Source organism: Kluyvera sp. Awk 3, from assembly GCF_028069715.1.
Classification (GTDB): Bacteria; Pseudomonadota; Gammaproteobacteria; order Enterobacterales; family Enterobacteriaceae; genus Kluyvera; species Kluyvera georgiana_A.
On the sequence record NZ_JANEWH010000007.1, the window covers coordinates 1 to 57,671 of the forward strand.

A 57,671-nucleotide genomic window follows, 5' to 3' on the forward strand; every position below is an offset into this window, starting at 1 on the left:
TGTTAATGGTGATGGTTTATGTTTGTTAATAAATTATTGATAGTGGTTTCTTTATTGGGTACCACAGTGGCTTACGCTGCTGATGATATGGTTGCCGCGCAACAACAAGTTGCTCATGCTCAACGTATGCTGGATGCGGCACAAGGCGATGTTGATTCTGTAAATGCGAATTATGGTCATGGTACTGTTGTGGGCTGGGCGCAAGCGGCCAGTGAGGCGGGGGCGTTACGTTCACAGGCCCAGGCCGATTTGAAAGCGGCGCAAGTTAATCTTGCTAACGTGTCAGCTAATACCATGAATGTCGCGGCTTCAAGCCTTAATCCGGCAACTAAGGTCCAAACCAAAAATGGTGTTGTCGCCGCGGGCTCTCTCCCCCCAACAACACAAGTTGCTATTGCCTACCACAGCGTATTTAGCAAACCAGTGCGCGGTGGAAACAGCCATTCTTCAGGCTTTGATCATGGCGAGCATGGAACCGGCAACGGTGCCAACAATGCCGCCAACTCTCACAGCGCTCATGGTTTAGGTGGTGGAGATCATATCGGTGGCGGTCGTACAGGTGGGGGTTTCCACTACTGATAGTTAAGGTCAGGTAGGATAATTTCAATATATTCTCAGCAAGTCGTCAGGTATTTTCCTGTCATGCCGATTAAATAGACCCGCTCATGAGGCGGGTTTTTTTATTGGTTATTGTGTGCCTGTTTCATTACGACTAAACACAAAAATGACGAGGGTTATCTTAAATCTACCAGCGTAATACAAAAAAGGCTGAGGTTACGGGATTGCTTATTAAGTCACGGATTCAGGAACAGATGAAAAACACGTAATATCAAACGAGAGACAAACAGCCGGATATTTTGAATTCCTGACATAGCTGTGGGTGTAGGGCAGGTTTGAGATGTATTTGGTCGATTTGGAAAATAAAAAAACAGGGAATAGTCCCTGTTTTCTCAAAGAGTTGGTCGGCACGAGAGGATTTGAACCTCCGACCCCCGACACCCCATGACGGTGCGCTACCAGGCTGCGCTACGTGCCGACGCATGGGGGAAATACTACCGCTTTTATCGCCGATTGCAAGCAGGTAACTCACTGATTGATTCATAATTAATCAATCAGTTAGCGATAAACCGTTTTTCCTCGGTCAGCACCTGTAGCAGCAAGCTGAGCTGGGCTTTCTGGTCACGTACGCGGTCGCCCTCGGCAGTCCAGGTTTTATAGTGGCCGTTATGATCGAGCACTACAGTGATGGCGGGCGTGGTGATCGCCAGCGTGTTGCTATCGGCCGCGGTAACCCAGTTATGGCGGCGGGTCGCGCTGAACAGATCCTGACCCTGCGAGTACTCGTTGGCAGGGGTGCTAACGTGCAGCAGGCGCTGCATCAGCGTGGTCATCACATCTTTATGGTCGGTCAGCAGGTCGATGCGCTGTGCCGGGGTACCAGGCCAGTGGATGACCAGCGGTACCTGTAGCTGGGCTCGCGACCAGTTGAAGCTATTTTTCTGCCCGCTGAGCGGCACGCCGTGACCGGCGGTAATAATCACTACCGTATTCTCAAGCTTGCCAGAATCGCGCAGAGCGTCCAGTAAGCGGCCGATTTGCTCATCGACCTGCGCGGCTGCGCGGCTGTACTGACGATCGCTTGCCTGCGCGCTGCTGACGTTCGTGCCGTTAAACGACACCCATGAGAACCAGCGTGTTTCGTCCTGCGCATTGTTGGTCAGCCAGTTTATCCATTGGCTTGCCGTCTGGGTATCATTCTGCGACTTGCCAGGGGGCAGGGAGAAGTCGGACAGCAGCGCCTGACGATAAATCGGGCTTTCAAAGCCGTCAGAAGAGAACAGCCCCAACTGGTATCCCTGCTGATTAAGAGCGCTGATGAGTGCCGCTGGCACACGCGCGGCAAGCACGCCGTCCATATAGCCAGGCGAGATGCCGTAGAACAGGCCGAAGATACCGCTATCGGCAGTGTTACCGGCGCTCATATGCTGGGTGAAGTTAACGTTATCGTTGGCAAAGCGTGCCAGCGACGGCATCTGCTGCTCAAAGCGTGAATAGTTCAGCCCATCGACGGTAATCAGCAGGACGTTTTGGCCCGCACCCATATCGCGATAGCGTAGATCGCTCAGCGGATATTGTACGGTGACCGCTTCCGGGTCGCCTTGCTCCACCAGGCGTCGCTGGTAGTCCTGCGCGTCAAGCAGCCCGTGTTTCTCGAGGAAGCGGCGGGCCGTCATCGGGTAGGAGAGCGGCAGGTTGGCGCGCTGCATGGTGATTGGGCGATAGAAATTGGCATCCGCCCAGATATACATCACGTGCGAAGCGATAAATGAGGCAAAGAAAAACCAGGCGACCGGGCGCGCGTAGTGTCGGCGGCGCGTCAGGCTGCGCAGTTTCTGCCAGCTCCAGGTGGCAAACAGCATTTCGACGAGCAGAATCACCGGTACGCTGATAAACATCAGCTGCCAGTCGCGAGCCGTCTCATTTTGATCGGGGTTGATAACCAGCTCCCACACCACCGGGTTAAGGTGCAGGTGGAAGCGGGTAAAGACCTCGCTGTCGATAATCAACAGCGTCATGCCCGCCGTCGCCAGAATAGCGGACAGGAAGCGCATCAGGCGCTGGGACATGACGATAAAGGTCAGGGGGAACAGAATCAGCAGATAGGTGGAGAACACCAGAAAGCTGAAATGCCCGACAAGGCTGATGTAGGAGAAAACCCGTCCTGCCAGCGTCGTCGGCCAGTCGGCGACAAACAGATAGCGGCTACCGAGCACCATGGCCAACAGCATGTTGAACAAGGCGAACCAGTGCCCCCAGCTAACCATCTGGGAGACCTTTTCTCGGTAAGGCTGACGATGTGTCACCATAAACTGTTGCTTGTACCCTTAGTGCGCAGAATCGCTATTAATGGAAGATTGCAGCGCCTGGGCAAAAGAACGCGCGATAGCCTGGCGTTGAGCCGGAGCCACGCTGCTGTTAATCAGGTTGGTTACCATATTGCCCAACACCATCAGAGAAAGGTCGGTCGGGGCCTTATGTTGTTCCAGCACGTTAGCCAGCTCGCTCAGCAGCTGTTCTACGTGTTCATCACTATAGCGGGATTGTTGTGGCATAAATCGAAATCTGTCTGTTCATTAAAGGGCAGTATATTACCGTAGCAGCAGCATTTTTTCCGCTTTTTTTCGGCGTAACGCGTTATCCTTTGCGCATTATACTGCCGCGACCTCGGTAATATGCGAGTTGCACTGTTATATCGGGGGTGGTTGAATACACCCGATCTTAAAGGAGAGTTTAACATGAGTCTGGATATCGACCAGATTGCTTTGCATCAGCTCGTCAAACGCGATGAGCAAAATCTGGACGTGGTGCTGCGCGACACGCTGCTGGAGCCCACCGCGCCGGTTGAAGAGATGATGGCCGAGCTACATCGGGTGTATAGCGCCAAAAACAAAGCCTACGGCCTGTTTACCGAAGAGAGTGAACTGGCGCAAACGCTAAAATTACAGCGCCAGGGCGAGGAAGATTTCCTCGCGTTTAGCCGCGCGGCCACAGGGCGTCTGCGCGATGAGTTAGCGAAGTATCCGTTCGCCGACGGCGGCATTGTGCTGTTCTGCCACTACCGTTATCTGGCGGTGGAGTATCTGCTGGTGGCGGTGCTGAACAACCTCAGCAGCATGCGTGTCAACGAGCAGCTGGATATCAGCGCGACTCACTATCTGGATATCAACCATGCGGATATTGTGGCGCGAATCGATCTCACCGAGTGGGAAACTAACCCGGAATCGACCCGCTACCTGACCTTCCTCAAAGGCCGCGTTGGGCGCAAAGTCGCCGACTTCTTTATGGACTTCCTCGGTGCCAGCGAAGGGCTAAACGCCAAGGTGCAGAACCGTGGTTTGCTGCAGGCGCTGGATGATTTCGCTGCTGAAGCGGAGCTGGATAAAAACGAGCGTCAGAACGTGCGTCAGCAGGTGTATACCTATTGCAACGAACAGCTGCAAGCGGGTGAAGAGATTGAACTGGAGTCGCTGTCAAAAGAGCTTTCCGGCGTGAGCGAGGTCAGCTTCAGCGAGTTTACTGCTGAAAAAGGTTACGAGCTGGCAGAGAGCTTCCCGGCGGATCGTAGCACCCTGCGTCAGTTGACCAAGTTTGCCGGCAGCGGCGGTGGGTTGACGATTAACTTCGACGCGATGTTGCTGGGTGAACGCATCTTCTGGGACCCGGCGACTGACACGCTGACGATTAAAGGCACCCCGCCGAATCTGCGTGACCAGCTACAGCGCCGGACGTCAGGCAAAAGCTAATCCCTAAAGCCCGCCTTCGTGCGGGCTTTGTCTATTTTGCTATCTGCGCATGGTGAGTGACCCCACTCGCAATTCTGTGATCGCTTCTTTTGTATGCAGGTCAAATCTTGACCTGACTCTCAGTTATTTCGCATAAAAATAAATAAAAATGCGTTTCATTTTAAATGCAAAATTATTTTGATTTTATAAGGAGAGCTGTTTTTACAACAGCAGCTCATGAACGCGGTTATTTGTGCCCAATACCGCGGAAAACTGAGAGGAAAAATAAAACATGCACAATACCTTCAGGCATTCCCGAATTGCGCTGGCTTCGGCGCTACTCTTTACAGGCCTGCTGAGCGGCTGCGACGACAGCGCTGCCGCCGAGCGCGCTGAGTCGGCAGCGCCGCAGAACGTCCAGTCGCCGGTACTGTCAGCCGACGATGGGCGTGTGGTGTTGGTTTGGGAAAGACCGCTCGCGGAAGCAGAGAAGGTGGTTGATTACCATATTTATCGTGATGGCGTGTTTACGGGGAGCGCGCGGGATAACCAGGACATTTACTCGCCAGCCAAGCCCTATATCGATAACTTCTACCAGACGCTGGACGACGGCTGGCAGCAGAAAGTGGATTTGCGCACGTTTACCGCCGATGGCCTGAAAGCTGATACGGAATACCGCTTCACCGTGCGTGCCGTTTATGCGGACGGTAAAGAGTCTGCCGACAGCGCGCCGATTGTGCTGCGTACAACTAAAACGCCGCACGTGGTAAATGTGAAAGACTTTGGCGCGGTAGGCGATGGCAAAATGCTGGATACCGCCGCGCTACAAAAAGCGATCGACAGCTGTACCATCGCAGTCTATCCCCAGGGATGCAAAGTCAGCGTGCGTGGTGGTGTATTTAAAACCGGTGCGCTGTTCCTGCACAGCGATATGACGTTGGACATAGCCGACGGCGCCACGCTGCTGGGTTCCGATAACCCGGCGGACTACCCGATGAGCAAAGGCTATTATCTCTATCCTTATACCGATAACCCGCTACCAAAACGTCCACCGTCGTTGCTTAACGTGCTGGAGGGTGATGACCGCGGCAGCTCGCATGCCGGTACCTTCCAGAATATTCGGATCGTCGGTAAAGGGATCATCGATGGTAATGGCTGGACACGGGGCGTAAAGGCCGGTGGCGCGGAGTCGATTATTGATGAGCTGGGTAACACGCTGCCACAGTATCGTGCCAGCAATGCGAAGAGGGTGGGGGAGGACGGCGTGCTGGCGAAATACCAGACCGAACAGGCAGTGGCGGAAGGGATGGACCGCGACAGCGCCTATAAAAACCGCCGCTCCAGCCTGATGACGTTACGCGGCGTGCGTAATCTTTATCTGGAAGGACTAACCCTTCTCAACCCGGCATTTCACGGCATCATGGTACTCGAGTCGGAGAATATCGCTTTCAACGCGCTGACGCACAAAACCTTCGACGGTAACAACGCCGACGGCATTGAGCTCGGCAACAGCCAGAACGGTCTGGTGTTCAATAACTTCTTTGATACCGGTGATGATGGTATGAACTTCGCGGCGGGCTACGGCAAAGGCGTGGAGACGTTTGGCCAGAAAGCGCAAAGCGGTACGTGGATTTTCAACAACTACTTCCGTAAAGCGCACGGCGCGGTCGTGACCGGCAGCCATACCGGCGCGTGGATTGAAAAAATTGTTGCGGAAGATAACGTTATGTATCTCACCGATATTGGCCTGCGCATGAAGAGTCGTCCTTACTATGGCGGCGGTGCGCGTGACGTCGTATTCCGCAACAACGCGATGAAAGATTTAGCCAAAGAGCCGTTTATCTTCACCATCAAATACAGTGCGGACGTCAACGACACCACGCCAGCCGCTGAACCTGCGCAGTTCCGTGATATCACGGTCGAAAATGTGACTGTTGACGGCTCGGCGGCGAAGAACAGCATTCTGGTTGATGGTATGACGGCGGATGAGATGGCGGCGGCCTATGGCATCACTTTTTCCCGCGATGCGTATCATCAGAATCTGTCTTTCAGACACGTCAAGTTCCGTAATACAAAGGCGACAGATATTTCCTTCCTGCGTGACAGTCAGTTCAATAATGTGACGTTTGAGAATACGGCGCAGGCGTGGAATTTTGCCGAAGTCAGCGGCATTACGCTGACGGATAGCGTCAATAATGAAACGATTGCGGCGACAGGAACAGAAACGGTGATACGAGAAGCGGCAACTCAATAAACGGCAGGCATAAAAAAACGGCTCCCGATGGGAGCCGTTTTTTCGTCACGTAGACTCGCAGGCGATTAAGCGCGAACGAAGTCGATGTGAGACAGTTTCGGCTTGAACGGGTGACGCTGCACCGCCTGAGCCTTAACTTTTTCTTCTTTACCATCAACAACGATGGTCAGAACTTCGCTGTAAAATTCAGCGTTGTTCTGCAGGTTCCACAGCTTGTCGTGATCCAGTTCAATAGCAACCGGAGCTGCTTCGCCACCATAAATGATAGCCGGGAACTTGTTAGCTGCGCGCAGGCGGCGGCTCGCACCCTTACCCTGCTCTTTACGTACTTGTGCTTCGATAGTAAACATTGAATAGCTCTCTTGATTAATCCTGCTACAGGCGACCCAGCAGCAGGCAAATGATCTGCTTCACGGATGTGAAAGCGGGCGGCATTATAGCCTCCAATCCCCGCGCGGGCAATGAAAACCTCGCCATCAAATAAGCCGTTAGCGTCAAGAACCTGCGTATCCGGTGAGATGTTCCTAATCTGTCCGTGCGGTTTCGTTTATCCTCTACACTGAAGTGATAATCACTTTCAACAGGAGAGAACATGAAGCTATGGCCCGTCGTGACAGGTGTTGCTATTTCATTGGCGCTGGTGGCCTGTAGTTCGCCGACGCCGCCAAAAGGGGTCACGCCGATAAGTGATTTTGACGCGAGCCGCTATTTGGGCAAGTGGTATGAAATCGCTCGCCTGGAAAACCGCTTTGAGCGAGGGCTTGAGCAGGTTAGCGCGACCTATGGCAAGCGTTCCGATGGCGGTATTTCAGTCGCCAACCGCGGCTTCGACCCGCAAAAGGGCGAGTGGAAGCTAAGTGAAGGCAAGGCCTACTTCACCGGTAAGCCCACGACAGCGGCGCTCAAGGTTTCCTTCTTTGGCCCCTTCTACGGCGGCTATAACGTGATTGCGCTGGATGATGATTACCGGTACGCGCTGGTGAGCGGCCCAAACCGTGACTACCTGTGGATCCTGTCGCGCACACCAACGCTACCGCCGCAGGTTCGACAGAATTACCTCACCATCGCCCGTGGTCTGGGTTTCGCGGTTGATGACCTGGTGTGGGTAAAGCAGACGCGCGATTAACGTAGCTCGTTGGCTCGGCGGTATCGCCCTTCGTAGTCGAACACTTTTTCACGCACCTGCCAGTAAGCCCCTTTTTTGCGGGCGACAACAAAATCCGGTGCGCGCAGCAGCGGCTGTTGGGCGATAATATCGGCAGGCGTAATCCAGCGCAGCGGCACGCCGGGCGTGCGGGTATGCGGGCGGATAAATAGCTGCTCAAACGCTGTTTTTTGCGCCGGGGTGTGCAGGCGGAAACGCTCGCTAACGTCGGCGCCGTCCTCGTCGTAGTAGGTGATTTTCAGCCAGCCGCCTTTCTCGTCCATCCCGTCCTGCAACACCATGCCGCTACAGCGTAGCACCAGCGCGTCCTTGAGTTTTAGCGCCGCCTTCAGCATGTCGTCCGGGTCGACCAGCACCGTATCACACTCGCGACAACGGCGGGCGGCAATATCGTTTTCGGCGTTACACTGCGGGCAGTTTTTAAAGCGGAAGCGATAGTCGCACTGCTCGCGATGGCCGTCATCGTCCTCCAGCCAGCCCTGACAGCGGCGGCCAAAGTGTTCAATCAGCGTGCCGTCGGCGGTAGTTTTGCCCCAGAAGGTGTTGGCAAAGCCGCAGCCGGGGCAGAACACCTGAACCGGCACGTTGTCGCTTTTGCCTTTCGGTGCACCCACTTCCGGCGCGTACAGGTCGTGCGGGTTGCCGGCGTAATCAAGAATCAGACAGTCGGTTTTCCCCGGTGCCAGGCGCAGGCCGCGGCCAATAATCTGCTGATACAGACTGATCGATTCGGTCGGCCGCAGAATGGCAATCAGGTCGACGTGCGGGGCGTCAAAGCCGGTAGTCAGCACCGCCACGTTGACCAGGTAGCGGAACTGCTGATTTTTAAAGGCATCAATCAACGTATCGCGCTGTGGCCCTGGGGTTTCACCGGTGATCAGCGCAGCGTCATCGGCGGGCAGCAGGCCGGTAATTTCCCTGGCGTGCTCAACGGTGGCGGCGAAAATCATCACCCCTTTGCGCGTTTGGGCGAACTCTTCAATCTGGCTAACGATGTGTGGCGTAATACGCTGCTGTTGTTTTAGCTCACGGTTGAGATCCGCTTCGCTGAACAGGCCGTTGCTGTTAGCCTGCAGGCGGCTGAAATCATACTGTACCACCGGCATATCCAGCCGTTCCGGCGGGGTAAGGTAGCCGTGCTTAATCATATAGCGCAGCGGTAGCTCGTAGATGCAGTCGCGGAATAGCGCTTTTTCATCGCCGCGCACCATGCCGTGATAATGGAACTGATAAATCCAGCCTTTGCCGAGGCGGAAGGGGGTGGCCGTCAGCCCGAGCAGGCGAATCTGCGGGTTGACCTTTTGCAGGTGGCTGAGAATTTGCTGGTACTGGCTGTCGTCATCATCGCTGATACGATGACACTCATCGACGATCAGCAGCGAAAACTCCCCCTGAAAATGGTCAAGATTGCGGGCGACGGACTGCACGCTACCAAAAACCACCTTACCGTGGCTCTCTTTGCGCTGTAGCCCGGCGGCATAAATATCGGCCTCCAGCCCCAGCGCGCAATATTTCGCGTGGTTTTGCGCCACCAGCTCTTTGACGTGGGCCAACACCAGCACGCGCCCACGCGCCAGCCGCGCCAGCTCGGCGATAACGAGGCTTTTGCCCGCGCCGGTTGGCAGAACAATAACCGCAGGCTGCGTGTGGCGGCGGAAGTAGGCCAGCGTGGCGTCAACCGCTTCCTGTTGGTAGGGGCGAAGTGTAAAAGTCATGAGCGTTGTGATTGTCCTTAACAGACAAATAGTATGCCATGAATCTTTTCACTTGAGTGGCAGGGTAAGCCCGTTATACTTACCGATTGTTATTACCCCTTTTTTCGGACGCTTCGTCCGGCGCCCGGCACTTTTTACAGGCTAAAAATACTTCATGCGACTTGATAAGTTTATCGCTCAGCAACTCGGCGTCAGCCGTGCTATTGCCGGGCGTTTGATCCGCGGCCACCATGTGACCGTTGATGATGAAGTGGTACGTGATACCGCTTTCAAACTGCAACCTGAACATAACGTGGCCTATGAAGGCAATTCGTTGACCCAGCAGAACGGTCCGCGCTATTTCATGTTGAACAAGCCTCAGGGCTACGTCTGCTCGACGGAAGACCCGGATCACCCGACGGTGCTCTATTTCCTCGATGAGCCGGTCGCACATAAGCTGCATGCCGCGGGGCGTTTAGATATCGACACCACCGGGCTGGTATTGATGACTGACGATGGTCAGTGGTCGCATCGCATCACCTCGCCGCGCCATCACTGCGAAAAAACCTATCTGGTCACGCTGGAAAACCCGGTGAGTGACGATACCGCCGCGCAGTTCGCCAAAGGCGTACAGCTGCATAACGAAAAAGATCTGACCAAACCTGCCGTGCTGGAAGTGGTGACGCCGACCGAAGTGCGTCTGACTATCAGCGAAGGCCGCTATCACCAGGTCAAACGCATGTTTGCTGCCGTGGGTAACCATGTGGTGGGGCTGCACCGTGAACGTATCGGTGACATTGCTCTCGATCCAGAGCTGGAGCCGGGAGAATACCGCCCGTTAACCGCAGAAGAAATCGCTAGCGTTGGCGCACCCGCGCGCTAACCCACTAATTAGAGGTAGATTGTGACGTCCAGGTCGCGCTCGTCGTTAAAGATTGTCTTCATTCTTGGCCTTCTGGCCATGTTAATGCCGTTGTCGATCGACATGTATCTTCCGGCGCTGCCGGTGATTTCCGCACAGTTTGGCGTACCGGCCGGCAGCGCGCAGATGACCCTCAGCACCTATATTCTGGGATTTGCCCTCGGCCAGTTGCTGTATGGTCCGATGGCCGACAGTCTGGGACGTAAGCCGGTCATCCTGGGCGGCACGCTTATCTTTGCGGCGGCGGCGGTGGCCTGTGCGTTAGCGCCTTCCATCGATTATCTGATTACCACGCGTTTCTTCCACGGCCTGGCGGCCGCGGCGGCGAGCGTGGTGATCAACGCCCTGATGCGCGATATTTATCCGAAGGAAGAGTTTTCACGGATGATGTCGTTCGTCATGCTGGTTACCACCATTGCTCCGCTGGTGGCACCGATGGTCGGCGGCGCGGTGCTGGTGTGGTTTAGCTGGCACGCCATTTTCTGGATTCTGGCTATTGCGGCGTTGCTGGCTTCGGCGATGATCTACTTCTTTATTGACGAAACGTTGCCGGTCGACAAGCGCCAGCCGTTCCGTCTGGGGACCACGCTCGGCAACTTCGCCTCATTATTTCGCCATAAGCGCGTGTTGTCGTACATGCTGGCGAGCGGCTTCAGCTTTGCCGCCATGTTCTCATTCCTCAGCGCCGGGCCGTTTGTCTATATTGAGCTGAACCATGTCTCGCCACAGCACTTTGGCTACTACTTCGCACTGAACATTGTCTTCCTGTTTATTACGACCACCATTAATAGCCGTTTCGTGCGTCGGGTCGGGGCGCTGCGTATGTTCCGCACCGGGCTACTGATTCAGTTCGTGATGGCTATCTGGATGGTGGTGACCGCGCTGCTGGATGTGGGGTTCTGGTCGCTGGTGCTGGGCATCGCGGCATTTATTGGCTGCGTATCAATGGTTTCGTCCAATGCGATGGCGGTGATCCTCGATGAATTCCCGCATATGGCCGGGACCGCCTCATCGCTGGCGGGAACCTTCCGCTTTGGCATTGGCGCAATCGTCGGGGCGCTGCTGTCGATGGCGACCTTTACGACCGCCTGGCCGATGCTGATTTCCATTGCGCTTTGCGCCTCCTGCTCGATTCTTTTCTATCTCTACGCCAGCCGTCCCCGCAAAACCGCGCACTAATACACCTTTAGTAGGGGCGAAATACGCCCCTTTGTTGATACATATCAACAGAACTGCCATTGCCGCTGGGGTGTAATGTTTCTTTTATGTAAAATCCATTAATGTAAAAAGTCACATTGTTGTAGATAAAAAGGTTGCGTTAGATCACAGTTACGGGTACATATAGCGCGGAAATGCATCAGTACACCGAACAATGTCGTATGAAGAATGTTGAATGCAGGCGTTTTTTTGCTGGATGCAAGACGATTTGTCAACAATGTGTTAATATGGATGTGAAATAATTGTGAAGCCATGTAGCTTCCGGGGAAAAACGTAATGACATTCCAGCTTTCAATCGTACATCGACTGCCACAGGACTATCGCTGGTCTGCGGGTTTTGCAGGTTCCAAAGTTGAACCGATTCCGCAAAATGGCGTGGCGGGCGATAACGCGCTGGTCGCGCTAAAACTTCTGAGTCCGGACGGCGATAACGCCTGGCCGGTGATGCACTCGCTTAGCCAGGCGTTGACGGATATTTCCGTTGATTGTTCGGTGCTGGAGTGTGAAGGGGAGCCGTGCCTGTTCGTCAAACGTCAGGACGAGTTTGCCGCTACCTGCCGCCTGAAAAACTTCGGCGTGGCGATTGCCGAACCCTTTTCCGGCAACAATCCGTTTTGACCGTCAGCTCAGTGCAATGAGCTGACGCGTATACGCCTGCTTCGGTTCGGCAAACACGTGCCGACACTCACCCTGCTCGACAACCTCTCCCTGTCGTAACACGATAACCTGGTGGCACAGCGACCGCACAACCTGCAGATCGTGGCTGATAAAAATATAGGCCAGACGGTGCTTTTTCTGTAATGCCTTCAGCAGTGTCAGGATCTGCGCCTGAACCGTGCGATCGAGCGATGAGGTAGGTTCGTCGAGAACGATCAGCTGCGGTTTGAGGATCAGCGCCCGGGCGATAGCGATTCGCTGCCGTTGCCCGCCGGAAAACGCCGACGGATAGCGCTGGCGGGTTTCGGGATCCAGCCCGACTTCCTGCATCACGTGGATAACCTGCTGTTCACGTTCAGCGGAGCTCAGTAACGGATGGTGCACCCGCAACCCTTCTTCAATAATCTGTAGCGCCGTCAGTCGCGGGTTGAGTGATGAGTTCGGATCCTGAAAGACCACCTGAATACGATGACGCAGCGGCAGCATCTGTCGCCTGTCGCGACCCTGAATGGCTTCGCCCGCAAAACGAATATCCCCCTGTGAGGCAATCAGCCTTAGCAGCGCCAGCCCGGTGGTGCTTTTCCCCGACCCTGACTCGCCAACCAGCCCCAGCGTTTCTCCGGCCCGCAGCGTAAAGCTAAGTGCCTTCACCACGCGGTTATGATCGACAACGCGGCGCAAAATACCTTTGCGAATGGGGAACGCGACGCTGAGCTGGTTCACTTCGAGCAGCGGTGCGGCATCCGGCGGCAGGGGAACAGGCTCGCCCGCCGGTTCGCTGTCGAGCAGTTTACGGGTGTAGAGATGCTGAGGTGCGGCAAACAGCGCCGTTGCCGCGTTTTGCTCCACGCAGCGGCCATGCTGCATCACCGCTACCCGGTCAGCCAGCTTGCGCACGATACTCAGGTTATGGGTGATAAACAGCAGCCCCATATTGAGCTCGACGCGCAGTTCGCGCAGTAGCTGAAGAATTTGTGCCTGCACGGAAACGTCCAGCGCGGTGGTGGGTTCATCGGCGATCAGCAACTCCGGGCGGGTCAGCAGCGCCATGGCGATCATCACCCGCTGGCGCTCGCCGCCGGAGAGTTGATGTGGATAGTCAGCCAGCCGCTTTGCCGCCTGACGGATACCCACGCGATCCAGACAGTCTAGTATCTCACCGCGCGCCGCCTCTCTACGCATCCCGCGGTGCAACGACAGCACTTCGTAGAGCTGTTTCTCCAGGTTATGCAGCGGATTCAGCGACACCATCGGCTCCTGGAAAATCATCGCGATGCGGTTGCCGCGAACGCCGCGCAGCGTCTGTGGGCTGGCGTGAAGCAGCGACTCGCCGGCAAAACGGATATCGCCCGTAGGGTAGGTGACAGGAGGTTCCGGCAGCAGACGCAAAATGGAGAGCGCCGAAACGCTTTTCCCCGAACCGGACTCGCCAACCAGCGCCAGGGTTTCTCCGGCGTTCAGCGACAGCGATAGCTGTTCGACCACCGTGGTGGTGGCGCCCTGCTGGCGGAAGGCGATGGAGAGGTTGTCGATTTCGAGAAGTGGCTGCTGCATTTTACACCGCCTTAGAAGGATCGAAGGCATCGCGTACCGCTTCGCCAATAAAAATCAGTAGCGACAACAGGATGGCGACGCAGAGAAAGCCGGCGATCCCAAGCCACGGGGCTTGCAGGTTGTTTTTACCCTGTAGCAACAACTCGCCCAGCGACGGCGAACCAAGCGGTAAACCAAAGCCGAGAAAATCGAGCGAGGTCAGGGTGGTGATGGAGCTACAGAGAATAAACGGGATAAAGGTCAGCGTGGCCACCATCGCATTGGGCAGCATGTGGCGCAGAATAATGCTGCGATCGCCCACCCCCAGCGCCTGTGCGGCGCGAATATAGTCATAGTTGCGGGTACGCAAGAACTCAGCGCGCACCACGCCGACCAGCGACATCCAGCCAAACAGCACGGTAATAGCCAGCAGCCACCAGAAGTTGGGTTGTACCACGCTTGAGAGCAGAATAATCAGGAACAACGTTGGCATCCCCGACCACACTTCAATAAAGCGCTGGCCCCAGAGGTCGATACGGCCGCCGTAGTAGCCCTGTACGGCACCGACCACCACGCCCATCACGCTGGCGCAGAAGGTCAGAATCAGGCCGAACAGCAGCGAAATCCGCGTACCGTAGAGAATGCGTGCCATCACGTCACGGCCATTTGCGTCGGTGCCCAGCCAGTTCTGGCGGGAGGGTGGGGAAGGGAAGGGGACATTGCTCGCATAGTTGATGCTGCTGGCGCCAAAACGGATGGGCGCCCACACAACCCAGCCGTTATTCTCCAGCCGCTGCTGGAGCCACGGATCCTGATAATCGGCCGCGGTGGCAAATTCACCACCAAAGGTTTTCTCGTCGTAGTTTTTCAGTACCGGCATGTACAGGCTGCCCTGATAGCTCACCAGCAGCGGCCGGTCGTTGGCGAGAAGTTCAGCGCACAGGCTGCACACAAATATGGCCAGAAAAATCCACAGCGACCAGTAGCCACGGCGGTTATGGCGAAAGCGCGCCCAGCGCGCCTGATTCACGGAACTCAGGGTCATCGTTAGCGGCCCTCAAAATCAATGCGGGGATCGACCAGCGTATAGCTAATATCGCTGACGATATTCATCAGCAGGCCAATCAGGGTGAAGATATAGAGCGTGCCGAACATCACCGGGTAGTCGCGCGAGACGGTGGCCTCATAACCCAGCAGACCCAGTCCGTTGAGGGAGAACATCACCTCAATCAACAGCGACCCGGTAAAGAACATGCTGATGAACGTGGCGGGAAAACCGGCAATCACCAGCAGCATGGCGTTGCGAAAGACGTGTTTCCATAAGATCTGTTTTTCGCCGACGCCTTTCGCGCGGGCGGTGACGACATACTGTTTGCGGATTTCATCGAGAAACGAGTTCTTGGTCAGCATGGTCAGCGCCGCAAAGCCGCCAATCACCGTCGCCAGCACCGGCAGGGTGATATGCCAGAGATAGTCAGTGATTTTTTGATACCACGGCAGGGTGTCGAAATTGGCCGAGACCAGCCCGCGTAGCGGGAAAATGTCGTAGTAACTGCCGCCCGCGAACAACACGATCAGCACGATGGCGAACAGGAACGCCGGAATGGCGTAGCCAATGATAATGCCGGTACTGCTCCAGATATCGAAACGACTGCCGTTATAGACCGCCTTGCGGATGCCAAGTGGAATAGAGACCAGATAGATGATCAAGGTACTCCATAGCCCTAGCGTGACAGAGACGGGCAGGCTTTCTTTCATCAACTGCATCACTGAGGCGTTGCGGAACAGGCTGTTGCCAAAATCGAAGCGCAGGTAGTCGCTCAGCATCTTGAAATAGCGCTCGTGTAGCGGCTTGTCGAAGCCATAGCGTTGGGTGATTTCAGCGATCACCTCCGGGTCGAGCCCGCGCCCGCCGCGATACTGACTTTCGGCAATATTACTGACGCCCGCGCGTGCCTGGCCGCCGCCCATTCCACCGCCACCGCCGGGCAGGCTGCCCTGGTGGCCGAACTCCACCGCCGCGATGGCCTGATCGACCGGACCGCCCGGCGCAATCTGCACAATAAAGAAATTAAGCGTGATGATGGCCCATAGGGTTGGGACAATCAGCAACAGTCGACGAATCAGGTAGGCGCCCATGTTCTCTCCTTAGCGTCGTGATGCAGGCAGCGTGGCTGCCTTGTTGACGTCATACCACCAGGTGTCAAAACCGGGCGCGTCAATGCCGGATGATGAATAGAGCGGATGCACCTGTGGGTAAGAGAACTTATTCCAGTAGGCCGTACGGCTCCCGGACATGTACCACATCGGTAGCATGTAATTATTCCAGGTTAGCACCCGGTCGAGCGCACGGCCGAGTGGTACCAGCTTCTGCTTATTGCCCTGCCAGCGAATGATCTGATTGATCAGGCTATCAATCGCCGGGTTAGCGACGCCGGGCGCATTGTACGACGAGTTGATGTAGGCCGACGACCAGGAGATCTGTAAATCCGCGCTGGGCCACGGCGTCGCCCGCCACAGGCTTGGCATCATGTCATAATCGCGCTTACGCAGGCGGTTGGTGAGCTGGGAAATATCCACCTGGCGGATGTCCATTCTGACGCCAAGCCGCTGTAAATTATGCTGGAAGGGCATCACCCACTGATCGTTTCCACCGGAGGCCAGCAGCAGTTCGAAGCGCAGCGGCTGGCCGGTTTTTTCATTGACCCGCTGTTGCCCCTTCAGAACCCAACCCGCTTCGTCCAACAGCTGTCCTGCCTTGAGCAGATTTTCGCGGTCGAAGCCGTCGCCGTTCGACGTCGGCGGCTGATAAATTGAGGTAAACACTTCCGGCGGCAGCTGGTCTTTTAGCGGCCCCAGCAGAACCAGTTCGTCGGCGTCAGGATAGCCGCGGGCGGCGTACTCGGTGTTCTGAAAATAGCTGTTGGGGCGGCTGTAAGCGTTATAGAACAGCGCCTTGTTCATCCACTCAAAATCAAACGCCAGGCTGACCGCCTGACGCACCCGACGGTCGGCAAATACCGGTCGCTGGATGTTAAAGGCGAGCCAACGGGTATCCTGCGCGGCATCGTTCTTTTGCTGATCTTTCACGATATAACCGCTGGTAAAGTTTTTGCCAATATAGCGGGTGGCCCAGTTTTTGGCGCTGCTCTCGGAGCGCACGTCATAGGCTCCCGCCTTAAAGGCCTCGAAGGCGACGTTATCATCCAGATAGTAGTCGTAGCGTAGCGTGTCGAAATTCCAGCGCCCGCGGTTAACCGGTAAATCGGCGCCCCAGTAGTTTTTGACGCGGGAATAGACAATGTATTGCCCCATCTTCCAGCTGCTGATGCGGTACGGCCCACTGGCCAGCGGCGGCGTGCTGAGCGGATCGCTGAGTTTATGATTTTTCCAGAATTTTTCCGGCAGAATCGGCAGCGTAAACAGCCCGAGCATATCTTCTTTACCGGGCTTTGCCAGCTCAATACGCACGGTAAGAGGCGCGATAGCTTTGACGGTCGATCCTTTGTAAATCAGGCGGAACTGCGGCACGCCCTCGGTCATAAATTTGTGGAAGGTAAAAGCGACATCTTCGGCGGTGATTGGGCTGCCGTCGTGAAAACGGGCGCGAGGGTTAATCGTCAGTTCCATCCACGAATAATCGTCAGCATAACGCGCGCGGTCGGCAACCAGCGGATAGTAGCTGCCTGGCTCATCGTCGGAGGTCGTGAACAGCGCGTCGTACAGCGATTCAGTGCGAACGGCGGCATTGCCGCGCAGCGCATAGCGGTTAAAGTTATCGAAGGTGCCGATAGCCGCAAGCGTGACGCTGCCGCCTTTGGGGGCCGCGGGGTTAACGTAGTCAAAGTGGTGGAAATCAACGTCGTATTTGGGCTCGCCGATCACTGCAAAAGCGAAACTCTCTTTGATCGTTTGTGCCTGCGTCGGTAAAACGCAAAGCAGCAGCAGGGCAAAACAGATACGCGCTATGATCACGACAGGGCTACCCCGCATTGAAACATCTTGATTGAACACATCTTTTATCACGAAATCTTAATCGAGCGTCATTCCGTTGTGAAATACTTTGCAGGCTTATGGTATTCCGCCGTCAGGTCTTTCAGCGTCAGTGGGCGGCTTATCAGGTAGCCCTGCAGAAAATCGACGCCATGGTCACGCAGCCAGGCCGCCTGTTCTTCTGTTTCCACGCCTTCGGCTACCGTGACAATATCCAGCCGCTGAGTCAGCGTCAGCACGGCATCCAGCACCGGAGAGGTAATCGTCTCCCGGCCAATGGCGTTGACAAAACCGCGATCGATCTTCAGATAATCGAGGGTAAAACGCTCAAGGTAAATCAATGCGCTGTGGCCGGTACCGAAGTCATCAATCGCCACCTCAATACCTTCGCCACGCAGCCAGCTGAAAAGACTCATCGCCTTTTCCAGATGGAGCATGTCGCGTTCGGTGATTTCCAGCACCAGTTGGAAATAGTTGTCGGGCAGGCTTGCCGCGAGCTGACGGATATCTTTCTGGAAACTTTCCGCGTGCAAATGCCCCGGCGCGATGTTGATTCCCAGCTTCGCGCCGGGAGGCAGAATGTCTTTCAGGGTGGCGGCATCACTGGCGATCAGTTCGAACAGATGCTGGGTGAGAGGAACGATCAGATTCTGGGCTTCGGCAAAACTGATAAAGGCATCCGGCGGAATATTGCCTGCGGTCGGATGCGCCCAGCGCATGAGCGCTTCGACTCCGGCAATCTGCTGATTTTTGGCGTCTACTACCGGCTGATAAACCACATAGAACTGACGATGCTTGATAGCAGAGAGGATTTCTTTCCCCGGTCGTGAGCGAATGGTCAGGATATAGAAGCACAGCAGCCCGCCAATCAGACCGCAGGTCAGGCCTAATAGCAGCGCATAGAGCGAGTTATCGGTACCCGAGGCGTTACTATAAAGATACACCTCCAGTGGAACGCCTTTAATTTTCACATGGCGCACCGGGGTGTCGGTAATATCGCTCAGCGCGAGCGGTTTGCTGCTAAAGGTCGAGATTGCCGTTTTGCCGTTCACCACCAGCGCCACGCCGTTGTATGGCGTTTGTTTCGATGAGTAGAGGACCCACGGCATTAAATTGGCGTTAATCGACGCGAAGATACCGCGATTTTCCAGCAGCGGGCTCTTAACCCACAGTACAAAGGCGGGCGTGGTGGGCATCATCGGCGTACCGGCGACGATCCCCATGACGTGCGTTTTGTTGAGATCAAGATCCGGCACCAGATCTTTTAATGGCAGCGACATCTGTCCAGTGGCGGAAGAGCAGTAGGCAATATGATCTTTCACCAACAGAAACGCGCGGACGTTCATGCTGAAGGCGGCGCGAGCGGTCAGCTCAGAAGACACATCGTCACACGGGTTCATGGTCAGCGGCTGGAGTGAATCCATCGTGACCAGAATCTGGCGAAAATAACCGTTGAGGTAGTTCTGCAGACTGGAAATGGTGGTATCGAACTGTACCGCGCGACGATGATGAAAGACAGAAAACTGGATCACCCCGGCAAGCAGAGCAATCATCAGGCCAGCGACAACGCTGGAAGAGATAATGTGGCGGTTAATCGACGAATAACGAGTGAACATGCAACTTCTCTATGCTACGGAACTCCAAAGAAAAGAATACTGATGAAGCATAAAAAAAGCACTGCCGAAGCAGTGCTTTTTTTATGCTTACCGTCAGCCAAGGGAAACCGACGGTAAACCTCATTACGAACGACTCAGGACACGGCGAGCTTCGTTGTAACGCTTGTTCCAGTATGGTTCATTCATGCTGGAAATAGTCACACCGCTGCTGGTGGATGCATGAACGAACTGATTGTTGCCGATATAGATACCGACATGGCGACCGGTAGAACCGGCACGGAACAGCACTAAATCACCGGTGCGCAGCTGACTGCGTTTAACGGATTTGCCCGTTTCCTGCTGCTCCCAGGTGGAGCGCGGCAGCTCTAAACCAAACTGTTCACGGAAGGTGCGTTGTACGAAGCTGGAACAGTCGATACCACGTTTGGTGTCGCCACCCAGACGGTAACGAACGCCTTTCCAGCCTGCGTATTGATCCATCAGACGAGATTTCACGTCGAGGTTGCGCACCATATTTTCAAATTCATCCTGAGAGGCTTGCAGTGATGAGGCATCTTCGGTGCCCACAGCATGCGTCTCAGAATGCATGTTCTTTGCGGTATTACTGGTTGAACTACATGCAGAAAGCAGAACCGCAACTGCTACCGCTGGAATCGCTCGCAAGATATATCTCAAAATCGGCTGAGATTTGACCATTTTCGTTGTTTTCCCTTGAAGTCCTTAACGACCGTAGCCGTTATAAAAAATGCCAAACGCGTCTGAGACTAAATACACGCAATCAATGAGACAATTCTTTGAATTCAGATTTGTGGTGCAGCGCACAAACTTTAATTTATGACCACAATAATTGCTCTTTGAAACGACAAACGCGAATGAGATTACCTTAACGAAAGCGGCATTGCGAGCGCTTTTGGCCGATTTTTTATAAGAAATAGTGATACACAAAGTTAAAATTTGTGAATGGGTAAAAATTCAGCGTTAGCGGGTAAAAAATCAACAACTCATTCATTATTAGAGTGAATATTGTGACCGGAAGATGACATTGATGAGGGAAATATAAAAAATAAAAAGAGGGCGATGGCCCTCTCTTTGGAATGTCAGATGGAAAGGTTATTTAATGACCTGATTTGAGTTTAGTGAAATAGGGTAAATTTCGCTCAAATAACCCAATCACTCTATCGCTTAATGGCGTCATCAGTACCCACGGTACGCCAATCAAAACGGCGGTGAGTGAGCCGATGGCGATATCGGTAAACCAATGGGCGCCAATCATGACCCTTGGGAAGGCAAAAACCACAAAAATAACCAGTGAAATAAGAAATGCGCGACGGCCAAAATAGCGCCACATAAATGTGGCAAATATCAGCAGCATCATTCCGTGATCCCCCGGGAAGCTATCCCGGGAGCCGTCTTTGGTGGAGAAGGCAATAAAATCACTGACGCGGTGCACGCCCGGCAGAGAAACCGACGGGCTTCTGCGAGTGACGGGCATCAGGTGCTGCGCCAGCTGGTTGATGATCACCGCCGCCAGCAGCATCACCAGGCCAATAATGACGATATGGCGGCGGCCACCGGCATCCTCTTTGAGCCAGAAGCTCAGCATCAGGCAGCCCATTGCCAGCAGCGAACAGCCGTCAAAGGCGCGGTTATTGATGATGGCTAAAAACCATGCGTAGCCGAGGTTATCGGCGCTCAGCCACTGATTGAAAAAATGAAATATCGCCAGATCAACGGTCGACCACAGCCCGTGGTTCGCCGGCAGGAACCACGACATAAAGAGCGCAACGCCAGCGGCGTTAAGCAATAAAATCAGGGGAAAACGTGTACGCATCGTCATATTCACCGCAGTTAGTCTCGGCGCAAACCTTAGCGGTATCACCCTAAACGAAGTTTCAACAGCGCCGATTGTAGTGCATTCCAGTCGCTTTCAGCATCGTTAATCAGTTCAATACGGCTATCGGGCGGCGCGACGTTTTGCGTTTCGATATGCAGGTCTGCCCCCTGACGGTTAATACGCACCAGGCCTTCAGGAATGCGCATCACCGCCTTTAGTCTGGCAACCGGGGCGAGTCGCGCCCACTCCAGCAGGCCGATGGTGTCAAAGGTCGTATCGGCATCAAAAATCCATCCGCAGGCATAATAACCCTGACCCTGGTTCACGCTACGACGCCAGCGCTGATGTTCCGGCAGACTTAACGCCGCCAGGCCCTTGTTCGAGGGATGTGAGTGAGAGTGGGCGGCGCTGGCTTTCAGTTCAACCCGATTGCGGCGAGGAATATCAAGCAGGGCGACGTCGATATTGCCCTGGGTCGCGTCAACGCGCAGGCGCTCGCCGCCGTTCTGCTGCCACCATTCTGCCATCGCCCGTTGGCTCTCAGCGGTGGCGCGGTCGGCTTTATTGCTGACGATAATATCGGCGGACGCCAGCTGATCGCGGAAATTTTCGTTATGCAGGACCTTTTCGTCCAGCAACTGGCGTGAGTCCATCACGCAGAGTGTGGCTCGCAGGTCGATCCATGGCTCATAGACCGGCGCGGTGAGCAAATCGAGAATTTGCTTCGGATGGCCCAGGCCGGTTGGCTCAATCAGCAGACGATCCGGTTTCCCCTGGCGCAGCAGCGTGTTTAAGCCGACCTGCATGGGCAGACCGTTGACGCAACACATGCAGCCACCGGGAATTTCCTTCAGCAGTGCGCCGCTGTCGGCCAGCAGTGCGCCATCAATGCCCACCTCGCCAAATTCGTTGACCAGGACGGCCCATTTTTCATCGGCGGGTTTATGGGACAACAGGTGCAGAATGGAGGTAGTTTTACCGCTGCCGAGAAAGCCGGTGATCAGATTGGTTTTAGTCACGAAAACTCCGGGATGAAAGAGAACAGTGTTACCTGGATCACTTTATCCTGGCGAAAACGGGATCAAAAGAGAAGTCCTGAAGCGGGCCTGAGATTAAATGGCCCGCTTGATGGCAGGAAAAGTTAACGGTTGAGCGCCGTCAGCACCGCTTGGCGCGCGCCCTCACGGACAAGACTTTGCCAGGCTTGTTCCACGGCCTGCACAAACTGCGGGTTGGCGGGCAGGTCGCTGCCGAAGATTTCTTGCAGCGTCAGCAGGGCCGCCACGCGGTTTTCATCATGGCTGGTTTCAACGATAGCGCGAATTTTCTCGGCCAGCGGATCGCGAATATCAATGGCATTGCCCATATCATCCACGCCGCTCACGTAGCGCATCCAGGCCGCCACGCCCAGCGCCAGCAGCGGCCAGGGGCTACCCTGTTTAAGATGAATACGAATACCGTCGAGCAGGCGCTGCGGCAGCTTCTGACTGCCGTCCATGGCGATTTGCCAGGTGCGATGCTGGAGCGCCGGGTTGCTGAAACGCTCGATCAGGCTGTCGGCATAGGCGCCCAGATCTACGCCGGAAATACGCAGGGTCGGCGCTTGTTCTGCCATCATCAGGTGACGTGCGGCGCGGCGGTAGGAAGCGTCCTGCATACAGTCGCTGATGTGCGCGTAGCCCGCCAGATAGCCGAGGTAGGCGAGGAAGGAATGACTGCCGTTGAGCATCCGTAGCTTCATCTCTTCCCACGGCAGTACGTCGTCAACCAGTTGTGCACCCACGCTGCCCCAGTCCGGACGCCCAGCGACGAAGTTATCTTCAATGACCCACTGAATAAACGGCTCGCAGCTGATGGCGCAAGGGTCTTCCACGCCAAGCTCGCGGGTGATTTCCGCCAGCGACGCGTCGGTGGCTGCCGGAACGATACGGTCAACCATGGTGCCGGGGAAACTGACATGTTCGGCAATCCAGCTTGCCAGTTGCGGATCGCGTTTAGCCGCCATGTCCAGCACCGCGTTTTTCACCACGTGGCCGTTGTCGGGAATGTTATCACAGGAGAGTACGGTGAATGCCGGCAGGCCGCGCTCGCGACGGCGGTGCAGCGCTTCGACAAGGATCCCCGGCGCGGAATGCGGCTCGTCAGGTGATTGCAGATCGTGGACGATCCTCGGTTGGGTCAGATCCAGATGCCCGGTGGCCGGATCGATGCAATAGCCTTTTTCGGTAATGGTCAGAGAGACAATCGCCACCTGAGGTTCGCAGAACTTTTCGATGATCGCCGCCAATGAATCGAGCCTGGCGCTCAGGCACTCTTTTACTGCGCCAATAATAATCGGCTGGTTACCCGCCGCACTTTTCTCCATGACGGTAAACAGATGATCCTGCTGACGCAGCTGGCTCATCAGCTGGTCGCCGCTGAACAGGCTGATTTCGCAGATTCCCCAGTCGCCGCCGTGCTGATTGAGCACCCGGTTGGTCAACAGCGCCTGGTGCGCGCGGTGAAAGGCGCCAAAACCGAAATGCACAATTCGCGAACGCAGCTGTTGCCTATCATATTGAGGTAACTGCACGTTGGCGGGGAGGGTGCACGAGGCGATTGTCTTCATTGTCTATACATCCGATTAACGATTAATTAACGTCGGCAGTGTAAAGTTATATGACAGCAAATTGAATTGGTGTGCCGTATTTATCGCGTTAGTGTGAGCTGGATCAATCAATCCCGGCGGATTATTTGACGCTCCGGAATAAACATGTATGGTAGTCGTCATTAACAGCGATTTTATTGGTATAACAACTTTAGAGGTGAGGCAATGGAACAAACCTGGCGTTGGTACGGCCCGAACGATCCGGTATCTCTTGATGATGTGCGTCAGGCTGGCGCTACCGGCGTAGTCACGGCATTGCACCATATCCCGAACGGTCAGGTGTGGCCGGTAGAAGAAATCAAAGCGCGTCAGGCGCTGTTGGCGGAAAAAGGGCTGACCTGGTCCGTCGTCGAAAGTATTCCGGTGCACGAAGATATCAAAACCGGTTCTGGCCAGTTCCAGACCTGGATTGCTAACTATCAGCAGAGCATCCGCAACCTGGCGGAATGCGGTATCGACACCGTATGCTACAACTTCATGCCGATCCTCGACTGGACGCGTACCGACCTTGAGTACACCCTTGAAGACGGCTCTAAAGCGCTGCGTTTTGACCAGATCGCGTTTGCGGCTTTCGAGCTGCATATCCTGAAACGCGAAGGCGCTGAAGCGGATTACTCCGCTGAAGAACAGCGTCAGGCGCTGGACTATTTCAACGCGATGAGCGAAGCGGAAGTCACTAAACTGACCCGTAACATCATTGCCGGCCTGCCGGGCGCGGAAGAGGGCTATACCCTGGACCAGTTCCGCGCGCGTCTGGCCGAATACGATCACATCAGTAAAGATCAGCTGCGTGAAAACATGGCCGTATTCCTGCGCGCGATTGTGCCGGTTGCGGAAGAAGTGGGCGTGCGCCTTGCCGTACACCCGGACGATCCGCCGCGCCCAATCCTCGGCCTGCCGCGTATCGTTTCCACCATTGAAGATATGCAGTGGCTGAAAGAAACCGTTAACAGCATCAACAACGGCTTCACCATGTGCACCGGTTCTTACGGCGTGCGCGCCGATAACGACCTGGTGAAAATGATTGAAACCTTCGGCGATCGTATCCACTTCACGCACCTGCGCTCTACCTGCCGTGAAGACAACCCGAAAACCTTCCACGAAGCCGCGCACCTGCAGGGCGACGTGAACATGGTTGCCGTGGTTGACGCAATCCTGACCGAAGAGCAGCGTCGTAAGAAAGCGGGCGACCTGCGTCCAATTCCGATGCGTCCTGACCACGGTCACCAGATGCTGGACGACCTGAAGAAGAAAACCAACCCGGGCTACTCCGCGATTGGTCGTCTGAAAGGTCTGGCGGAAGTGCGCGGCGTTGAGCTGGCGCTGAAAATGACTAAGTTCCGCGACCTGCTGTAAAGACGATTTCCCCGTCCTGATTCTCTCCTCAGGAGCGAGTCAACCGTCGCGGTGCCCTTGGGCCTCGAGGTGCGCACCGCGCGGTTTTTTCTCTCTGCTTTTGGGGGGAAGGACAATACAGCAAGTATAAAAAAGGACAGCCATTTGGCTGTCCTTTTTTTGCTATGTGAAAACCAGCGCTTAGTCCGCGCGGCCCATATAGCGTTTTTCTTCGATATGGATGCGGATCTTCTCGCCGGTGGTCAGGTATTCCGGCACCTGCACAACTAAACCGGTGGTCAGGGTAGCCGGCTTGGTACGAGAGCTGGCGGATGCGCCTTTGATGCCCGGTGCGGTTTCAACGATTTCCAGATCGACCGTCTGCGGCAGTTCCAGCGCCAGCACCTGGCCGTCCCACAACAGCACCTGCATGTCCGGCATGCCGCCTTCCGGGATAAACTGCAGCTCTTCCGCAATCTGGTCGTGGGAGAAGACATACGGGGTATAGTCTTCTTTATCCATGAACACGTATTCGTTGCCGTCGATATAGGAGAAGTCAACGAAGCGGCGGTTCAGGGTCACGGTATCAACCATGTCGTCGCCTTTGAAGCGTTCTTCAACTTTCAGACCGGTGCTGACGTCAGAAAAACGCATTTTGTACAGCGTTGCTGCGCCACGGGCGCTTGGTGACTGAATATCAATGTTTTTTACAATCAGCAGTTTGCCGTTGTAATTCAGCACCATACCTTTTTTAATTTCGTTCGCTCTTGGCATTGCAATTATCCTGTGAAATAGGGGGCTAAAATATCGCGTAAAAGTACTCGCGCCGGGCGTTTCAGGCAAGCGGAATTAAAGGCTTTTGCTAACCCTCATTAAAAGGTGGTACTGTGCGCCACAACCACCTTGTCACCTTAACAGAGAACCCGCGATGGAATGTCGTCCGGACTGCGGGGCTTGCTGCACTGCACCTTCTATATCCAGCCCGATCCCCGGTATGCCCAACGGCAAGCCGGCTAACACGCCCTGTGTGCAGTTGGATGAGAATCAGCGCTGTAAAATTTTCACTTCGCCTCTGCGCCCGAAGGTGTGTGCTGGGCTCCAGCCCGCGCGCGACATGTGCGGCGCGAGCCGGGAAGAGGCGATGACCTGGCTTCTGGATCTTGAAGCGTTGACGGCGCCCTAAACGTCTTTAATGCGCATCAGACAGCCGATGGTGGCGACGCACAGCACCAGCGCAATCCAGAACACGGTGTGATAGTTCCAGATTTCCGCCACCACGCCCGCCAGTGAACCGGCGATAATCCAGCCCACGCGCGAGGTGTTGGCGTACAGCGTCGTGGCTGACCCGGCCTGGCCTGGCATGAGATCCTGGAAGTAGAGCATGCCAATCCCGCCGAGAATACCGATATAAACCGCGTTCAGCAGCTGCATCGCCAGCAGCAGCGCTGGGCTGTTGAAGGTCAACATACCGATATAGAAGCATAGCCCCGCAACCGCCGCGACGCGCATCAGGAAGCGTTTACCCAGTCGTTTGGCAAAGTAACCCGCAATCAGCATCGTCGGGATTTCCAGCCCGGCGGCGGTGCCCATCATCACCCCGGCCAGCTTTTCCGGCAGGTGCAGTTCGTTGATGATGTACAGCGGCATGTTGATAATGTAGAGGCTGTTGGTTCCCCACATCAGGGTACAGATGACAAACAGCAGCAACGCATCTTTGCGGTTGGTGCGCGGTGCCTGAATGGCGCCGCTAACGGCCACTTTCTCTTTGCGCATGGTCGGCAGAAACAGCCAGACCATCGCCCCGCACACCACAAATGCCACTGCCGCAGACAGATACATCACCGTGAAACCGAAACCCATCGCCAGCGCATAGGCCAGCGGCGGGCCGATCACCCATGCCAGCGACACCTGGGCGCGCATGATGGAACTGAACATCACCGCTTCACGGCCCGTTTTATCCGCATGCTCACGGGCGAGAGCAAACATCTGCGGGTTGGCGGTAGAGCCGAAACTGCTGAGGAACACACCCACGAACAGCAGGATGAAGTAGTTGCGGTTCCAGGCAAACAATACGCAGGCCAGCACGCCAAGCAGGCAACAGAAGACGATCAGGTTTTTCCGGTCGCCGCGTTTATCCGAGTAGCCTGCCAGAAACTGGCTGACGAAAATGCCAATCACCGCGCTTCCCGTAAAGAAAAAACCGACCATTGCCGGGCGGACGTGGACCTCATTACTGAGAAACAGGCTCAGCGTCGGCGTTTGCAGCGCACCGGCGATACCGGTTAAAAACGCGACGATCAAAAAAGAGGTCGAGGTGAAATCAAGCGATCGCCGTGGGGCGGCGGCGGTACTGTTTTGCATGGTGTTGTATCGGTCACTGTAGGAGAGGCGGCGAGTTTACGCCGCGAGCCAGATTATGAACAGTCACCTAAATCAAATTTGCACGGAAAATTAAAAACGCATTTCAAAAAACGAGCTTACATCATGCTGAAGTGGTGAAGGTGAGCGTCATCCCGCTTCAGCAAATGTGGCAATAATGCTAACGAAATGTGCTGTGGATCTAATTTATGCGATCAATTTGCCAGCAAAACTTGCAGGCTGATTAAGAAAGGCACAGAATTATTGAAACGTTTCAGCGTCGTCTTCCGCAGTAACTCAGGCAGGTACGACGATTTTTTCTCACAAAAGCTGAATCGATTCAATTCGGCGAGCGAGGGGAACCATGTTCCAGTTAACTGTTCAGGATATCCATCCCGGCCAGCAGGCCGCAAATAAAGAAGAGGCTATTCGCCAGGTTGCCGCTGCGCTGGTTAGCGCGGGTAACGTTGCGGAAGGCTACGTCGCCGGCATGCTGGCGCGTGAGCAACAAACCTCCACATTCTTAGGTAACGGCATTGCGATTCCGCACGGTACTACCGATACCCGCGATCAGGTGCTGAAAACCGGCGTTCAGGTTTACCAGTTTCCGCAGGGCGTAACCTGGGGTGAAGGGCAGACCGCCTATGTCGCCATTGGTATTGCCGCCAGCTCCGATGAGCACCTTGGCCTGCTGCGTCAGCTGACGCACGTGCTGAGCGATGACGAAGTAGCTGAACAGCTGAAGACCGCCACCACCGCGGAAGAACTTCGCGCCTTGTTGATGGGTGAAAAACAGAGCGAAGCGCTGAAGCTGGACAACGACATGTTGTCTCTGGACGTTGCCGCCAGCGATCTGGTGACGCTGCAGGCGCTGAACGCCGCGCGGCTGAAAGAAGCCGGTGCTGCGGATGCGAACTTCGTGGCGAAAGTGATCAACGAGCAGCCGCTGAATCTGGGGCAGGGCATCTGGCTGAGCGACAGTGCGGAAGGCAACCTGCGCAGCGCTATCGCGGTAAGCCGTGCGGCCACTCCGTTTGCTGTAGGCGAGGAGACGGCTTCCGTGCTGCTCACCGTGGCGATGGCCGATACGCAGCCAACCGCGGTGCTGAACCGCCTGGTCAACCTGCTGCTCGACAACAAAGCTGAACGTCTGCTGAAAGCTGATGCCGCCACGCTGCTGGCATTGCTGACCAGCGATGATGCAGCGGCTGATGATGTGCTGAGCGAAGAGTTCGTGGTGCGTAACGAACACGGTCTGCACGCTCGTCCGGGCACCATGCTGGTAAATACCATTAAACAGTTTAACAGTGACATCACCGTCACCAACCTCGACGGCAGCGGTAAACCGGCTAACGGTCGCAGCCTGATGAAGGTGGTCGCGTTGGGTGTCAAAAAAGGTCATCGTCTGCGCTTTACCGCCCAGGGAGATGATGCTCGCCAGGCGCTGGACGCCATTGGCGAAGCCATTGCTTCAGGCCTTGGGGAGGGCGCATAAATGAGCAGAAGAGTAGCCACAATTACCTTAAACCCGGCCTATGATTTGGTAGGGTTCACGCCAGAAATCGAACGCGGTGAAGTCAACCTGGTGCGTACCACCGGGCTGCACGCGGCGGGTAAAGGCATCAACGTGGCAAAAGTGCTGAAAGATCTCGGCATCGATGTGACCGTTGGCGGCTTCCTGGGGAAAGACAACCAGGACGGTTTTCAGCAGCTGTTCAGCGAGCTGGGTATTGCCAACCGTTTTCAGGTGGTGCAGGGCCGCACGCGCATTAACGTTAAGCTGACCGAAAAAGACGGTGAAGTCACTGACTTTAACTTCTCCGGTTTCGAAGTCACTCCGGCGGACTGGGAGCGTTTTGTCAACGATTCCCTGAGCTGGCTGGGCCAGTTCGACATGGTGTGCGTCAGCGGCAGCTTGCCTGCCGGCGTCAGCCCGGAAGCGTTCACCGACTGGATGACCCGTCTGCGCAGCCAGTGCCCTTGCATTATTTTTGACAGCAGCCGCGAAGCGCTGGTTGCGGGTTTGAAAGCCGCGCCGTGGCTGGTGAAACCGAACCGCCGCGAGCTGGAAATCTGGGCAGGCCGTAAGCTGCCTGAAATGAAAGATGTGATCGATGCCGCCCATGCGCTGCGTGAGCAGGGTATCGCCCACGTGGTGATTTCGCTGGGCGCGGAAGGCGCGCTGTGGGTGAATGCCTCCGGCGAGTGGATTGCCAAGCCGCCGTCAGTGGAAGTGGTCAGCACCGTAGGGGCAGGGGATTCGATGGTTGGCGGTCTGATTTATGGCCTGCTGATGCGCGAGTCCAGCGAGCACACCCTGCGTCTTGCCACCGCCGTTGCGGCGTTAGCGGTAAGCCAGAGCAACGTCGGGATCACCGATCGTACCCAGTTGGCCGCGATGATGGCGCGTGTCGACCTGAAACCTTTTAACTAACAGCAGGGGAGAGGCGTATGAAAACGCTGCTGATTATCGATGCCAAACTCGGACAGGCTCGTGCTTATATGGCGAAGACCCTGCTGGGCGCGGCGGCGCAGAAAGCGCGCCTGGAGTTAATTGATAACCCAAACGATGCCGAATTGGCCATCGTGCTGGGTTCCACGCTGCCAGCCGATACCGCGCTGGTAGGCAAACAGGTTTATCTTGGCGATATCAATCGCGCGGTTTCTCATCCGGAACTGTTCCTGAGCGAAGCCAAATCGCACGCGCTGCCCTATGAAGCTCCGGCGCAGGCCGAGCCGACGGCAACCGGCGCGGTGAAGCGTATTGTCGCGGTAACCGCATGCCCAACCGGCGTCGCGCACACCTTTATGGCGGCGGAAGCGATTGAAACCGAGGCCAAAAAGCGCGGCCTGTGGGTGAAAGTAGAAACCCGCGGTTCCGTGGGCGCTGGCAATGCCATCACGCCGGAAGAAGTTGAACAGGCTGACCTGGTTATCGTGGCGGCGGATATCGAAGTGGATCTGGCGAAATTTGCCGGTAAGCCGATGTATCGCACCACGACCGGCCTGGCGCTGAAGAAAACCGCGCAGGAGCTGGACAAAGCGATGGTCGAGGCCAAGCCGTACCAGCCTGCTGGTCAGAGCAAATCGCCTGCCGATGCGGCGAAAAAAGAGAGCGGCGGCGGGGCGTATCGTCACCTGCTGACCGGCGTTTCTTACATGCTGCCGATGGTGGTGGCGGGCGGTCTGTGTATCGCGCTCTCCTTCGCGTTTGGTATTAAAGCCTTTGAAGTCAAAGGTACGCTGGCCGCGGCGCTGATGCAGATCGGCGGTGGTTCAGCCTTTGCCCTGATGGTACCGGTGCTGGCAGGCTTTATTGCCTTCTCCATCGCTGACCGTCCGGGTCTGACGCCGGGTCTTATCGGCGGTATGCTGGCGGTGAGCGGCGGCTCCGGCTTTATCGGCGGTATCATTGCCGGTTTCCTGGCCGGTTACGTGGCGAAACTTATCAGTACTAAGCTGAAGCTGCCGCCGAGCATGGAAGCGCTGAAGCCGATTCTGATCATCCCGCTGGTCTCCAGCCTGATTGTCGGTCTGGCCATGATCTACCTGATCGGTACGCCGGTTGCGGCGCTGCTGAACTGGCTGACCCACTGGCTGCAAACCATGGGCACCGCTAACGCAGTCCTGCTGGGCGCTATCCTTGGGGCGATGATGTGTACCGATATGGGTGGTCCGGTGAACAAAGCGGCATACGCGTTCGGCGTGGGTCTGCTGTCTACCCAAACCTATGCACCGATGGCGGCGATTATGGCTGCCGGTATGGTGCCACCGCTGGCGATGGGTATCGCGACGCTGGTTGCGCGTAACAAGTTCGACAAAGGTCAACGTGAAGGCGGTAAAGCGGCGCTGGTGCTGGGGCTGTGCTTTATCTCTGAAGGGGCGATTCCGTTCGCTGCCCGTGACCCGATGCGCGTTCTGCCATGCTGTATCGTTGGCGGCGCGGTAACCGGCGCTATCTCGATGGCGGTAGGCGCGAAGCTGATGGCACCGCACGGTGGTCTGTTTGTTCTGCTGATTCCTGGCGCTATCACGCCGGTGCTGGGCTACCTGATTGCGATTGTCGCGGGTACGCTGGTGGCGGGCCTCTCTTACGCGGTGCTGAAGCGCCCGGAAGGTGAAGTTGCGGTAAAAGCGTAAGCGTTCAGTGAATGTGAAAAAGGGCCGATGATTCGGCCCTTTTTTTACGTCTGATGGCGGCTACGCTTTATCATGCCAACCCGAATCAGTAGGCCCGGTAAGCGCAGCGCCACCGGGCAATCAAGCAGCAGCGGACTCAGTCTGCTGCGCTTTCAGCCACGCAATTTCTTCCGCCCAGATATCCGGATTAATGGTTTCCAGCACCAGCGGGATACCGTCAAAACGCTCATCCTGCATGATAAAGCGGAACGCGTCGTGGCCGATGTTACCTTCGCCCAGACTATGGTGGCGGTCAACGCGGCTGCCGAACTCGCTTTTGGCGTCGTTCAGGTGCATACCGCGCAGGTACTGGAAGCCGACAATACGTTCAAATTCCGCGAAGGTGTCTGCGCAGGCTTCTTTGGTGCGCAGGTCGTAGCCGGCGGCAAAAGCGTGGCAGGTATCAATGCATACGCCGACGCGCGACTTGTCTTCTACGCCGTCAATAATGGCCGCCAGATGCTCAAACTTAAAGCCGAGGTTGCTGCCCTGGCCCGCCGTGTTCTCAATCACTGCCGTCACACCTTCGGTTTGCGCCAGTGCGATGTTGATAGACTCGGCAATCCGCGCCAGACATTTGTCTTCATCAATCTGCAACAGGTGGCTGCCCGGATGGAAGTTCAGCAACGTCAGCCCCAGTTGCTGACAGCGCGTCAGCTCGTCGATAAAAGCTTCCCGGGATTTCTCCAGCGCTTCTTCAACCGGATGGCCGAGGTTAATCAGGTAGCTGTCGTGCGGCAGAATTTGCGCCGGCGTGTAGTGATATTTTTCACAAGCGGCTTTGAAGTCGTCGATAATCTCGGTGGTCAACGGCGCGGCGCGCCACTGACGCTGATTTTTGGTGAACAGGGCGAAAGCGGTCGCTTCGATTTCCGCAGCCCGAATTGCGGCGTTGGCCAGACCGCCTGCGGCGCTGACGTGCGCTCCGATGTATTTCATAAAAAGTAAACCCGCCATACTCAAATTGGGAGAGTGAGTATAGCGGGTTCAGGGGGGTTAGTCGTTGTCGATTATGCCATCAGGTAATGAATCGCGTAGTTAATCGCACCGCCGCCAACAATCAGCCAGATGAACAGCACCAGCGCCATCATCAGCGGTTTCGCACCGGCTTTTTTCAGTGCGCTAACGTGAGTGGTCACACCCAGCGCCGCCATGGCCATCGCCAGCAGGATGGTGTCCAGCGTAATCAGCATTTGCACAACGCTGTTGGGCAGCAGATGGAACGAGTTAAAGATAGTGACCACGATGAACATGATGGCAAACCATGGGATCGTGATTTTACTTTTCTGCGCCGCGCCTGCCGGAGCCAGCTGTTTTACTCGCGCTGCCATAAACAGCAGGAACGGAGCCAGCATCATCACGCGCAGCATTTTGGCAATCACCGCCGCGTTTTCGGTTTCCGGCGTCACCGCATGACCGGCTGCCACTACCTGCGCGACTTCGTGCATGGTCGAACCGATGTAAATGCCGTAGGTTTCAGGGGTAAACCAGTGCGCCAGCAGCGGGTACATGGCCGGGTAGATAAAGATAGCCAGCGTCCCGAAAATCACCACCGTTGCGACCGCGACGGTCACTTTGCTGGCTTCGGCTTTAACAACAGGCTCGGTTGCCAGTACCGCCGCAGCACCACAGATGCTGCTACCGGCGCCAATCAGCCAGCTGGTGTGTTTGTCCAGACCGAACACTTTCTGCCCGAGCCAGCAGGCCATCATAAAGGTACTGCACAACGTCAGGGCGTCGATAACAATTCCGCTCACGCCCACGTCAGCAATCTGGGCGAAGGTCAGACGAAAACCGTAAAGAATGATGCCCAGACGCAGTAAATGCTGTTTAGCGAACAGCACGCCGCCGTCGCACGACTGCCAGAGTTTCGGGTAAATCGTGTTACCAATCACCATCCCAAACAGGATGGCCAGCGTCAGTGCGCTCATGCCGACGCCTGCTACGGCCGGGATATTGCCGATCCAGACTGCCGCGCCGGTAATCACGGCGCTCAGTGCGAGCCCTGGGATAAAATGTTTGATACCGCGATGATGATGCGTTTCTAAGGTGACCTGTGTCATAACCTTCTCCTTTGTCTGGCTAAAAGGTTACGCTCGGCTGGCTTAAAGGTAAAATTGATTATATATTTATAATTAATCGTAATAACTGGTAAGGGCGGCTCTTGCGGGCTGAAAACATATGCATATCACGCTGCGGCAGTTAGAAGTTTTTGCGGAAGTGCTGAAAAGCGGTTCGACGACTCAGGCTTCGCAGATGTTGGCGCTGTCGCAGTCGGCGGTCAGCGCGGCGCTCACTGACCTTGAGGGGCAGCTCGGCGTTCAACTCTTCGACCGCGTCGGCAAGCGGCTGGTGGTCAATGAGCACGGACGGCTGCTGTACCCGCGCGCGCTGGCGTTGCTGGAGCAGGCGGGCGAAATTGAACAGCTGTTCCGTGAAGATAACGGCGCCATCCGCGTGTATGCGAGCAGTACTATCGGCAACTATATTTTGCCGGAGATTATCGCGCGCTATCGCAAAGATTTTCCTTCGCTGCCGCTGGAGCTGAGCGTGGGCAACAGCCAGGATGTGATTAACGCCGTGGCCGATTTCCGCGTCGATATTGGCCTGATTGAGGGGCCGTGCCATTCGGCGGATATCATTGCCGAACCGTGGCTGGAGGATGAGCTGGTGGTGTTCTCCGCGCCAGACAGCGCCTGGCTGCAGGGTGAGGTCACGCTGGAAAAGCTGGCGATGGTGCCGTGGATCCTGCGTGAGAAAGGCTCTGGCACGCGTGAAATCGTTGATTATTTACTGCTTTCACATCTGCCGCAGTTCCAGATGGGAATGGAGTTGGGTAACTCAGAGGCCATCAAACACGCCGTGCGCCATGATTTGGGCGTCAGTTGCCTGTCGCGGCGGGTGATTGCCGAGCAGCTCGAGGCCGGTACGCTGAAGGAGGTGACTATCCCGCTACCGAAGCTGAGCCGCACGCTGTGGCGCATCCATCATCGGCAAAAGCATCTTTCTAATGCTCTGAAGCGCTTTTTGCACTACTGCGATATCTAAAACCGCCAGTGGATGCTTTACTTATAATAAGAGACCAATCATGAAGGTCTCTTATAACTGCGCATTTCTACCGTGATATAGCGGAATCGTCTGCTACAATCGCGCCTCATTTTTTGGATGGATAGCATTTTCACATGGGTTCCGAAACGAAAACCACACAAGCGCCCGCGTTACGTCGCGAACTCAAGGCGCGTCACCTGACGATGATCGCCATTGGCGGTTCTATCGGTACGGGTCTGTTTGTTGCGTCCGGCGCAACCATTTCTCAGGCGGGCCCGGGCGGCGCGCTGTTTTCCTATATTCTGATTGGCCTGATGGTCTACTTCCTGATGACCAGTCTGGGCGAGCTGGCGGCTTATATGCCGGTATCCGGCTCTTTTGCCACCTACGGTCAGAACTATGTGGAAGAGGGCTTCGGCTTCGCGCTGGGCTGGAACTACTGGTACAACTGGGCGGTGACCATCGCCGTTGACCTCGTGGCCGCGCAGCTGGTGATGAGCTGGTGGTTCCCGGACACGCCGGGCTGGATCTGGAGCGCGCTGTTCTTGTGCGTTATCTTCCTGCTGAACTACATCTCTGTGAAGGGATTCGGCGAAGCGGAATACTGGTTCTCGCTGATCAAAGTGGCGACCGTGATTATCTTCATCGTCGTTGGCATTATGATGATCCTCGGTATCTTCAAGGGCGCGCAGCCGGTCGGCTGGAGCAACTGGACAACCGGTGACGCGCCGTTTGCTGGCGGCCTGTCGGCGATGATCGGCGTGGCAATGATTGTCGGTTTCTCTTTCCAGGGCACCGAGCTGATTGGTATCGCGGCGGGTGAATCTGAAGATCCGGAGAAGAATATACCGCGTGCTGTGCGTCAGGTGTTCTGGCGTATCCTGCTGTTCTATGTGTTCGCGATCCTGATCATCAGCCTGATTATTCCGTACACCGATCCAAGCCTGCTGCGTAACGACGTGAAGGATATCTCCGTCAGCCCGTTCACTCTGGTGTTCGAGCACGCGGGTCTGCTCTCTGCGGCGGCGATTATGAACGCCGTTATCCTGACGGCGGTACTGTCGGCGGGTAACTCCGGCATGTACGCCTCTACCCGTATGCTGTACACCCTGGCCTGCGATGGCAAAGCGCCGCGCATCTTCTCGAAGCTCTCCCGTGGCGGCGTGCCGCGTAACGCGCTGTATGCTACTACCGTGATTGCCGGTCTGTGCTTCCTGACCTCAATGTTCGGCAACCAGACCGTGTACCTGTGGCTGCTGAACACCTCCGGGATGACCGGCTTTATCGCCTGGCTGGGGATTGCGATTAGCCATTATCGCTTCCGCCGTGGTTACGTTATGCAGGGTCACGATATTAACAACCTGCCGTACCGCTCCGGGTTCTTCCCGCTGGGGCCGATCTTCGCCTTCGTGCTGTGCCTGATTATCACGCTGGGCCAGAACTACGAAGCGTTCCTCGCCGATACCATCGACTGGGGCGGCGTCGCGGCGACCTATATCGGTATCCCGTTGTTCCTGGTTATCTGGTTCGGCTACAAGCTGACCCGTGGTACGCACTTCGTTCGCTATAGCGAAATGCACTTCCCGGAACGCTTTAAGAAATAACGCGTCGGGTTCCCGGTGATAAAAAAACCTCTCTTCGGAGAGGTTTTTTTATGCGCGGCATTTTTGTTACGTCTTGACATAACTTTAAATAATCTTAATTGATAATTATTATCATTACTTTTATCATCCATGCCCATACAAATGGATGAAGCCACTTCCTTATCCCGGTGAAGCTGATGCCGGAGGGACCAGCCACATCTGCATAAAAAACAGGCCGCCAGTGAGCGGTATCAAGCAGCATTTGTGAGTAAGACCCTTTTGTTTTAATTCAGTATTCACCTCATGGAGAAAGGAAATGTTTAGGTTAAACCCCATCGTTCGGGGCGGACTGTGCGCGTCCGTAATGTCCCTGGCGCTGCCCGCAGCGGCCGCAGATAATGATGAAGTGCTGGTCGTGACGGCGGCGGCTACCGAACAAAGCGTAAAGGATGCCCCCGCGAGCATCAGCGTCATTACCCAGGAAGACTTGCAGCGCAAGCCTGTGCAGAACCTGAAAGATGTGCTGAAAGAAGTGCCGGGCGTCCAGCTCACCAACGAGGGGGATAACCGTCAGGGCGTCAGCATTCGCGGCCTGGACAGCAGCTACACCCTGATTCTCATCGACGGTAAACGCGTTAACTCGCGAAACGCCGTTTTCCGCCACAACGACTTCGACCTGAACTGGATCCCGGTTGACGCCATCGAACGTATCGAAGTGGTGCGCGGCCCAATGTCTTCCCTCTACGGTTCTGATGCGCTGGGCGGCGTGGTGAATATCATCACCAAAAAAATCGGCGCGAAATGGACCGGTTCCGTCACTGCCGATACTACCATTCAGGAACATCGCGATCGCGGCGATACCTGGAACGGCCAGTTCTTCACCTCCGGCCCGCTGGTGGACGGCGTGCTGGGCATGAAGGCGTTTGGGAGCCTGTCGAAGCGCGAGAAGGATAGTCCGCAGAGTTCGACGACCAGCACCACCGGCGAATCACCGCGCATCGAGGGTTACACCAGCCGCGACGGTAACGTGGAGTTTGCCTGGACGCCGAATGAAAATAACGACATCACCGCCGGTTACGGTTTCGACCGACAGGACCGTGATTCCGATTCTCTCGACCGTAACCGTCTGGAGCGCCAGAACTACTCGCTGAGCCACAACGGACGCTGGGATTTAGGTAACAGCGAACTGAAGTATTACGGCGAAAAGGTGGTCAACAAGAATCCGGGCAATAGCAGTAATATCACTTCGCAAAGTAACACCATCGACGGCAAATACGTGCTGCCGCTGGGGGCGATTAATCAACTGGTGACCTTTGGCGGCGAATGGCGTCACGATAAGCTGAGCGATCCGGTCAACCTGACCGGCGGCTCCAGCAGCGAAACCTCCGCCAGCCAGTATGCGCTGTTCCTCGAAGACGAGTGGCGCATCTTCGAACCGCTGGCGCTGACCACCGGGATCCGTATGGACGATCACCAGACCTATGGCGACCACTGGAGCCCGCGTGCGTATCTGGTGTATAGCGCCACCGATACGCTAACGGTGAAAGGGGGCTGGGCCACCGCGTTTAAAGCGCCATCGCTGCTTCAGCTTAGCCCAGACTGGAGTTCCAACTCGTGCCGCGGCGGCTGTCGTATTGTCGGTAGCCCGGACCTGAAACCGGAAACCAGCGAAAGCTTTGAAATCGGTCTTTATTACCAGGGGGAAGAGGGCTGGCTGGAAGGCGTGCAGGGCAGCGTAACCACCTTCCAGAACGATATTGACGATATGATTAACGTGAGTCGTACGCGCGATCGCAACGCCGCGCCGGGCTACCCGAACTTTGTCGGCTTTGACAATGGCGTGCCGGTATTCTCCTACTATAACGTCAATAAAGCGCGTATTCGTGGTGTGGAAACCGAGCTGAAGGTGCCGTTTGGCGATGAGTGGAAGGTGACGCTGAACTATACCTACAATGACGGTCGCGATCTGAGCAACGGCGAGGATAAACCGCTACAGGAACTGCCGTTCCATACCGCGAATGGGCGTCTGGACTGGACGCCGGTGCAGGACTGGTCGTTCTACCTGGCGGCACGCTATAACGGCAAGCAGCGCGCGGTGAGCGAAACCTCCAAAACGCCGGGCGGTTACACCACCTGGGATCTCGGCGGGGCGTGGCAGGCAACCAAGGATATCAAGCTGCGCGCGGGCGTGCTGAACCTCGGGGATAAAGATCTGTCGCGCGACGACTACAGCTATAACGAAGATGGCCGCCGCTACTTTATGGCAGTGGATTACCGCTTCTAACCAGTGATGATGGTCGTGCCGGGTTTTACCCTGCGCGACCATATTGCGCGCTCGCGTAGGCCCGATAAGCGTAGCGCCATCGGGCAACCTCTCTTACCAGTAGCTACGCCAGTTCTGTACCGCCCGCGTGATCGCTTCCATCAGGAAGTAATCCCCCCAGCTACAGCACTCGTTCACCCCAATTCCACCTTTGAAGTAGTACACCGAATGCTTCAGCAGCCCCTGGCCCGGCGTATGTTCACGATTCACATAACCGTCGATCATATTGCCGATCATGCGTAGCGCCAGCGTCTCGTAGCTCTCCTTATCCGGATGTGTCGCCGGGAGATGTTTTACTAATTCCAGCAGCGCGCAGGCGACAATGGCTGCTGCTGAACTGTCGCGTTCGCTGGTAGGGTCGGTGAGCGCCAGATCCCAATAGCAGATAAGATCGTCTGGCAGACGATTCAGGTAATAGTTCGCCAGCGTCTGGCTGAGTTCCAGCAGGCGTTCGTCGCCGGTATACAGGTAGTTCAGCAGGAAGCCATAAACGCCCCATGCCTGGCCGCGCGCCCAGCAGGAGTCGTCGGAGAAGCCCTGATGGGTGTTGCCAAAGCGCGGTGCGCCGGTCTCAACGTCCATATACCAGGTGTGGAAGGTTGAGCCATCTTCACGCACGATATAGCGACGCGCGCGCTCAATATGCTGCTTTGCTGCCTCGGCGTAGCGCGGGTCGCCGCTCGCGCGGCTGGCCTCGTACAGCAGCGGCAGATTCATATTACAGTCGATGATCATACGCCCTTGCTGTTCGGGGTTGTTCAGCTCGCCCCAGGCCTGGATGATCCCGGCTTTTTCGTTATAGCGTTCCATCAGCGCTTCGGCAGCGAGCAGGGCGATATAGCCTGCTTCGCGGTTGCCGGTCAGGCGCTGGCCCGCCACGCATGACAGGCTGTAGAGGAAGCCCAGATCGTGGTGGTTAGTATGATCGCGGTTAATAATCCGCTGGCCGAACGAATGAATATGCTGCTCTGCAAGCGTGCGGTACTGTTCCTGCCCGGTCCATTCATAGGCCAGCCACAGCTGGCCGGTCCAGAAGCTGGTGGTCCACTCAATATTGTCGATGATGGGATAGATGCCTTTCTCGCAGGCCGCATCCGGAAAACGCTGACCAAAGTAGTCCGCGTTGCTCTCAATTGCTTTCAGCAGGTCGGGCATTATCCCGCGAATTTTACGGCCAAGTGCTTCACGTTCGCCCGGCTGGAGCGGTTGGCAGGCGAGCGGTTCTTTGCTGATCGTTTCAGACGTCATGCTGTCATATTCCCGTTTTTAATTAATCGCTTCGTGTTTGATTTCCTAGCCTACAGCGTTCTTCTTGTGGCTGTAGCAGGCAGAGAGAGTGAGGGCGGATACGCCGGTAAAGACCAGGGCGATGATGCCCATAATCAGATAGGTATGTTCAAAACCAATGGTCTGATAGGCGTAACCCGCAGGCGGCGCGACCACGATAGAGCCGACGTAAATCATCGCCTGGTAGCCCAGCAGGTACATGGTGGCGTTAACGCGTTTGTCGAAATGCTCGGCGATATACTTAAACACCGACACCAGAATCAGCGCGATTTCAATGCCGTATAGCGGTTTCACCAGGCAGATAATCAGTGGGTCGCTGGTCAGGCCGGAGATAATCAAGCGCAGGCTGATTACCAGCCCGGTGAGCAACATCCCCTGCTTCGCACCGATGCGATTGATAATGGCGGGCACCAGCATCATGCCGAAGAACTCGGCGGCGGACTGGGCGGTGCTCATATAACCGAACATGGCGTTACCTTCTTCTTTGGTGGCAAAGAAGGTGACGAAGTAACGGGAGAACTGCTGCTCGGCGATAAACATCATCCACGCCACGCCGGCAATATAGAGCGCAAACATCCAGAATTTGCGGTTCGCCAGCAGGTGCAGCACGTCGGTAATCACAATCTTATCTTTCGACAGGACGTTGTTTTCCTCCTGGCCGAAATGGTCGACCTTGAGCGTCAGCAGCACGGCGAACATACACAGCGCCGAGACGCTGCTGATGGCAAAGTTGATTTTAGGCGAGATGTTATAGAGGAAGCCGGAGAACGACGAGGCGGTGGCCCAGCCCAGCGCTGCCCACATGCGGATGCGGCCAAACTCCATGTTGTAGAGGCGGCTGAAGCGGTCAACATAGGACTCTTCCGCCGCGACGCCGGCATACCAGCCGAGGCTAAAGAATAGCGCGCCGACGATCATGCCGCTGATAAAGTGGCTTTGCAGCAGCGGCAGATAGATCCAGATATAGAAGGGAGCCATCAGCGCCGAGACAATACAGACAAAATAGAGCAGGTGCTTCTTCATGCCGATTTTGTCCATGATGTAGCCGTACACCGGCTTAATCACTACGGCGAATACGCCATTCACCGCAAACACGGTGCCAATATCGACAGCGTCCAGCCCGGCTTTGTCGCCAAGCCAGATGGCGTACAGGCCAAAGCTTGCCGCCCAGGTAAAGGTAAAGAGGAAAACAAAGAGACTTAACTTGATATACGCCGAACGAGTCGACTGAATTGTGGTTGTCATTACGGTCTCCGCCGTGATTCAGAGGTCAGGTTTATACCAGCGTGAGCGGGTTACCGTTCACGGTTAACTGTCGTGTAGCAGGGTCAAACTCCAGCCCCTCCGGCAGCGGTCGCGCTGTGCCCAGGTCGGCGCTAACGTAGCAGACCAACCAGTGGGTACCGGCGCTCAGCGACGCGGACAGGCAGGGAATATCGGCTGGGGCGGCGTACAGCACATTGCTGTTTGGCGGCGTGGTAACGACAAGCGGCTCGCGATTGCCGTACAGGTTAACCACCTGGCTGTAATCATCTGCCGTTTGCACAGTGACGGCATCGGCAAGCTGTTCGAGCCGCGTCTGGCGATGGCGGTTGGCGGCAAATCCCCCTTCGACGCAGTTCAGCGCCCGCGGTGTGTTCACACGGTGAATGCGGATGTGGCCGCTTTCCAGCGGGATGAGCCAACTGGTGACTTCGACGTCGTGCCACGGGCGCCACTCGCTGCGTACCCAATGTGGGGTCACTTGCGAACGCTCACACTCGCGGCGGCCGCGATAGTAGTCATCCCCCGTGCTGAACAGCAGCATGGAATCGACGGCGGCGTGATTCAGCCCATAACGCCCGCGCTCCAGGGTGAAGCCGAACTGGCTGGAATAGGCGAATTTGCAGTATTTTTGCTCAAAGTTAACAAAGTTATTCTTGTCGAACTGACCGGACATCAGCATCCAGGCGTGGCGGTTTTCACTGCTGTGGACGATGATTTGCCCGGCTTCGGGAATCGGGTGGATCGTCTCCAGCGCGGGCAGCGGTTCACACTCGGCCTGCCAGAAGGCGCTCTCTTCCGGTAATGCCAGAATCAGCATCGCCTTCAGCGCCCAGTACGGTGAACCGGGGCTATTGTAGTCTTCGGCCATAATCAGGTTCGGGTAGGCATAGCCGATCGTAAATAGCCCATCTGCGTCGATAAACGGCTGCGTCTGCCAGTGCTCCAGATTGCGCAAAATCAACCCTTTGGCCACGCCCGGCGTGAAGACGTCCAGCCCGGTAAAGGCCACGGCGCTCCAGAAGGCGACCTGCACAAAGCGATAGGTCAGGCTACGGCCAAACGGAATGCCCGCGCCGTCGGCAGTGAAGTAATAGCGATAATCCTGGGCAAACTGCTGGGCGCGCTGGCGATAGCGCAGGCAGCGCTCCGGGTCGATATCCTGCATAAAGTGGCTGTAGATCAGGCCATAGAAATGGAAGGCGCTGGAGATGTAGTAATCGCGCGGTTTACCTTTACCGTCGCAGTACCAGCCGTTGCCCAGCCAGAAGGGTTCGATGGCGTCGAGATGCCGGTGGATCACCGCCATGTCATATTCACGGCCAACGCATTTCAGACCCAGTTGAATCAGCACCGGGAAAAAGTGCCAGTTATTGTCCGGCACGGCGACATCCGCGCTTTGGCTGAGCCAGCGCACGAGGTTATCCTGTTCCGCGGCGGACAGCGCCTGCCACAGTCCGTTGTTCGGTAGCGCCAGCCCGAGGCCAAATGCGGCCATCTCAACGCAGCGCTGATCGTTATCGCCGACATCCCCCCAGTAGCCGGGATGCTGCGGGTTACAGCCGTTGCGCACGCCGGTGATGAATTTATCGTGCCACTCCGGCGTTGTGCCGCCGCTAACCAGTGGTAACAGCCCCCACAGCAGACGAATAAAACCTTCCATCCCGGCCACCTCGTCCGGGTATTGTGCAGCGGTGTTTCCTGCGTGAAGGCGCGTGCAATCGGCCGACAGATGGGGAACGGCTGCCGTAATCCAACGTGTTAATTGTGCACTGTATTCTTGTTTCGTCCGCATGATGAAATCCCGTTTCATATCGTTGATGGCGGACGAATAATAGGAAGTTGCCCCGTGTGGCAAATGTGATTGCGCTCTTACTTTTACGCATCTCAGGTAATTAAAAATAATTTTATGGCGTATTTTGGCCTGAAAGTTTTACTTCGATGATGAAAGTTTAAGTTTATTAACATGCGAGGCAAACGCGGTGGCCCACTCCCAGCGAACGGAAGACACGACTTATCTTGAGCAGATCCATCTCAACGATAAATCGATTTATTTCAATCGTATGCAAAATATGCCGGCCAATTACTATCACTGGCATCAGTGTGCGGAGATTCTCTCGGTGTCGCGTGGGGTCGGGATTGCGCTGATGGAACACCAGCAGTACACGGTCAAACCGGGTCGCCTGTTTATCTTCCCGCCCGGTAAGCTGCACAAGGTGTACGTCGAGCAGGATGAACGTAACCTTTACCATCGTACGACCCTGCATTTTAATCCGCTGCTGCTGGAACCCTGGCTGCGGGATTTTCCCCGTCAGCAGATGCTGCTGCGCCAGCTGTGTGGCCGCGGTGAGAAGGCGCGGGTGTTTGATGTGGGCGACCTGCAGCCGGTGATTGAAACGCTGTTACAGCGCTTTGAAACGTTGACCCACGAGGAAAGCTGGAGCACCAGCGACAGCGCCTTTCTGATTATGCAGCTGATCAGCCTGTTGCCACAGCAGGAGCAGGCGACCGGGCATAATACCTTTTCATCGACCATTATTCGCTGGCTGGAAAATCACTACCACGAACGCTGTTCGCTGGAGGAGATTGCGGAGGTGATGGGCTGTTCGCGCGGACACACCTCGCGGCGTTTTCATGATGAAACCGGCGGCACGATTCAGGAATATTTGATGATGCGGAGAATTCGTCAGGCTTGCGAATTATTGCTGCATTCACAGCTCTCGGTGCGGGAAATTGCTGAACGGGTCGGTTTTACCGAATACGCGTGGTTTATTACCTGTTTTCGCAAGAATATGGGCAAAACGCCGTTGCAGTATCGTAAGGCGTATCCCTACACGCTGCCGGGCGCTGATTTGTAGGCCGGATAAGGCGTTTACGCCGCCATCCGGCAGGGTAGGGCAGATTACCGGATGGCGCTGCGCTTATCTACGCAAAGAGATGCTCCGCGTGGAACCGCAGATGGTCCTCAATAAAGGTGGCAATAAAGTAATAGCTATGGTCGTAACCCGGCTGAATACGCAGGGTGAGCGGCCAGTCTTTCTGCCGCGCGGCTTCGGCAAATACCGCAGGTTGTAGCTGGTCGGCCAGGAATTGATCGTTATCGCCCTGGTCAATGAGTAGCGGAACCGGCGCCTCAGCGCGGCTTGCCAGCAACAGTTCGGTGCTGTCCCATTCGGCCCAGCGTGCGATATCGTCACCGAGATAGGCGCTAAAGGCTTTCTTTCCCCAGGGCACACGGCTTGGGTTGACGATGGGCGCAAAGGCCGAAGCGCTGCAATATTGACCCGGATTTTTGAGCGCCAGCATTAACGCGCCGTGGCCGCCCATCGAGTGGCCGCTGATGGCACAGCGTTCACTCACGTTAAACTGTTCCTGAATCAGCGCCGGCAGTTCGTCACGCAGGTAATCGTACATGCGATAGTGGGCGGCCCACGGTGCCTGGGTGGCGTTTAAGTAGAAGCCAGCACCCTGGCCAAGATCGTAAGCGGCATCGTTAGCCACGCCTTCGCCACGTGGGCTGGTATCCGGCATGACCAGCACAATACCCAATTCTGCGGCAACACGCTGCGCGCCCGCTTTGGTGGTGAAGTTCTCGTCGTTGCAGGTCAGACCGGACAGCCAGTACAGCACTGGCGGCGGCGTTTTTTTGCCTTCCGGTGGCAAAAACAGGCTGAACGTCATCGGGCAGTTCAGCGTGGTGGAATGGTGCTGCCAGCGCTGCTGCCAGCCGCCATAACAGCGGTGCTCTTCAAGCATTTCCATGCGGGCTCCTCGCGGTTTTGGTCAGAATTAATAGTCCCATCATACAGATAATTCATCGCTGGTGAGTAACTTTCACTTCCGCATAACATTTACATGTTGCATCATAAAGATAACTTTACATTCACATTTGAGGCTTTCATGCCGGTACGAATTGCGCTCAGTGGCTTTCTGGTGCTAGTGGCAACGATGGGGATTGGGCGCTTTGCTTTTACGCCTCAGGTGCCGCTGATGATTGCGGAAGGTGAGCTGACGCTGACCAGCGCCGGGCTGGTGGCGGCGCTTAACTATCTGGGTTACCTGGTGGGTGCCTGGGATGCCATGCGGACCCATCGCGGCGTTGAGGCCCGACTGTATCTTGGCATCATCGGTGCGGTGGCGCTGACCTTTCTATCCGCGTTGGCGGATAACGCCTGGCTGCACGGTGCGCTACGTTTTGTTATCGGCTGCATGAGCGGCTGGTCGATGGTGCTGACGGCGGCATGGGTGAATGAACGGCTGGCGCACTATGCCAGGCCGGGGCTCAGTGCGGCGGTGTTTGCCGGGCCGGGGGCGGGGATCGCGATAAGCGGCCTGCTGGGCGTATTTATTCATGCGCAGGCGCTGAGCGCGGCGGCGGGCTGGCAGCTGTACGGCGTGCTGGCGCTGCTGCTGGTGGCGTTGATTGGCCGCTGGTTGCCGCGGCCCGGCGAACTGCACCGTAGCGGTGAAAAGCCGGAGCCATTAACCTTAACCCGCAACCTGAAGCGGCTGGTGTGGAGCTACAGCCTGGCGGGCTTTGGCTATATTCTGCCCGCCACCTTCTTATCGCAAATGGCCAGCCAGCGTTTCCCGGACAGCCTGTTTGCTCAGTTTATCTGGCCGGTCTTTGGCCTCGCGGGGGCAACAGGGATTGCGCTGAGTATTGCTACGCGTGGCCTGGGTCACACGCACCAGCGGTTGGCGATAGTATTGTGGCTGCAGGGCGTCGGCGTGCTGGCCGCCTGGCTGCTGCCGGGGATGAGCGGGCTGGTTGTCGGCGCGCTGCTGGTTGGCGGCGGATTCCTCGCGGCGGTACAACTCTCTCTGCTTTATGGCCGCGAGCTGGCGCCAAATCACGCCCGCTATATGGCCGGGCTGCTGACCACCGGCTATGCCGTCGGGCAACTGATAGGGCCAATGACTTCGGCGCTCTCGACCTGGCTGACCCAGCGACTGGAGCCCGCGCTGGGGATTGCTGCGGTTGCGCTGCTGATCGGTGGCGCGCTGGTCTGGCGTCCGCAGCCTGAAAGGTAAGAACGATTGCAATAATTATCGCGACGAATACTGGATTCTGTGCGTCGCCTCACGCACAATGAGTGCAAACTTTGCACCGACAAAAGCAAAGTGCACACCTGCAGGAGAAATAATAATGTCATCACTGAGTAAAGAAGCGGTCCTGGTACACGAAGCGCTGGTCGCCCGTGGTCTGGAAACCCCGCTGCGCCCACCGGTGCGCGAAATGGATAATGAAACCCGTAAGCGCCTGATTACCGGACATATGACTGAGATCATGCAGTTGCTGAATCTCGATTTAAGTGATGACAGTCTGATGGAAACGCCGCGCCGCATCGCCAAAATGTATGTGGACGAGATTTTCTCTGGTCTGGATTACGCCAATTTCCCGAAAATCACCGTCATTGAAAATAAAATGAAGGTCGATGAAATGGTGACCGTGCGCGATATCACGCTAACCAGCACCTGCGAACACCACTTTGTGACCATTGATGGTAAAGCGACCGTCGCCTATATCCCGAAAGATTCGGTGATTGGCTTGTCGAAAATTAACCGTATCGTGCAGTTTTTCGCTCAGCGCCCACAGGTGCAGGAGCGTTTAACGCAGCAAATCCTGACTGCGCTGCAAACGCTGCTGGGGACCAACAACGTGGCGGTCTCCATTGACGCGGTGCACTACTGCGTGAAAGCGCGCGGCATTCGCGATGCCACCAGCGCGACCACGACCACGTCGCTCGGCGGTCTGTTCAAGTCCAGCCAGAACACCCGCCAGGAGTTCTTGCGCGCCGTGCGTCACCACAACTAATACGTCAGCGGAGCAGGGGACATGGAGAGAAACGTCACGCTGGATTTTATTCGTGGCGTTGCCATTCTGGGGATCCTGCTGCTGAACATCAGCGCCTTCGGCTTGCCGAAGGCCGCCTATCTTAACCCGGCCTGGTACGGCGAGGTCACCTCGCGCGACGCCTGGACGTGGGCCATTCTCGATCTCTTTGCTCAGGTCAAATTCCTGACGCTCTTCGCGCTTTTGTTTGGCGCCGGGCTCCAGCTACTGCTACCGCGCGGTTCACGTTGGATCCAAAGCCGCTTAACGCTGTTGGCGCTGCTGGGCTTTATCCATGCGTTGCTGTTTTGGGACGGTGATATTCTGCTGGCCTACGCGCTGGTAGGGCTTATCTGTTGGCGGCTGGTGCGTGACGCCGGGGAAGTCAAAGCGTTGTTTAATACCGGCGTGATGCTCTATGTCGTCGGCGTAGCCGTGCTGATCCTGCTGGGGTTGATTGCCGACAGCGGCCAGAGCCGTTCATGGGTGCCGGATGCTTCCAGTCTGCTGTATGAACACTACTGGAAGCTGAACGGCGGGCTGGAAGCGTTCAGCAATCGCGCTGATATGTTATCCGCTAACCTGCTGGCGCTGGGCGCACAGTACGGCTGGCAGCTGGCGGGCATGATGCTGATGGGGGCGGCGCTGATGCGCTGCGGCTGGCTGAAAGGGCAGTTCAGCCCCCGTCATTATCGCCGCTGTGCGGGCATTTGTATTCCGCTCGGTATGGTGATTAATCTGCCCGCGATTGCCGCGCAGTGGCATCTCGGCTGGGACTACCGCTGGTGCGCTTTCTTGTTACAGGTCCCGCGGGAAATCAGCGCACCCATTCAGACACTGGGCTATGCGGCGCTGGCCTATGGCTACTGGCCGCAAATCAGCCGTTCTAAACTTGCTGCAGCCGTTGTCTGCGTGGGCCGTATGGCGCTCACTAATTATCTGCTGCAAACGCTCATCTGCACCACGCTCTTCTATCATTTCGGTCTGTTTATGGAATTCGATCGCCTGACGTTGCTGGCTTTCGTGGTTCCTGTCTGGCTGGTCAACCTCGTCTTTTCCGTGCTGTGGCTGCGTCGCTTCCGTCAGGGGCCGGTGGAATGGCTATGGCGGCAGTTGACGGCAAAAGCCGCTGGTGTTTCATTCCGCAATACATTTAGATAACGATCGAGATCACAACCATTAACAAAATGGATGTAACCGTTTCCAGACGTGTGACCGCCCTCACGTAGTTGCCGCCAGCTCGCTGCCAGAATAGCGCATCTTGATGGACCCAGGAGGTGTCACGTGAACTGCAGCACTATTCAATCGGGCGGTGAGTATGGTCACCATTCGTGATGTCGCGCGCCAGGCTGGCGTTTCCGTTGCTACCGTCTCCCGGGTGCTGAACAACAGCGCACTGGTAAGCCAGGATACCCGCGAGGCAGTGATGAAAGCGGTTGCCGCGTTAGGCTATCGGCCAAACGCCAACGCGCAGGCGCTGGCCACCCAGGTCAGCGATACCATTGGTGTGGTGGTGATGGACGTCTCCGATGCTTTCTTCGGGGCGCTGGTGAAAGCGGTTGATACAGTGGCCCAGCAGTATCAAAAAAATGTACTGATTGGCAACAGCTATCATGAAGCGGACAAAGAACGTAACGCCATTGAAGTGTTGATACGTCAGCGCTGTAGCGCGCTGATCGTCCATTCAAAAGCGTTAAGCGATCGGGAGTTGAGCGAGTTCATGGCTCAGATGCCCGGCATGGTGCTGATCAATCGTATCGTCCCCGGCTATGCGCACCGCTGCGTTTGCCTCGACAACGTCAGTGGCGCGTTGATGGGCACCCGAATGCTGCTCAATCATGGCCATCAGCGTATCGGCTACCTGGCCTCCAGTCACAACATCGAAGATGACGACATGCGTCGGGAAGGGTGGGCGCGAGCCTTACTGGAACAGGGCATCGTGGCGCCGGACAGTTGGGTTGGCACCGGGACGCCAGATATGCAGGGCGGTGAGGCGGCAATGGTTGAACTGCTCGGGCGCAACGCCGGACTGACGGCGGTTTTTGCGTATAACGATAACATGGCCGCCGGGGCGCTAAGCGCGCTCAAAGATAACGGTATTGCGGTGCCGCAGCAGGTTTCGGTGATTGGTTTTGATGATATCCCGATTGCGCGCTATACCGATCCTCAACTCACCACCGTGCGCTATCCGATTGTTTCTATGGCAAAACAAGCCACTGAACTGGCGCTGCTCGGCGCTGCCGGGAAGCTTGACGGTGACGCTACGCATTGTTTTATGCCGACCCTGGTTCGCCGCCACTCGGTGGCTCAGCGGCAATTTGTGCATCCCATCACGAACTAAATTGTTAATCCTATGTAACCGTTTTCAATCTGTGAGTAAATTCACAGATTGTTAACATCGCGATGGCTATAGTGGCAGCGTTTATCAGGCTGAAACATGATGTAACGGTGATTAATCACTTTTTATAGCGTAGACCAGCTGCAAACACAGAATAAATCGTACTCTGGATCGTTACTCAACACGGAAGAACAAATTTTGATCAGTGAATTTCGTCGGGTGGTAACATTCCATTAACCATGCCCGCCGACTATTTTCACCCGTACTACCCTGCATAATAAAACCGGAGATACCATGAATAAGAAGGTGTTAACCCTGTCTGCTCTGATGGCCAGTATGTTTTTCGGTGCCGCAGCGCACGCTGCCGATACCCGTATCGGTGTGACTATCTATAAATACGACGACAACTTCATGTCCGTTGTGCGCAAGGCGATTGAGAAAGACGGCAAATCTGCCCCGGATGTTCAGCTGCTGATGAACGACTCCCAGAACGACCAGTCCAAGCAGAACGACCAGATTGACGTGCTGTTGGCAAAAGGCGTGAAAGCGCTGGCGATCAACCTGGTTGACCCGGCAGCGGCGGGCACGGTGATTGAAAAAGCGCGCGGCCAGAACGTGCCGATCGTTTTCTTCAACAAAGAACCTTCACGTAAAGCGCTGGATAGCTATGACAAAGCCTTCTATGTCGGTACCGATTCAAAAGAGTCCGGTATTATCCAGGGCGACCTGATTGCTAAGCATTGGGCGGCGAACCCGAACTGGGACCTGAACAAAGACGGTCAGATTCAGTTCGTCCTGCTGAAAGGCGAACCGGGTCACCCGGATGCGGAAGCGCGTACCACCTACGTTATCAAAGAGCTGAACGACAAGGGTCTGAAAACCCAGCAGCTGCAGCTGGATACCGCAATGTGGGATACCGCTCAGGCGAAAGATAAAATGGACGCCTGGCTGTCTGGCCCGAACGCCAACAAAATTGAAGTCGTGATTGCCAACAACGACGCGATGGCGATGGGTGCGGTTGAAGCGCTGAAAGCGCACAACAAATCTTCTATCCCGGTGTTCGGCGTCGATGCCCTGCCGGAAGCGCTGGCGCTGGTTAAATCGGGTGCGATGGCCGGTACCGTGCTGAACGATGCAAATAACCAGGCGAAAGCCACTTTCGACCTGGCGAAAAACCTGGCTGAAGGTAAAGGCGCCGCTGATGGCACCACCTGGAAAATTGAAAACAAAATCGTCCGCGTTCCATACGTTGGCGTAGATAAAGATAACCTTAGCCAATTCACCGGTAAGTAATCTTTAAATATATGGGGCGCACATCTGTGTGCCCCATAAATACTGACTCAGAATTATCGCGGCCAGGTATATATATGGACAACAATAATAGAGAGCCGTCAGGTGAATTCTTGTTGGAGATGAGCCAGATCAACAAGTCTTTTCCCGGCGTAAAAGCACTCGATAATGTTAACCTGAGAGTTCGTCCACACTCTATCCATGCATTAATGGGTGAGAACGGTGCGGGCAAATCAACGTTATTAAAATGCCTATTTGGGATCTATCAAAAAGATTCCGGCAGCATTCTCTTCCAGGGCAAGGAAATCGATTTTCATTCCGCTAAAGAGGCGCTGGAAAACGGTATTTCGATGGTCCACCAGGAACTGAACCTGGTATTACAACGCTCTGTGATGGATAACATGTGGCTGGGGCGTTATCCCACCAAAGGCATGTTTGTCGATCAGGACAAAATGTATCGCGATACCAAAGCCATCTTTGACGAGCTGGATATTGATATTGACCCGCGTGCGCGCGTGGGCACGTTATCTGTTTCGCAGATGCAGATGATTGAAATCGCTAAAGCCTTCTCCTATAACGCCAAAATCGTGATTATGGATGAACCGACCTCATCGCTGACGGAGAAAGAGGTGAACCATCTGTTCACCATTATCCGTAAGCTGAAAGATCGTGGCTGCGGCATCGTCTATATTTCGCACAAAATGGAAGAAATCTTCCAGCTGTGCGACGAAATCACCGTTCTGCGCGACGGGCAGTGGATTGCTACCCAGCCGCTGGAAGGGCTGGATATGGACAAGATCATCGCCATGATGGTAGGGCGCTCGCTAAACCAGCGCTTCCCGGACAGGCAGAACGTACCGGGGGAAGTGATCCTCGACGTGCAGCACCTGACATCCCTGCGCCAGCCGTCGATTCGCGACGTATCGTTCCAGTTGCGTAAAGGGGAAATCCTCGGTATCGCCGGGCTGGTGGGCGCCAAGCGTACCGATATCGTTGAAACGCTGTTTGGCGTGCGTGAAAAGTCGAGCGGGACCATTACCCTGCACGGTAAGAAAATCAACAACCATAACGCCAACGAAGCGATCAATAACGGTTTTGCACTTGTTACCGAAGAACGCCGCTCAACCGGTATTTATGCTTACCTTGATATTGGCTTTAACTCTTTAATTTCGAATATCAAGAGTTATAAAAACAAAGTGGGCCTGCTGGATAATTCACGCATGAAGAGCGATACCCAATGGGTTATCGACTCGATGCGCGTAAAAACCCCAGGGCATCACACGCAAATTGGTTCGTTATCCGGCGGTAACCAGCAGAAGGTCATTATTGGACGCTGGCTGTTAACTCAGCCTGAAATTCTGATGCTGGATGAGCCGACTCGCGGTATCGACGTGGGTGCAAAATTTGAAATTTATCAATTAATCGCCGAGCTGGCAAAGAAAGATAAAGGGATCATTATTATTTCTTCAGAAATGCCAGAGCTGCTGGGTATTACTGACCGTATCCTTGTCATGAGTAATGGCCTGGTTGCCGGAATTGTAGAAACGAAAACCGCAACGCAAAACGAAATTCTCCGTCTTGCGTCATTGCACCTTTAATTTCAGGGGCTCGACATGAGTGCGTTAAATAAAAAAAGCTTTCTCACTTATCTGAAAGATGGCGGTATTTACGTTGTTCTTTTGGTTCTGCTGGCTATTATTATTATCCAGGACCCGACTTTCTTAAGTTTGTTGAACCTTAGTAACATCCTGACTCAGTCTTCTGTACGTATTATTATTGCCCTCGGCGTTGCCGGGCTGATTGTGACCCAGGGTACCGACCTGTCGGCGGGTCGTCAGGTCGGCCTCGCGGCGGTGATTGCCGCGACGCTGTTGCAGTCGATGGAAAACGCCAACAAGGTTTTCCCGGAAATGGCGACCATGCCAATCTTTGTAGTCATCCTGATTGTTTGCGCGATTGGCGCGGTGATCGGCCTGATTAACGGGATTATCATCGCTTACCTGAACGTGACGCCGTTCATCACCACGCTGGGTACGATGATCATCGTTTACGGCATTAACTCCCTGTACTACGACTTCGTGGGCGCGTCGCCGATTTCCGGCTTTGACAGCGGTTTCTCGACCTTCACGCAAGGGTTTGTCGCACTCGGTAGCTTTCGCCTGTCGTACATTACCTTCTACGCGTTGATTGCCGTTGGGTTTGTCTGGATCCTGTGGAACAAGACTCGCTTTGGTAAAAACATCTTTGCTATCGGCGGCAACCCGGAAGCGGCGAAAGTCTCCGGTGTGAACGTTGCGTTGAACCTGCTGGTGATTTATGCGCTGTCAGGCGTGTTCTACGCCTTCGGCGGGATGCTGGAAGCGGGTCGTATCGGCTCAGCAACCAACAACCTCGGCTTTATGTACGAACTGGATGCTATCGCGGCCTGCGTGGTGGGTGGGGTTTCATTCAGCGGTGGCGTGGGTACGGTGCTCGGCGTGGTGACCGGTGTTATCATCTTCACCGTTATCAACTACGGTCTGACCTATATCGGCGTCAACCCTTACTGGCAGTACATTATCAAAGGCGCGATTATTATCTTCGCGGTGGCGCTGGATTCACTGAAATACGCGCGTAAGAAATAACATATACATTAGGCAAAAAGCCCGGCGTTTGAACCGGGCTTTTTTACGTTTAAGCGTTGAGGTTATCAGGATTTTTTCTTCTGCAGTTCCAGCAGCTGCTCCGGCGTTACCGCCGGGTATCCCTGCGCATCATCCGGTACTTCCTGCTGGGCAGGAATCGGGATCAGCGGGCCTAAGAAGCGCGGCTCGCGCTTAAACAGGTAAAGATCGGCCAGCGCGCCAAAGCGGGCGCCAAATTCACGCAGACGAACGCTCCACATATCTTTCGGTGATGGCACCGCATAGCACTGCGCCTGAATGCCCATATGCAGGGCGATAAACAGCGCGCGTTCGCAATGGAAGCGCTGGGTAATGATGATGAAGTCGTTGGTGTCGAACACTTTACGGGTACGGACGATGGAATCGAGCGTACGGAAGCCGGCGTAATCCAGCACGATATCTTCCGGCGCCACGCCAGCTTTGATCAGATCGCGGCGCATGGTCATCGGTTCGTTATAGCTTTGCAGCGCGTTATCGCCGCTCAGCAGCAGATAGTTAACCTTGCCGCTGTTGTAGGCGTTAAGAGCACCCTGAATACGGTAACGGTAATACTGGTTGATCACGCCGGTGCGATAGTACTTCGCGGTGCCGAGCACCACACCCACCTGACGGTAGGGGAGATCTTGCAGCTCGTCATAGATGTAGGGCGCTGTTTTCCAGCTCATCCAGCGATCGAGACCCAGCACGGTCAACAGCAGCAGGCCGCACAGGACTAACAGGCTGTATAACACACGCTTTAACATGAACTTGGCTCAACCGTGGACGAGGGAGACATCAGGCTACTTTACCCGTCGGGCAAGCGCAAGAAACCATCGTTTAATTGCGGGGAAATTAGACAACGGAGGCGGATTACCGTTTGTAGGCCGGATAAGGCAAAGCCGCCATCCGGCAATCCGCGCCAGTCAGCCTGATGGCGCTACGCTTATTGGGTTATGCCAACAGAACGCGATCGATATTGTGGCAGCCGAGCGCTTTCAGCGTTGCGGCGGTGGCATCCCACTGAATCAGCGGCGCGTCGGCGCGTTCTGCCAGAATGGCGCGCTGAATATCCGGGTAGTCGTAGCCGTTCAGGCTCAGCAGGTTCAATGCGCCCTGCAACGGTGGCAGCGTTGGGTTAAACGCGGCGTTTTCAGCGTAGCTGCCGCTGAAAATGGTGCCATCGCGTAACTCCAGCGCGACGCCAGACGGCGATTGGCTGTACGGGGTATGGCTCTGATTCGCGGCTCGAATCGCAGCCTGTGCCAGTGCGTCGCCCTCGAGCGGATAACCGTGATCCTGTGCGTCCATTAGCAGGGTCTTGATCTCCAGATCTTTCGGGCCAAAGGCGTCCGGCAGGTAATCCTGCAACGTGTGTGGCTGACGGCCCGGCAGATTGATACGCAGCGCCAGTCCGCTGTTCAGCTCGTTCATAAACTGACGGCAGTGGCCGCACGGCGTGTAGTTGACGGTAATCGCTTGCAGCGCTTTTTCACCGCGCAGCCAGGCATGGCTGATGGCGCTTTGCTCGGCATGAACCGTTTGTTGCATGGTCGCGCCAAGGAATTCCATGTTGCCGCCGAAATACCAGGTGCCGCTGACACCGCGGGCAATCGCGCCAACGTTAAAGTGAGAGAGGTCTGCGCGGGCGCAAGCGGCCGCCAGTGGCAGGAGCGCGAAAGCGAGCGCGTCTTCGTCCAACCCCGTCGCCTGTTGCAGCGATGAGACCTGCCTGGCGCTTAACAGGGCAGGGAAGTGCGGATCGGCTAACAGCGGAGCGATAGCGGTCTGCAGGTCTGCCGCCAGTTGCGTAAAAGCAGATTGAAAACGTGGATGCATGGCGTTGTGCCTCATAACAATGTAATGGGATCGTAGTGTACGGGGCACGAACGCGACAATAAGTGATCAATATCTCATTGCTAGTGCAACGCATGCAATCTCAACCAAAAATGTGTGATTTGTCTCGTTTTATCCCACGACCGCCAGAATAATCGGGAACAGGAACGGTGCGATCAGCGAGGTAATAATCCCGCAAATGACCAAAGCCAGTGAACTAAACGCCCCTTCCTGGTAGTCCAGCTCCGCGCAGCGGGCGGTACCGAGGGCGTGCGACGCGGTGCCCATCGACAGGCCGCGTGAGGCTTTAGTGGTGATGCGCATCAGATTCAGCAGCGTATGGCCAAACACCGCGCCGAGGATCCCGACATAAATCACACACACCGCGCTAATGGCTGGAATACCGCCGATACTGCCGCTCACCGCCATTGCAATCGGGGTCGTGACCGATTTCGGCAGAATAGAGGCGGCAATTTGCGGCGATGCGCCCATCATCAGCGCCACGGTGGTGCCGGTAATCATCGCCACCGCGCTACCGATAAAGCAGATAGTGATGATGGATTTCCAGCGCGCGCGAATCTGGTGCAGCTGTTCGTACAGCGGGTAGGCGAGGGCGACCACCGCCGGTTGCAGCAGATCGTTCAGCACTTCGCTGCCTTTGAAATAGTGGTCGTACGGGATTCCGGTCAGCATCAGGAACGGAATGATCACCACCATAGAAACCAGCAGCGGGTTGAGCAGCGGCATTTTGAAACGCGCGCCCAGCTTACGGGCGGCAAAAAAGACAACCAGGGTCAGCGGCAGCGACCACCATATATAATGGAGCATTATTTTTTCGCCTCTTCTTGCCCAACGACGTTACGTTCCCCGTGTACCAGATGTGAGCTCCAGCTCACCACGACCAGCACCACCAGGGTACTGATCGTGCAGGAGACTACCACCGGGCCAAACTGCGCGCTGAGCAGCGCGAAATACTGCATCACGCCAACGCCAATCGGCACAAACAGCAGCGCCATATAGCGAATAAGCACGTAGCAACCGGGGTTGACCCATTTGGCGGGCAGAATTTGCAACGCCAGCAGGACGAACAGGATAAGCATGCCGATAATGCTACCGGGGATGGTGATGGGCAGCAGCGAAGAAACAAAAATTCCGGCATAAAGGCAGGCGTAAATCAGCACGAATGCACGCAGGTATTGCCAGATAATATTCAGTGATTTGAGCATGGGATTCACCTTTGGTGGAATGCATTCATCATACAATTAAACCCTGAAATGTGCTACCGATCACAACATGAAATCTGAGCATAGCTGATATAGATAAGCGGAACATCAGCCATCTGTCCGCGGGTTAGCCCTCATGGTGTACCGGATGCGATAAAAAGTGGAGAAAACGGCTCAGCGCCAGCGACGGGAGATCTTTCTTGCGCCAGAATACGCCAACGCTGCCTTTCTGCTCAATGCGCGGCAGCGCCAGAATCGAGAGCTGTCCCTGACGTTGATAGCGTTCGGCCAGACGTAAGGAGAGAATCGAAATCATATCGCTGCTTTGCAGCAGGTTAACGCTGATGTTCATGGACGCCGATTCGATGGTATTTTCCGGCAACATCACGCCGTTTTCCACTAGCGCATTATCGATACTCTGGCGGATGGGCGTGCCGTTTGGCCAGACTATCCAGCGCCACGGGGCCAGATCGTTCCAGGTCAGGCTGGGGAGGCGCGCCAGCGGATGGTCGGTGCGCGCCACAAAGCACACCGGTTCGGTATACAGCACTTCATAGTTCAGCGGCAGTTCCAGCGCCCGGCCGCCGATACGCCCCACCACCACATCCACCACGCCGGACTGTAAATCATGCAGCAGCGGCGTCATTACCTTTTCTTCAATATTCAGATGTAGCGTCGGCATTTCGGCCAGCAGTGGGAAAATCGCCTGGGAAACGCAGTCGGTGGCCACCGGCGAGCAGCCAATTTTCAGGCTGCCGACCAGCCCGCCTTGCTTAAAGCGCTCCATCTCAAACTGCGAACGTTCGATATCGTTGATCAACCGCTGGGCGTGCTGAAGCAGCAACTTGCCCCCTTCCGACGGACGTAACCCTTTACTGTGCCGCTCGAACAGCATCAGACCCAACTCTTCCTCAAACTGGGTCAGCCACTTCGACAGCGCGGGCTGCGTGATGTGCATTCTTTTCGCCACCTGGGTGAGATTTCCCTGCTCGCCGAGCGCCACCAGGATATACAAATGATGTAGCTTCAGTTTCTGCGTCCAGTCCGCCATCAGGTATAACCTCCAGGTTATGGTTAAGCATGAAATGCCATTGTACAACTCATTTCTCTTATCACAAAATGGCAACATAAAAGCAAAAAAAGAAACATCTTACCCTGTGCCGTTCGGGCCAGACGCGCGAACGGCGAAATGGATAACCTGCATTTACCGAGGCCCTCCCTATGACGCAACGACGTGAACTTCAGGCGCTAATCGACGCCGCCCCTATCGGCGCGATGCAGTGGCGCGTCATTATTTGCTGTTTCCTGGTGGTGATG

Annotated in this window: 50 protein-coding genes and 1 tRNA gene (1 of these 51 running past the window's edge); 24 read left to right on the forward strand and 27 right to left on the reverse strand. The window is 55.7% G+C overall.

The genetic code is table 11. From position 1 onward, the window contains the following. Positions 1 to 18 precede the first annotated feature (18 nt). The gene (locus NNN71_RS02960) at positions 19 to 579 is read left to right on the forward strand and encodes a hypothetical protein (protein WP_271457841.1); all 561 of its coding nucleotides are present in this window, start codon (positions 19 to 21) and stop codon (positions 577 to 579) included. 380 nt (positions 580 to 959) lie between these two features. Here the strand turns inward: NNN71_RS02960 and NNN71_RS02965 are convergent. The 3 genes from NNN71_RS02965 to NNN71_RS02975 all read right to left on the reverse strand — a co-directional run bounded on the left by NNN71_RS02965 (position 960) and on the right by NNN71_RS02975 (position 3,113). Further along, positions 960 to 1,036, reverse strand: a tRNA-Pro gene (locus tag NNN71_RS02965). Positions 1,037 to 1,112: 76 nt separating this feature from the next. Next, positions 1,113 to 2,867, reverse strand: a complete 1,755-nt coding sequence (gene yejM, locus NNN71_RS02970; protein WP_271457842.1) for an LPS biosynthesis-modulating metalloenzyme YejM — start codon at positions 2,865 to 2,867, stop codon at positions 1,113 to 1,115. Between the two features lie 18 nt (positions 2,868 to 2,885). Continuing rightward, positions 2,886 to 3,113 carry a YejL family protein gene (locus NNN71_RS02975; RefSeq protein WP_163447579.1) on the reverse strand — a complete coding sequence of 76 codons (228 nt, stop codon included), beginning with the start codon at positions 3,111 to 3,113 and terminating at the stop codon, positions 2,886 to 2,888. A gap of 183 nt (positions 3,114 to 3,296) precedes the next feature. Between NNN71_RS02975 and yejK the strand changes: the two genes are divergently transcribed. Both yejK and NNN71_RS02985 read left to right on the forward strand, forming a co-directional pair. After that, positions 3,297 to 4,304: a nucleoid-associated protein YejK gene (yejK, locus tag NNN71_RS02980; protein WP_271457843.1), complete on the forward strand. Its 1,008-nt coding sequence runs from the start codon at positions 3,297 to 3,299 to the stop codon at positions 4,302 to 4,304. A 271-nt stretch (positions 4,305 to 4,575) separates the two neighbouring features. Further along, positions 4,576 to 6,537 (forward strand): glycosyl hydrolase family 28 protein, encoded by a 1,962-nt coding sequence (locus tag NNN71_RS02985; protein WP_271457844.1) that lies wholly within the window; start codon positions 4,576 to 4,578, stop codon positions 6,535 to 6,537. A 65-nt stretch (positions 6,538 to 6,602) separates the two neighbouring features. On the opposite strand, the gene rplY is transcribed toward NNN71_RS02985, so the two are convergent. Continuing rightward, a complete protein-coding gene (gene rplY / locus NNN71_RS02990; RefSeq protein WP_271457845.1) occupies positions 6,603 to 6,887 on the reverse strand; it encodes a 50S ribosomal protein L25 in 285 nt (94 codons plus the stop codon). A 242-nt stretch (positions 6,888 to 7,129) separates the two neighbouring features. Here rplY and NNN71_RS02995 point away from each other — a divergent pair, with 242 nt between their 5' ends. Continuing rightward, on the forward strand, positions 7,130 to 7,663 hold the full coding sequence (locus NNN71_RS02995; RefSeq protein WP_223803011.1) for a lipocalin family protein: 534 nt from the start codon (positions 7,130 to 7,132) through the stop codon (positions 7,661 to 7,663). Here NNN71_RS02995 and NNN71_RS03000 read toward each other — a convergent pair. After that, positions 7,660 to 9,417 carry a DEAD/DEAH box helicase gene (locus tag NNN71_RS03000; protein WP_271457846.1) on the reverse strand — a complete coding sequence of 586 codons (1,758 nt, stop codon included), beginning with the start codon at positions 9,415 to 9,417 and terminating at the stop codon, positions 7,660 to 7,662. The two genes, NNN71_RS02995 and NNN71_RS03000, sit on opposite strands and share 4 nt — an antisense overlap. 154 nt (positions 9,418 to 9,571) lie before the next feature. Here NNN71_RS03000 and rsuA point away from each other — a divergent pair, with 154 nt between their 5' ends. The 3 genes from rsuA (at position 9,572) to NNN71_RS03015 (ending at position 12,154) form a co-directional block, all read left to right on the forward strand. Beyond that, positions 9,572 to 10,279 carry a 16S rRNA pseudouridine(516) synthase RsuA gene (gene rsuA / locus NNN71_RS03005; protein WP_271457847.1) on the forward strand — a complete coding sequence of 236 codons (708 nt, stop codon included), beginning with the start codon at positions 9,572 to 9,574 and terminating at the stop codon, positions 10,277 to 10,279. A 21-nt stretch (positions 10,280 to 10,300) separates the two neighbouring features. Next, complete coding sequence (locus NNN71_RS03010; RefSeq protein ID WP_271457848.1) at positions 10,301 to 11,497, forward strand: Bcr/CflA family multidrug efflux MFS transporter; 1,197 nt, start codon at positions 10,301 to 10,303, stop codon at positions 11,495 to 11,497. A gap of 315 nt (positions 11,498 to 11,812) precedes the next feature. Then, positions 11,813 to 12,154: a YejG family protein gene (locus NNN71_RS03015; RefSeq protein ID WP_064544049.1), complete on the forward strand. Its 342-nt coding sequence runs from the start codon at positions 11,813 to 11,815 to the stop codon at positions 12,152 to 12,154. A 3-nt stretch (positions 12,155 to 12,157) separates the two neighbouring features. Here NNN71_RS03015 and yejF read toward each other — a convergent pair whose 3' ends face one another. The 9 genes from yejF to NNN71_RS03060 all read right to left on the reverse strand — a co-directional run bounded on the left by yejF (position 12,158) and on the right by NNN71_RS03060 (position 23,777). Continuing rightward, positions 12,158 to 13,747 (reverse strand): microcin C ABC transporter ATP-binding protein YejF, encoded by a 1,590-nt coding sequence (yejF, locus tag NNN71_RS03020; protein WP_271457849.1) that lies wholly within the window; start codon positions 13,745 to 13,747, stop codon positions 12,158 to 12,160. Between the two features lies 1 nt (position 13,748). After that, entirely contained in the window at positions 13,749 to 14,771 is a 1,023-nt protein-coding gene (locus NNN71_RS03025) for a microcin C ABC transporter permease (RefSeq protein WP_271457850.1), read from the reverse strand. Positions 14,772 to 14,773: 2 nt separating this feature from the next. Beyond that, positions 14,774 to 15,865 carry a microcin C ABC transporter permease YejB gene (locus NNN71_RS03030; RefSeq protein WP_271457851.1) on the reverse strand — a complete coding sequence of 364 codons (1,092 nt, stop codon included), beginning with the start codon at positions 15,863 to 15,865 and terminating at the stop codon, positions 14,774 to 14,776. A gap of 9 nt (positions 15,866 to 15,874) precedes the next feature. Further along, positions 15,875 to 17,719: an extracellular solute-binding protein gene (locus NNN71_RS03035; protein ID WP_271457852.1), complete on the reverse strand. Its 1,845-nt coding sequence runs from the start codon at positions 17,717 to 17,719 to the stop codon at positions 15,875 to 15,877. Positions 17,720 to 17,769: 50 nt separating this feature from the next. Then, positions 17,770 to 19,335: a cyclic di-GMP phosphodiesterase gene (locus tag NNN71_RS03040; RefSeq protein ID WP_271457853.1), complete on the reverse strand. Its 1,566-nt coding sequence runs from the start codon at positions 19,333 to 19,335 to the stop codon at positions 17,770 to 17,772. A 123-nt stretch (positions 19,336 to 19,458) separates the two neighbouring features. Next, on the reverse strand, positions 19,459 to 20,031 hold the full coding sequence (gene mepS / locus NNN71_RS03045; protein ID WP_064544062.1) for a bifunctional murein DD-endopeptidase/murein LD-carboxypeptidase: 573 nt from the start codon (positions 20,029 to 20,031) through the stop codon (positions 19,459 to 19,461). A gap of 418 nt (positions 20,032 to 20,449) precedes the next feature. Further along, the gene (locus NNN71_RS03050; protein ID WP_271457854.1) at positions 20,450 to 21,166 is read right to left on the reverse strand and encodes a phosphatase PAP2 family protein; all 717 of its coding nucleotides are present in this window, start codon (positions 21,164 to 21,166) and stop codon (positions 20,450 to 20,452) included. A 44-nt stretch (positions 21,167 to 21,210) separates the two neighbouring features. After that, entirely contained in the window at positions 21,211 to 22,188 is a 978-nt protein-coding gene (locus tag NNN71_RS03055; RefSeq protein WP_271457855.1) for a CobW family GTP-binding protein, read from the reverse strand. Between the two features lie 122 nt (positions 22,189 to 22,310). Beyond that, positions 22,311 to 23,777, reverse strand: coding sequence for a mannitol dehydrogenase family protein (locus NNN71_RS03060; RefSeq protein WP_271457856.1), 1,467 nt, complete (start codon positions 23,775 to 23,777; stop codon positions 22,311 to 22,313). A gap of 204 nt (positions 23,778 to 23,981) precedes the next feature. Between NNN71_RS03060 and uxuA the strand changes: the two genes are divergently transcribed. Continuing rightward, positions 23,982 to 25,172 carry a mannonate dehydratase gene (gene uxuA, locus NNN71_RS03065; RefSeq protein ID WP_271457857.1) on the forward strand — a complete coding sequence of 397 codons (1,191 nt, stop codon included), beginning with the start codon at positions 23,982 to 23,984 and terminating at the stop codon, positions 25,170 to 25,172. A gap of 180 nt (positions 25,173 to 25,352) precedes the next feature. Here the strand turns inward: uxuA and yeiP are convergent, their stop codons facing one another. Then, entirely contained in the window at positions 25,353 to 25,925 is a 573-nt protein-coding gene (gene yeiP / locus NNN71_RS03070) for an elongation factor P-like protein YeiP (protein ID WP_163447594.1), read from the reverse strand. A gap of 154 nt (positions 25,926 to 26,079) precedes the next feature. Here yeiP and NNN71_RS03075 point away from each other — a divergent pair, with 154 nt between their 5' ends. Next, on the forward strand, positions 26,080 to 26,334 hold the full coding sequence (locus NNN71_RS03075; RefSeq protein WP_163447595.1) for a YkgJ family cysteine cluster protein: 255 nt from the start codon (positions 26,080 to 26,082) through the stop codon (positions 26,332 to 26,334). Here NNN71_RS03075 and setB read toward each other — a convergent pair. Then, positions 26,331 to 27,512 (reverse strand): sugar efflux transporter SetB, encoded by a 1,182-nt coding sequence (setB, locus tag NNN71_RS03080; protein ID WP_271457858.1) that lies wholly within the window; start codon positions 27,510 to 27,512, stop codon positions 26,331 to 26,333. The two genes, NNN71_RS03075 and setB, sit on opposite strands and share 4 nt — an antisense overlap. A 361-nt stretch (positions 27,513 to 27,873) precedes the next feature. Between setB and fruB the strand changes: the two genes are divergently transcribed. Genes fruB through fruA form a run of 3 tightly spaced genes read left to right on the forward strand, consistent with a single transcriptional unit; the run spans position 27,874 to position 31,649 of the window. Further along, a complete protein-coding gene (gene fruB, locus NNN71_RS03085) occupies positions 27,874 to 29,004 on the forward strand; it encodes a fused PTS fructose transporter subunit IIA/HPr protein (RefSeq protein ID WP_163447597.1) in 1,131 nt (376 codons plus the stop codon). Next, on the forward strand, positions 29,005 to 29,943 hold the full coding sequence (gene fruK / locus NNN71_RS03090; RefSeq protein ID WP_064544086.1) for a 1-phosphofructokinase: 939 nt from the start codon (positions 29,005 to 29,007) through the stop codon (positions 29,941 to 29,943). It begins immediately after the preceding gene. Between the two features lie 17 nt (positions 29,944 to 29,960). Further along, complete coding sequence (fruA, locus tag NNN71_RS03095; RefSeq protein WP_167575420.1) at positions 29,961 to 31,649, forward strand: PTS fructose transporter subunit IIBC; 1,689 nt, start codon at positions 29,961 to 29,963, stop codon at positions 31,647 to 31,649. A gap of 120 nt (positions 31,650 to 31,769) precedes the next feature. On the opposite strand, the gene nfo is transcribed toward fruA, so the two are convergent. Beyond that, the gene (gene nfo / locus NNN71_RS03100) at positions 31,770 to 32,627 is read right to left on the reverse strand and encodes a deoxyribonuclease IV (RefSeq protein WP_223803004.1); all 858 of its coding nucleotides are present in this window, start codon (positions 32,625 to 32,627) and stop codon (positions 31,770 to 31,772) included. A gap of 71 nt (positions 32,628 to 32,698) precedes the next feature. Beyond that, positions 32,699 to 33,751 carry a YeiH family protein gene (locus tag NNN71_RS03105; RefSeq protein WP_249023009.1) on the reverse strand — a complete coding sequence of 351 codons (1,053 nt, stop codon included), beginning with the start codon at positions 33,749 to 33,751 and terminating at the stop codon, positions 32,699 to 32,701. A 118-nt stretch (positions 33,752 to 33,869) separates the two neighbouring features. Here NNN71_RS03105 and yieE point away from each other — a divergent pair, with 118 nt between their 5' ends. From yieE to cirA, 3 genes are all read left to right on the forward strand, one after another. Next, complete coding sequence (gene yieE / locus NNN71_RS03110; protein WP_163447601.1) at positions 33,870 to 34,736, forward strand: DNA-binding transcriptional regulator YeiE; 867 nt, start codon at positions 33,870 to 33,872, stop codon at positions 34,734 to 34,736. A gap of 134 nt (positions 34,737 to 34,870) precedes the next feature. Further along, on the forward strand, positions 34,871 to 36,340 hold the full coding sequence (locus tag NNN71_RS03115; protein ID WP_163447602.1) for an amino acid permease: 1,470 nt from the start codon (positions 34,871 to 34,873) through the stop codon (positions 36,338 to 36,340). A 295-nt stretch (positions 36,341 to 36,635) separates the two neighbouring features. Further along, entirely contained in the window at positions 36,636 to 38,603 is a 1,968-nt protein-coding gene (gene cirA, locus NNN71_RS03120; RefSeq protein WP_223803001.1) for a catecholate siderophore receptor CirA, read from the forward strand. A 93-nt stretch (positions 38,604 to 38,696) separates the two neighbouring features. Here the strand turns inward: cirA and NNN71_RS03125 are convergent, their stop codons facing one another. Genes NNN71_RS03125 through NNN71_RS03135 form a run of 3 tightly spaced genes read right to left on the reverse strand, consistent with a single transcriptional unit; the run spans position 38,697 to position 42,987 of the window. After that, positions 38,697 to 39,890 (reverse strand): glycoside hydrolase family 88 protein, encoded by a 1,194-nt coding sequence (locus NNN71_RS03125; RefSeq protein ID WP_249023010.1) that lies wholly within the window; start codon positions 39,888 to 39,890, stop codon positions 38,697 to 38,699. A gap of 45 nt (positions 39,891 to 39,935) precedes the next feature. Next, on the reverse strand, positions 39,936 to 41,174 hold the full coding sequence (locus NNN71_RS03130; RefSeq protein WP_271457859.1) for an oligosaccharide MFS transporter: 1,239 nt from the start codon (positions 41,172 to 41,174) through the stop codon (positions 39,936 to 39,938). A gap of 31 nt (positions 41,175 to 41,205) precedes the next feature. Next, a complete protein-coding gene (locus tag NNN71_RS03135) occupies positions 41,206 to 42,987 on the reverse strand; it encodes a DUF2264 domain-containing protein (protein ID WP_271457860.1) in 1,782 nt (593 codons plus the stop codon). A 187-nt stretch (positions 42,988 to 43,174) separates the two neighbouring features. On the opposite strand from NNN71_RS03135, the gene NNN71_RS03140 reads away from it, so the two are divergent. Further along, positions 43,175 to 44,050: an AraC family transcriptional regulator gene (locus tag NNN71_RS03140; protein ID WP_271457861.1), complete on the forward strand. Its 876-nt coding sequence runs from the start codon at positions 43,175 to 43,177 to the stop codon at positions 44,048 to 44,050. 67 nt (positions 44,051 to 44,117) lie between these two features. Here the strand turns inward: NNN71_RS03140 and fghA are convergent, their stop codons facing one another. Continuing rightward, positions 44,118 to 44,954, reverse strand: coding sequence for an S-formylglutathione hydrolase (gene fghA / locus NNN71_RS03145; RefSeq protein WP_271457862.1), 837 nt, complete (start codon positions 44,952 to 44,954; stop codon positions 44,118 to 44,120). Positions 44,955 to 45,092: 138 nt separating this feature from the next. Here fghA and NNN71_RS03150 point away from each other — a divergent pair, with 138 nt between their 5' ends. The 7 genes from NNN71_RS03150 to mglC all read left to right on the forward strand — a co-directional run bounded on the left by NNN71_RS03150 (position 45,093) and on the right by mglC (position 53,280). Then, the gene (locus tag NNN71_RS03150) at positions 45,093 to 46,226 is read left to right on the forward strand and encodes a YbfB/YjiJ family MFS transporter (RefSeq protein ID WP_064544224.1); all 1,134 of its coding nucleotides are present in this window, start codon (positions 45,093 to 45,095) and stop codon (positions 46,224 to 46,226) included. A gap of 115 nt (positions 46,227 to 46,341) precedes the next feature. Then, a complete protein-coding gene (gene folE, locus NNN71_RS03155; protein ID WP_064544110.1) occupies positions 46,342 to 47,010 on the forward strand; it encodes a GTP cyclohydrolase I FolE in 669 nt (222 codons plus the stop codon). 21 nt (positions 47,011 to 47,031) lie between these two features. Further along, entirely contained in the window at positions 47,032 to 48,189 is a 1,158-nt protein-coding gene (gene yeiB, locus NNN71_RS03160; protein ID WP_271457863.1) for a DUF418 domain-containing protein YeiB, read from the forward strand. Positions 48,190 to 48,346: 157 nt separating this feature from the next. Continuing rightward, positions 48,347 to 49,369 carry an HTH-type transcriptional regulator GalS gene (galS, locus tag NNN71_RS03165; protein ID WP_163447608.1) on the forward strand — a complete coding sequence of 341 codons (1,023 nt, stop codon included), beginning with the start codon at positions 48,347 to 48,349 and terminating at the stop codon, positions 49,367 to 49,369. Between the two features lie 291 nt (positions 49,370 to 49,660). Continuing rightward, positions 49,661 to 50,659 (forward strand): galactose/glucose ABC transporter substrate-binding protein MglB, encoded by a 999-nt coding sequence (gene mglB / locus NNN71_RS03170; RefSeq protein WP_064544116.1) that lies wholly within the window; start codon positions 49,661 to 49,663, stop codon positions 50,657 to 50,659. 74 nt (positions 50,660 to 50,733) lie between these two features. Further along, entirely contained in the window at positions 50,734 to 52,254 is a 1,521-nt protein-coding gene (gene mglA / locus NNN71_RS03175; RefSeq protein ID WP_167575424.1) for a galactose/methyl galactoside ABC transporter ATP-binding protein MglA, read from the forward strand. Positions 52,255 to 52,269: 15 nt separating this feature from the next. Next, complete coding sequence (mglC, locus tag NNN71_RS03180; protein WP_163447610.1) at positions 52,270 to 53,280, forward strand: galactose/methyl galactoside ABC transporter permease MglC; 1,011 nt, start codon at positions 52,270 to 52,272, stop codon at positions 53,278 to 53,280. A 65-nt stretch (positions 53,281 to 53,345) separates the two neighbouring features. Here the strand turns inward: mglC and sanA are convergent, their stop codons facing one another. The 5 genes from sanA to NNN71_RS03205 form a co-directional block, all read right to left on the reverse strand. After that, positions 53,346 to 54,062, reverse strand: a complete 717-nt coding sequence (gene sanA / locus NNN71_RS03185) for an outer membrane permeability protein SanA (RefSeq protein ID WP_163447611.1) — start codon at positions 54,060 to 54,062, stop codon at positions 53,346 to 53,348. Between the two features lie 187 nt (positions 54,063 to 54,249). Beyond that, the gene (gene cdd, locus NNN71_RS03190; RefSeq protein ID WP_271457864.1) at positions 54,250 to 55,134 is read right to left on the reverse strand and encodes a cytidine deaminase; all 885 of its coding nucleotides are present in this window, start codon (positions 55,132 to 55,134) and stop codon (positions 54,250 to 54,252) included. A 129-nt stretch (positions 55,135 to 55,263) separates the two neighbouring features. Further along, on the reverse strand, positions 55,264 to 55,959 hold the full coding sequence (locus tag NNN71_RS03195) for a CidB/LrgB family autolysis modulator (protein WP_163447613.1): 696 nt from the start codon (positions 55,957 to 55,959) through the stop codon (positions 55,264 to 55,266). Continuing rightward, the gene (locus NNN71_RS03200; protein ID WP_163447614.1) at positions 55,959 to 56,357 is read right to left on the reverse strand and encodes a CidA/LrgA family protein; all 399 of its coding nucleotides are present in this window, start codon (positions 56,355 to 56,357) and stop codon (positions 55,959 to 55,961) included. The genes NNN71_RS03195 and NNN71_RS03200 overlap by 1 nt, the downstream gene beginning before the upstream one ends. A 124-nt stretch (positions 56,358 to 56,481) precedes the next feature. Then, complete coding sequence (locus NNN71_RS03205; protein WP_271457865.1) at positions 56,482 to 57,405, reverse strand: LysR substrate-binding domain-containing protein; 924 nt, start codon at positions 57,403 to 57,405, stop codon at positions 56,482 to 56,484. A gap of 170 nt (positions 57,406 to 57,575) precedes the next feature. Between NNN71_RS03205 and mhbT the strand changes: the two genes are divergently transcribed. Further along, on the forward strand, positions 57,576 to 57,671 hold the 5' end (the start) of the coding sequence (mhbT, locus tag NNN71_RS03210; protein WP_271457866.1) for a 3-hydroxybenzoate transporter MhbT. 1,263 nt of this gene lie beyond the right edge of the window; the window shows 96 of its 1,359 coding nt (coding positions 1-96); the start codon lies at positions 57,576 to 57,578; its stop codon lies off the right edge, out of view.

Coding starts and splice junctions, on each gene's coding strand:
- cirA (WP_223803001.1), top strand. CDS start 36,636: ATGTTTAGGTTAAACCCCATCGTTCGGGGCGGACTGTGCGCGTCCGTA.
- NNN71_RS03030 (WP_271457851.1), bottom strand. CDS start 15,865: ATGGGCGCCTACCTGATTCGTCGACTGTTGCTGATTGTCCCAACCCTA.
- NNN71_RS02995 (WP_223803011.1), top strand. CDS start 7,130: ATGAAGCTATGGCCCGTCGTGACAGGTGTTGCTATTTCATTGGCGCTG.
- NNN71_RS03000 (WP_271457846.1), bottom strand. CDS start 9,417: ATGACTTTTACACTTCGCCCCTACCAACAGGAAGCGGTTGACGCCACG.
- mglC (WP_163447610.1), top strand. CDS start 52,270: ATGAGTGCGTTAAATAAAAAAAGCTTTCTCACTTATCTGAAAGATGGC.
- NNN71_RS03115 (WP_163447602.1), top strand. CDS start 34,871: ATGGGTTCCGAAACGAAAACCACACAAGCGCCCGCGTTACGTCGCGAA.
- NNN71_RS02985 (WP_271457844.1), top strand. CDS start 4,576: ATGCACAATACCTTCAGGCATTCCCGAATTGCGCTGGCTTCGGCGCTA.
- folE (WP_064544110.1), top strand. CDS start 46,342: ATGTCATCACTGAGTAAAGAAGCGGTCCTGGTACACGAAGCGCTGGTC.
- NNN71_RS03060 (WP_271457856.1), bottom strand. CDS start 23,777: ATGAAGACAATCGCCTCGTGCACCCTCCCCGCCAACGTGCAGTTACCT.
- uxuA (WP_271457857.1), top strand. CDS start 23,982: ATGGAACAAACCTGGCGTTGGTACGGCCCGAACGATCCGGTATCTCTT.
- NNN71_RS03015 (WP_064544049.1), top strand. CDS start 11,813: ATGACATTCCAGCTTTCAATCGTACATCGACTGCCACAGGACTATCGC.
- NNN71_RS03050 (WP_271457854.1), bottom strand. CDS start 21,166: ATGCGTACACGTTTTCCCCTGATTTTATTGCTTAACGCCGCTGGCGTT.
- NNN71_RS03040 (WP_271457853.1), bottom strand. CDS start 19,335: ATGTTCACTCGTTATTCGTCGATTAACCGCCACATTATCTCTTCCAGC.
- NNN71_RS03150 (WP_064544224.1), top strand. CDS start 45,093: ATGCCGGTACGAATTGCGCTCAGTGGCTTTCTGGTGCTAGTGGCAACG.
- NNN71_RS03130 (WP_271457859.1), bottom strand. CDS start 41,174: ATGACAACCACAATTCAGTCGACTCGTTCGGCGTATATCAAGTTAAGT.
- fruK (WP_064544086.1), top strand. CDS start 29,005: ATGAGCAGAAGAGTAGCCACAATTACCTTAAACCCGGCCTATGATTTG.
- NNN71_RS03205 (WP_271457865.1), bottom strand. CDS start 57,405: ATGGCGGACTGGACGCAGAAACTGAAGCTACATCATTTGTATATCCTG.
- NNN71_RS03195 (WP_163447613.1), bottom strand. CDS start 55,959: ATGCTCCATTATATATGGTGGTCGCTGCCGCTGACCCTGGTTGTCTTT.
- sanA (WP_163447611.1), bottom strand. CDS start 54,062: ATGTTAAAGCGTGTGTTATACAGCCTGTTAGTCCTGTGCGGCCTGCTG.
- NNN71_RS03105 (WP_249023009.1), bottom strand. CDS start 33,751: ATGACACAGGTCACCTTAGAAACGCATCATCATCGCGGTATCAAACAT.
- yeiP (WP_163447594.1), bottom strand. CDS start 25,925: ATGCCAAGAGCGAACGAAATTAAAAAAGGTATGGTGCTGAATTACAAC.
- yejF (WP_271457849.1), bottom strand. CDS start 13,747: ATGCAGCAGCCACTTCTCGAAATCGACAACCTCTCCATCGCCTTCCGC.
- fruB (WP_163447597.1), top strand. CDS start 27,874: ATGTTCCAGTTAACTGTTCAGGATATCCATCCCGGCCAGCAGGCCGCA.
- rplY (WP_271457845.1), bottom strand. CDS start 6,887: ATGTTTACTATCGAAGCACAAGTACGTAAAGAGCAGGGTAAGGGTGCG.
- NNN71_RS02975 (WP_163447579.1), bottom strand. CDS start 3,113: ATGCCACAACAATCCCGCTATAGTGATGAACACGTAGAACAGCTGCTG.
- NNN71_RS02960 (WP_271457841.1), top strand. CDS start 19: ATGTTTGTTAATAAATTATTGATAGTGGTTTCTTTATTGGGTACCACA.
- NNN71_RS03200 (WP_163447614.1), bottom strand. CDS start 56,357: ATGCTCAAATCACTGAATATTATCTGGCAATACCTGCGTGCATTCGTG.
- setB (WP_271457858.1), bottom strand. CDS start 27,512: ATGCAAAACAGTACCGCCGCCGCCCCACGGCGATCGCTTGATTTCACC.
- NNN71_RS03125 (WP_249023010.1), bottom strand. CDS start 39,890: ATGACGTCTGAAACGATCAGCAAAGAACCGCTCGCCTGCCAACCGCTC.
- mepS (WP_064544062.1), bottom strand. CDS start 20,031: ATGGTCAAATCTCAGCCGATTTTGAGATATATCTTGCGAGCGATTCCA.
- yeiB (WP_271457863.1), top strand. CDS start 47,032: ATGGAGAGAAACGTCACGCTGGATTTTATTCGTGGCGTTGCCATTCTG.
- nfo (WP_223803004.1), bottom strand. CDS start 32,627: ATGAAATACATCGGAGCGCACGTCAGCGCCGCAGGCGGTCTGGCCAAC.
- mglB (WP_064544116.1), top strand. CDS start 49,661: ATGAATAAGAAGGTGTTAACCCTGTCTGCTCTGATGGCCAGTATGTTT.
- galS (WP_163447608.1), top strand. CDS start 48,347: ATGGTCACCATTCGTGATGTCGCGCGCCAGGCTGGCGTTTCCGTTGCT.
- rsuA (WP_271457847.1), top strand. CDS start 9,572: ATGCGACTTGATAAGTTTATCGCTCAGCAACTCGGCGTCAGCCGTGCT.
- yieE (WP_163447601.1), top strand. CDS start 33,870: ATGCATATCACGCTGCGGCAGTTAGAAGTTTTTGCGGAAGTGCTGAAA.
- mglA (WP_167575424.1), top strand. CDS start 50,734: ATGGACAACAATAATAGAGAGCCGTCAGGTGAATTCTTGTTGGAGATG.
- NNN71_RS03035 (WP_271457852.1), bottom strand. CDS start 17,719: ATGCGGGGTAGCCCTGTCGTGATCATAGCGCGTATCTGTTTTGCCCTG.
- yejK (WP_271457843.1), top strand. CDS start 3,297: ATGAGTCTGGATATCGACCAGATTGCTTTGCATCAGCTCGTCAAACGC.
- NNN71_RS03025 (WP_271457850.1), bottom strand. CDS start 14,771: ATGACCCTGAGTTCCGTGAATCAGGCGCGCTGGGCGCGCTTTCGCCAT.
- yejM (WP_271457842.1), bottom strand. CDS start 2,867: ATGGTGACACATCGTCAGCCTTACCGAGAAAAGGTCTCCCAGATGGTT.
- fruA (WP_167575420.1), top strand. CDS start 29,961: ATGAAAACGCTGCTGATTATCGATGCCAAACTCGGACAGGCTCGTGCT.
- cdd (WP_271457864.1), bottom strand. CDS start 55,134: ATGCATCCACGTTTTCAATCTGCTTTTACGCAACTGGCGGCAGACCTG.
- NNN71_RS03075 (WP_163447595.1), top strand. CDS start 26,080: ATGGAATGTCGTCCGGACTGCGGGGCTTGCTGCACTGCACCTTCTATA.
- NNN71_RS03135 (WP_271457860.1), bottom strand. CDS start 42,987: ATGCGGACGAAACAAGAATACAGTGCACAATTAACACGTTGGATTACG.
- fghA (WP_271457862.1), bottom strand. CDS start 44,954: ATGGAAATGCTTGAAGAGCACCGCTGTTATGGCGGCTGGCAGCAGCGC.